Raw genomic sequence first — 56,134 nt, forward strand, 5'->3', positions numbered from 1 at the left:
GGGGAATCTGCACATCCAGTGCTTGCTGGTTGAAATCGTAGTCGTAGGTCACCCCCGCCAGCCCTTGGTCGAAGGCGATACAGGTCGGATCGGCATCCGCACGCTTGGCCAGCGCTTCGCTGGAAACCCCTTGGGCTCGGAAGAAATCGCTGTCCAGGCAAGGAAACAGGCCGGTCGCCGATTGCTCGGGCTGCGTGCTGCGAATGAAACGGATGTCCTGCTTGCCGACGTGACGCTGATTGACCGAGACATCGACCCGATAGCTGCCCGGCAACTGGCCTTCGCTGATCGCACTGATCTGCTGCTTCAACTGGTCCGAGCCCTGCCCGCCACCGATCTCCAGAAAGGTCGGATCGAACTCGAAGCCTGCGTGCGCCGGGCTCAAGTGCAGGGTCAGAAGCACGGCCAACGGGCAGCCGAACCCCTTCACCGCGCCAAGGCGCGTGAGGGCGGAGGAAGTGTGCATAGGCGTTCCTGGAGCGGCGAGGCGCGATCAGTTCAAGGTGACGGGCGCCACGCTGACACTGGTGCCGTAATCGTCGATGTAGCTGAGCGAGATACGATCTGCGCTGCGCACCTTGACCGGCAGCACGCGGTGTTCGCCAGGGCGCAGGACATCGATGGGCGAATCCAGCGTTTGGTCGTTGACCTTGAGCTCGCTGACCACCACGTGAAACTTGGAAGGATTGTCCACCGTCAGGTTGCCGCCGGCAGCGCTCCACGCCAGCGAGGCCACGGCGTCCTTGGCCGAGCCGGTCAGCCCGGCGGGACGGTAGAACAGCTTGATGGTGGTCTTGAGCGCGATCTGCAGCACGTTCTTGTCGCGCTGATCGTCACGCATGGCGGGGATGGCCTTGACGTTCATCAGGAACAGGCTTTCTCGGTCCTGGGGCACGTTGGCGCCACCGGCAAAAATCACCCGCAGGATGTTTTCCTTGTTGGCGTCGAGGCGGAACAGCGGCGGTGTGACGATGAAACTGTCCAGGCTGGCATCGTTCGCCGCGCCGTAGCCGCTGACCCACGACTGCACCAGATAGGGCGAATCGTCTTCGCGGTTGCTGACCGTCAGGTTCGCTTCGTTCTGCTTGCCGTCGTAGATCAGCCGGGTGGCGCCCACGGTCACGGCGGCTTGCGACGCCCCAGCGAACAGCAGGGACAGCCAGGCCAGGTGGGTGAGAACACGTTTACGCATGGGTGAACCTCGGGAATCGAGAGCCATGCCAGGCACGGCCCTCGCAGGGGCTTACTTGTAGGTGACGTCGAAGGTGGCCAGGGCATTGACCTGACCGGTGCCGATACCGGACGTGGTGACCTGGTTCGGCGCTTCACCGGTGGTGGTGTCGAGCGCGGTGCGCACGTAGGAGGCGACGAAGTCGAAGGTGTTGGACTGGTTACGCAGGGCGTAGTCTTCGGTGGCCTTGTTCAGGGCCACTTTCGAGCCGGTGCGCGCGTCGTCGATCTGGATGGCGATGCCTTTGACCTGGTTCTCGCCGCTCAGGCCCAGCAAGGTGTTGTCCTGTGCGTCGGGCTGGCCGCTGAACTTGATCTGCACGTTGTTGCGGGTCTGCAGGCTGCAGTTGTCCAGCGTCAGCGAGAACTGCTTGGGCTTGGCCTTGGCGCCCACGGTGTTGGCGAAGTCGGCGATGCGTACCGGATCGAGGTTGACCGACTTGGTGACGTCGCTGGTGTTGATGGTGCAGGCGTTGTCGGTGACCGAGCCGGTGAAGACGATCTGGCCGCCGTCGGCGAACGACGCCGAGCTGGCCAGCAGGCAGCAGGTGCCGAAGGCCAGGCTGAGTTTTTTCACAGAGTTATGCATTGCAATGCCCTTTACGTTGAAGGATGACTGCCTGCCACTTCCGGTAGGCCAGTGCATGGTGCATTGCGCTGCGCGCACGAGACATTAGACGAATCTTAAACGCGCCTGGACGCGCTTTGGCTCGGCAGCAACTGAGCGTCACTGGGAACACAAAGCCTGCATGGAGACCACTGCCCGGCTCAATTTCCAGCCTTCTGCAAGGCGCTTTGTGGGAGCGGCCTTGCGTCGCGATTGGACCGCAGAGCGGTCCCGGCAATGGCAGCGGCGAAGCTGAAAACCTGGGACCGCTGCGCGGTCCGATCGCGACGCAAGGCCGCTCCCACGAGATCGTGCAGCCCTCCCGAAGTTGAGCAAGACCGCTGATCGGTGCTCGGTGAAAGACAGTTGGCTCCCCCAGGGGCCTGAACTGCGTCCTGGGGCACGACAACCTGCTATCACTCGGCCATTGCCCTGGCACCCCTCAAGTGGGATCATTCGCAACTGCACCTGATTCCCATCCAAGGCTGACCCTCGTGCCCGTCCAGCTCCTGCTCGCCGAAGACGACCCCCACCTGCGCCACGACCTGCAGCAGCATTTCCAGCGCCGCCAGTTCAGCGTGCAGGCCTGTGCCAATGGCACCGAGGCACTGACGGCGCTGGCCTCGGGTCGGTACGACCTGATCCTGCTGGACATCCTGCTGCCCGGCATCGACGGCCTGAGCCTGCTCGACGAACTGCGTCGTGGCCAGGCCGTGCCGGTGATGCTGATGTCGGCCCTGGGCGCCGAGCAGGACCGCATCAGCGGCTTCACCCGTGGCGCCGACGATTACCTGCCCAAGCCGTTCAGCCTCGCCGAACTGGATGCGCGGGTCGACGCCCTGCTGCGCCGCGTGGCCCTCGACCGACACCCACCTGTCGCGTTCACCGAAGGCGCGCTGTGCTTCGATCCGCTCGACCAGGATGTCACTCACCACGGCCTGCGGGCCGGGCTGACCGGCTCGGAGTTTCGCCTGCTGAGCACCCTCAAGGCACATGCAGGCGAGGCGCTGAGCAAACCGTTTCTGTACCAGAGCGTGCTGCACCGCCCCTACATGCGCCTGGATCGCGGCCTGGACGTGCACGTGTGCAACCTGCGCCGCAAACTGGCAGCCATCGGTGCCGGGCATTTGCAGATCCAGGCCGTGCGCGGCCAGGGCTACGTGCTGATCGACATGGCCCACGCCTGATGCGCCGCCATCCGCTGCTGTGGAAACTGGCGCTGCTGCAGGTGTGCTTCTGCCTGCTGCTGACCTGGCTTCTATGGACCTGGGGCCTGTCGGTGGAGCGCAGCACCTACTTCCTCGCCCCAGCCGAACGTGACTACCTGGCGCACTTCGCCGAACAGGCCGAACAGGCCTGGCAACGCGATGGCGCCCAGGGCGTGGAGCAGTACCGGCGCGCGCTGCAACGCCGCGAAGACACCTGGGTCGCCATCGTCGGCCCGCGCCTGCAAAGCCTGGGCAGCACGCCGCTTAGTGCCGAAGAAGCCAGTCGCCTGACCTTCATGCGCAAGCTCGACTGGCCCATGAGTCGGCGCCTGCAAGACGAGCTGCCCTACGTCAGCATCGCTTTTCCCACGCGGCCGCAGGACGGTCGCCTGGTCATCCAGTTGCCCGAGCACCTGCTGCCCACCGGCCTGACGCCCTGGACCCACGTCATCACCCATGGCGTGGCGCCTGCGCTGCTGGCACTGCTGCTCGGCCTGCTGCTGTACCGGCACCTGGTAGTGCCGCTCAACCGCCTGCGCGACCGCGCCGACGCGCTGCGCGCGGACAACCTGGACAGCCCCGGCCTGGCCCTGCACACCCGCCACGACGAGCTGGGTGAACTGGCACAGGCCTTCGAGCACCTGGCCCTGCGCCTGCGCCGCAGCCTCGATCAGCAGCGCCTGCTGCTGCGCACGCTGTCCCACGAACTGCGCACCCCGCTGGCGCGCCTGCGGATCGCCCATGACAGCCCACTGCCCCCCGAGCAACTGCGCCAGCGCCTGACGCGGGAAGTGGATGACATGCAGAAACTGCTGGAGGACACCCTCGATCTGGCCTGGATGGACACCGAGCGGCCACAGGTGCCGACCGCGCCGCTGCAGGTGCTGTCGGTGTGGGAGGCGCTGGTGCAGGACGCCTGCTTCGAAAGCGGCTGGGCGGCCGAGCGCCTGCCCTGCACGCTGGGGCCTGACTGCGTGGTACAGGCGCACCTGGACAGCCTGGCCCAGGCCTTGGAAAACCTGCTGCGCAACGCCATCCGCCACTCACCGCCGGGCGGCCGGGTGTGCCTCGACGGCTGGCGCGAGGGCGAACACTGGCACCTGTGCCTGCGCGACCAGGGCAGCGGGGTGCCGGACGACGCGCTGGAACGCATCTTCCAGCCCTACCAGCGCCTGCCCGACAGCGGCAGCGGCTTCGGCCTGGGCCTGGCCATCGCGCGCAGTGCCGTCGAGCTGCAGGGCGGTACGTTGTGGGCCAGCAACGGCCACCCAGGGTTGGTCCAGCATCTGCGGCTGCCGGCCGCGACAAGTGTTTAGAAAGTTAATGCGCTTTACTCTCAAATAGGAGTAATTACCATCTGTGATCTCTTGAATTCAGCCCGCCGTGCCGGAGATCCCAATGTCGCCCCGCTCGCTCAGTCCCGCCCCTTTCCTGCTGCTCTCCAGTTACCTGCTGGCCAGTGCGGTGCACGCCGCCACACCGCCTGGGGGAAGCGAACCGATCGAACTGGAGACCCAGACCGTCGTCGCCACCGCGCTGGAGGAAACCAAGCAGGCGCCGGGGGTCTCGGTGATCACCGCCGAGGACCTGAAGAAACGCCCGCCGGCCAATGACCTGTCGCAGATCATCCGCACCATGCCCGGCGTCAACCTCACCGGTAACTCCACCAGCGGCCAACGCGGCAACAACCGCCAGATCGACATCCGTGGCATGGGCCCGGAAAACACCCTTATCCTGGTCGGTGGCAAACCGGTGGCCAGCCGCAACGCCGTGCGCTATGGCTGGCGCGGCGAGCGCGACACCCGTGGCGACAGCAACTGGGTGCCGGCCGACCAGGTCGAGCGCATCGAGGTGATTCGCGGCCCGGCCGCTGCGCGCTACGGCTCCGGTGCCATGGGCGGGGTCATCAACATCATCACCAAGCAGCCGGGCGAGCAGACCCACGGCAACATGACCGTGTATCAGAACTTCCCGCAGCACGGCGAGGAAGGCGCCAGCAAGCGCGTCAGTTTCGGCCTCAACGGCCCGCTGACCGACGCCCTCAGCTACCGGGTGTACGGCAACGTGGCCAAGACCGATGCCGACGACTGGGACATCAACGAAGGCCACCAGTCCACGCGCAGCGGCAACCAGGTCGGCACCCTGCCTGCCGGTCGGGAAGGCGTGCGCAACAAGGACGTCAATGGCCTGCTGAGCTGGAAACTCGACCCTCGGCAGACGCTGGACCTGGAAGCCGGCTTCAGCCGCCAGGGCAATATCTACAGCGGCGACACCCAGAACACCAACTCCAATGCCACGGTCAAGCGCCTGCTCGGCCACGAAACCAACCTGATGTACCGCGAAAACTACGCCCTCACCCATCGCGGCGACTGGGACTTCGGCACCAGCATGGCCTATCTGCAATATGCCAAGACCCGCAACAGCCGCATCAACGAAGGGTTGGCCGGCGGCACCGAAGGCATTTTCAGCAACGCCGACATGTCCACCTCGACCCTGCGCGACCTCACCGCCCACGGCGAGCTGAACCTGCCGCTGCACGCCTGGCGCGACCAGACCCTGACCCTGGGCAGCGAATGGAGCCAGCAGAAGCTCGACGACCCCAGCTCCAACACCCAGAGCACCAGCGAAGGCGGCAGCGTCGCGGGCCTGGCCAGCAGCGGCCGTAGCACCACTTCGCAGGCGCAGATCTTCTCGCTGTTCGCCGAGGACAACATCGAACTGCAACCGGGCACCATGCTCACCCCGGCCCTGCGCCTGGACCATCACAGCGTGGTCGGCGACAACTGGAGCCCGTCGCTGAACCTGTCCCACGCGCTCACCGATGAACTGACGCTCAAGGCTGGCATCGCCCGCGCCTACAAAGCGCCGAACCTGTACCAGCTCAACCCCGACTACCTGCTCTACAGCCGTGGCCAGGGTTGCTACGGCCAGAGCACCAGTTGCTACCTGCAAGGCAACGACAAGCTCGAGGCCGAAACCAGCGTCAACAAGGAACTGGGCATCGAATTCCAGCGCGACGGCCTGGTGGCCGGCATCACCTACTTCCGCAACGACTACAAGAACAAGATCGACTCCGGTCTGGGTCGCATCGGCAGCGCCAGCGGCGGCACCGGCAGCTACGCCAATGCCGCGATCTACCAGTGGGAGAACATTCCCAAGGCGCTGGTCGAGGGTCTGGAAGGCACGCTGACCCTGCCACTGACCGAGCAGTTGAAGTGGACCAACAACTTCACCTACATGCTCCAGTCGAAGAACAAGGAAACCGGCGACACCCTCTCGGTGACCCCGGCCTACACCCTCAATTCGATGCTCGACTGGCAGGCCAGCGACGACCTGTCGCTGCAACTGAGCGTGGCCTGGTACGGCAAGCAGAAGCCGAAGAAATTCGACTACCACGGCGACCGCGTGACCGGCTCGTCCAACGACCAGGTGGCGCCCTATGCGCTGGTCGGCGCCAGCGGCACCTACGCGATCACGAAGCACCTGAGCCTGACCGCCGGCATCGACAACCTGTTCGACAAACGCCTGTTCCGCGCCGGCAACGCCCAGGGTGTGAACAACATCGACGGCGCCGGGGCCGCCACTTACAACGAACCCGGCCGCACCCTGTACACCAGCCTCACTGCCTCGTTCTGAGGCCGGTCGCCGCGCCGCCGCCCCGGCGCGGCCCCCATGGACGACCTGACGAGACCGCCTGATGAACACGTTTTTCTGCGCCCTGGCCCTGCTGCTGCCGCTGGCCGCACTTGCGCAACCCGCGCCCGAACAGACGATCGACACTCACCTGCTGCAACGCCACGACCTGCCCTATCGTTTCACGACCCTCGACCTGGACTCGGCAGATGGCCAGCGTCACTACCGCCTGTGGATCGGCAAGCCCGAGCGCCCGGCGCCGCCCGCCGGTTACCCGGTGCTGTGGATGCTCGATGGCAATGCGGCCCTCAGCGCCTTGCAGGCCCCGGCCCTGCGCCGACTGGCCGATGGACAGGCGCCGGTGCTGGTCGCCATCGGCTACCAGAGCGAGCAGCGCATCGAGCGCAGCGCCCGCACCTTCGACTACACGCCGCAGGTGCCGGGTCTTGCCGAGCAGCGCGACCCGCTGAGTGGTCAGCCCAGTGGCGGCGCCGATGCCTTTCTCGATCTTTTGGAGCAGCGCATGCGTCCGCTGCTGGCAGCGCAGCTCGCGCTGGATGCGCGGCACCAGACCTTATGGGGACACTCCTATGGCGGTCTGGCGGTGCTGCACGCGCTGTTCACTCGTCCGGGGATGTTCAGCGATTACGCCGCCGCCAGCCCGTCACTGTGGTGGCGTGATGGCGTCATCCTCAGCGAAGCCGACGGCCTGGCCGAGCGCCTCAAGGACCATCGCCCCCGCCTGCTGCTGATGCGCGGCAGCGAGGAGCCGGCCAACCCACGTGCGCCGCTGGGCAGCGACAGCGAAAACGCGCTGCAGCAACTGCGCGCCACGCTGGCGCCGATTCAGGCATTGCAGGTGAGCTACCGGCGCTTCGAGGGCCTGGGGCACGGGCCGATGCTACCGGCGTCACTGGCGGCGGTGCTGGAAACACTGGCCAACGACCCGCCCCCCTAGCCGCCCTGGCAGCGCCAGACGGTCTCGCGCAGGAAGCGGTCCAGCGCGGCGCTGTCACCACGTTCGCCGCGCTCCACCTCGACCGCCTCGGCGCGCATCAGCTCGGACTCGATGAACTGATGCAGCACGTCGTCGCGCGGCCCCACCTGCGCTTCGCCGGCCCGGCGCTTGCGCACCAGCAGGCGCTCGATCGCCTCGCGCAGTGGCGGCTCCTCGACCGTGCGGTCGAACAGCGTGGTGAAGGCCGTCGGCGGCATGCCAAGCCCGCGGTCGATCCAGCGCACCGCCAGCAGTGGGCGGATCACGTACAGGTACTTCTTCAGCCGCACCGTGTCGCCCAGCAAGTAGCCGCGCAGGTTCTTGCGCGCCATCGACAGATAATGATGGCGCACCGCACGCGGCGAATAGAACGCCTGGCCCAGCGCCGTCAGTTGCTCGCGCGCCTGCGTATCGGCGCGGTACACCAAGGGCGAACCCAGCCATTCGAGCAGGCTCGGGTTGGCCCCGCGCAGCAGGCGCAGCGCCTTGCGCAGTTCCCAGCCGCTGACGTCCAACTCATCGCTGAGCGGCCGCTCGATGACGTCGCGCGGCTCGTCCACCCGCAAGTACCACTCGGCGCGGTGAACGTAGATGAAGCGCACATCGTAGTCGCTGTCCGGCGAGGCGAAGCCCCAGGCGCGACTGCCGGATTCGCAGGCGTACAACACCGTGACGTCATGCTCGCGTTCGATGCGCTGAAGTTCTTCGAGCACCCGCGCACGCATGGCGTCGGACAGGGGATGGGGATCGTGCTCGTACATAGTGACTCTCTTCGCTTGAGCGCCTTGCCGGCGCTCCTCTCAACCTTTCACGCACACCACCTGACGCAGGGTGTGCAACACTTCGACCAGCTCGCGCTGGGCGTTCATGACCGCATCGATGTCCTTGTAGGCCATCGGGATTTCGTCGATCACCGCCGCATCCTTGCGGCACTCCACATGGGCAGTGGCGCGACGCTGGTCTTCGACGGTGAAACGCTGCTTGGCCTGGGTCCGGCTCAGCACCCGACCCGCGCCGTGGCTGCACGAGCAGAACGACTCGGCATTGCCCAGGCCCCGGACGATGAAACTCTTGGCGCCCATGGAGCCGGGAATGATGCCCAGCTCGTCCTGGCGCGCCGACACCGCCCCCTTGCGCGTCACCAGCACCTCCTGGCCGAAATGCTGCTCACGCTGCACGTAGTTGTGATGGCAGTTGATCGCCTCCAGGCTGGCCTCGAAGGGCCTGCCCAGCACACTGCGGGTCGCTGCCACGGTGGCGCGCATCATCAGCTCGCGGTTGTGCCGGGCGAAGTCCTGAGCCCACTCCACCGCCTCGACGTAGTCGGCGAAATACCGACTGCCTTCCTCGAAATACGCCAGGTTGCGGTCCGGCAAGTTGGCCAGGTGCTGACGCATGTCGGCCTGGGCGCGCTCGATGAACAGGCTGCCGATGGCATTGCCCACCCCGCGCGAGCCGCTGTGCAGCATGAACCAGACCCGGTCGGCTTCGTCCAGGCACACCTCGACGAAATGGTTGCCGCCGCCCAGGGTACCCAGGTGCTGGCGGTTATTGGTCTTCTCCAACTGAGGGTACTTGTCGGTGATCGCCTTGAAGCGCCCCGCCAGCGCGCTCCATGCCTGGTCGGCCTGGCTGGGCACATCGCCCCACGCCCCTTGGTCGCGACGCCCGTGCGTCTTGCCATGGGGCACCGCTTTCTCGATGGCGCTGCGCAGGCCGTGCAGGTTGTCCGGCAGGTCGCGGGCGTGCAGCGACGTGCGCGCCGCGATCATGCCGCAGCCGATATCGACACCCACCGCCGCCGGGATGATCGCCCCGACGGTGGGGATCACACTGCCGATGGTCGAACCCTTGCCCACGTGCACGTCGGGCATCACCGCCAGGTGCTTGAAGATGAACGGCAGGCGCGCCGTGTTCATCAGTTGCTGGCGCGCGGCGTCATCCACCGGCACGCCGTCGGTCCACAGTTTGATCGGCTTGCCGCCAGCCACTTCCAACAGATTCATCGTCGTGTTCCTTGTCGTCGCTCAGCCGGTCTTGAGGCTGACCAATCCATTCAATACTTGATCCAGACCACCGAACACGGAGATTCGGTCGATACGTTCGGCCACCCGCTCCAAGGTTTCCAGTTCCTTCAGGCGCAATGCCGTCGGGCTGCCTTCCATCACCTTGGCGGTGTTGAGCAGCGAGCGCGTCGCCTGGGTTTCCTCGCGGCGCCGGATCACGTTGGCCTGGGCCGCCTTCTCCGCCTCCACCACCTGCGCCAGCAGGGTCTTCATCTCGCCCGGCAGGATGATGTCGCGCACACCGAGGGTGCTGACCTCCAGGCCGCTGTCCGGCAGCAGCGTCTGCAAGTGCTCGCCGATGCGCGCGTCGATGTACTGCTTGTCGTCGAGCAACTCGTCCAGGGTGCGCGTGCCGACTGCCGCACGCAGGCCCAGTTGCAGCTCACGGTACAGGTGCTCCACCGGTTTGCTGAAGCGCGCATGGGCCATCAGCACATCGCTGTAGCGCCAGTTGGCGACCAGGTTCAGGCGCAGGCTCACCTTGTCGCGGGTGAGGATTTCCTGACCGTTGACTTCCAGCGCCTGCACTCGGGTATCGACGGTCTCCACAGCGACCTGGCTACCGCAGCGCCAGAAGCCGTATTGACCGGCCTGCAGGAGGTCGACCACGGCACCGTCGATCTTCAGCACACCCACATGGAACGCTGGCACGGTGACCAGCAGTACATGCTCGAGCCCAGCCAACCCCGGCCGGTTCAGCCGCGCCAGCAAGGCCGGTGGCACGCGGCGGCCCTGGGTCAGGTCGATGCGCTCCAGCGTGTGCTGGGCCTGGCCTTTCCAGTACAGGCGGCGGCTGTCCGGGCCGAGCAGTTCCATCAGCTTGCCATCTTCCAGGCGCAGGCCCAGTTCGTGTTCGCCCAGGTCCATGCGCTCGAAGTAGCGCTCGACCCGTTGTGGCTGGTGCTGGCGCAGGTAGCCGGCCAGCGGATGGTCGAACAGCGGGGTGTTGAGGTTGAAGGTCTGCACCGCCAGCCGGTCGTGCCAGTCGAAACGCGGATACAGCCCAGGCTCCAGGATCGCCTGGAAATCGCCCTCGTCGAGCAGCAGGCCGCGTTCGTTCTTTTTCACGATAAAGCGTTTCATCCATTTCATTGTTCTGTTCCTCTCATTCATGTGCAGGGTGCCGGTGGTGCCGACTCACCGAGCACTGGGGGCGGAACCCGGCGCAGTTCTGGGGCCGGGAGCCAGGCTCCAGCGGCGGCCGTCGTTGCGCCAGGTCCGGCCAGCAGGCCGGGTGAATCGGCGGTGGTGCCGGCAATGCTTGCCGACAAGGGGCCTTCCTGGCCCTGCACCGCACCAGCGGGTGTTGCGTCATAGCTACCTTAGGCGGGTAGTGCCGGGTCTCCCCGGCGAGCGTTCGAGCAGCCGTTTCACGGGTCTGCACGAGAACGACCGGTCGTTGCAGCGGCGGCATGCACGACACCGACACCGGAGTGGGTACGTGCACCGGCGGGGTGGTAACCCCTTGCCCGAGGGCCTGCCTGGCGATGCGGTCAGAGAGGTAATTGCGAACGCTGTGCCAGCTTTCCAGCGACACAACGCATAAAAATTTATCTCATTGATTTATAAGAATTTATTTTCGCCATCTGGTTGATCGAGATTTTCCACAGGTGATTGAAACCTGAAATTTAATATACGCTTTGATCATCACTTATCTTTTTGGATAAACCCGTGAATAAGTCACGCGTCGCCATCGGCTTTCTCGGCTCCACCCTCGACCGTAACGGCAAGGGCGCCGCGCGCTGGAACCGCTGGCGCCCCACCATCGGCCTGTGCCGCCAACCCGACCTGCCGCTGGACCGCCTGGAGCTGATCCATGGCCCGAGCGCCCGCGACCTCGGCTTGGCCGAGCGCATCCGCGCCGACGTGCAGCAGGTTTCGCCCGCCACCGAAGTGCGCCTGCACCCGCTCACCCTGCGCAACCCCTGGGACTTCGAGGAGGTCTACGGCGCCCTGCACGACTTCGCCAGCGACTACCGCTTCGACACCGAACGCGAGGACTACCTGGTGCACATCACCACGGGCACCCACGTCGCGCAGATCTGCTGGTTCCTGCTGACCGAGGCGCGCTACCTGCCGGCGCGCCTGGTGCAAACGGCACCCTCGCGCCAGCGCGACGAAGCCAGCGACCCCGCCGGCACGGCCACCCTGATCGACCTTGATCTGTCGCGTTACGACCAGATCGCCTCGCGCTTTCAACGCGAGCAGGCCCAGGGTCAGTCGCTGCTCAAGTCCGGCATCGCCACACGCAACGCGGCCTTCAACCGCACCATCGAGCAGATCGAACGGGTCGCCCTGCGCTCGCAGGCGCCGGTGCTGCTGGTCGGACCGACCGGCGCCGGCAAGTCGTTCCTGGCCCGGCGCATTCACGAACTCAAGCGCGGTCGCCATCAGCTCGAAGGACGATTCATCGAAGTGAACTGCGCGACCCTGCGCGGCGACGGCGCCATGTCTGCCCTGTTCGGCCACGCCAAGGGCGCCTTCACCGGCGCGCAAAACGCCCGCGAAGGCCTTTTGCGCGCAGCCGATGGCGGCATGCTGTTCCTCGACGAGATCGGTGAACTGGGCGCCGACGAGCAGGCCATGCTGCTCAAGGCCATCGAGGAAAAACGCTTCTTCCCGCTGGGCGCGGACCGCGAAGTGCAGAGCGATTTCCAGCTCATCGCCGGCACCCACCGCGACCTGCGCGCCAGAGTCGCCGACGGCTCGTTCCGCGAAGATTTGTTCGCCCGCATCAACCTGTGGACCTTCGCCCTGCCGGGCCTGGCCCAGCGCCGCGAAGACATCGAGCCCAACCTGGACTTCGAACTGCAACGCCACGCCCGCGAGCAAGGTCGCCAGGTGCGCTTCAACCTGCAAGCCAAACGCCGTTACCTGGCCTTCGCCCATGCCAGCGAAGCGCGCTGGGCCGGCAACTTCCGCGAGCTGTCGGCTTCGATCACGCGCATGGCCACCCTGGCCGACAGCGGGCGCATCGACGAAGCCTTGGTCAGCGAGGAAATCGAGCGATTGCGTCACGCCTGGGGGCTGGATAGCCAGACCGAGGACGATACGCTGCTGGCCGGGCGCGAACTCGACCTGTTCGATCGGGTACAGCTACGCGCCGTGATCGACGTGTGTCGGCGCTCGGCCAGCGTGTCCGAGGCCGGACGCGAGCTGTTTGCCGTGTCGCGGCAAGAGAAGGCCAACCCCAACGACGCTGATCGCCTGCGCAAGTACCTGGCGCGGTTTGGGTTGGCGTGGCAGCAGGTGAAGGGCGAGAGGTGAAGGCGTTGCAGAAGCGGTCAACCTGGAGCGACCCGCAGCACGCTCGCCCACGCATGACGTGAGCGAGCGACTGGGCGTCAGGACGGGAGCTTGAGCGGCGTTTTCGCCAGCTGTCGCCAGGTGCTCACGATGACCTCGGGAACACCCAGCGAGTTGCGCAACTCGGACTCCTTGAGCGTCTTGTATGCCTCGAAATGCTGCAGCAACAGGTCCTTGTTCGGGTTGTTCCCCTCTTTGTCACGGCTGGCCTGACGACATTCCATGACCTTGGTCTTCCAACTCGCTGGCAGCGGGACCTCACCGACCTCCAGATCATCCACATACCAGACGAAGTTGCGGCAACTGCCGCCGCTGGTATCGCCCAGGGCACAAAGGGTCTGCTCGTGCTGATGCACTTTCGCCCTTCGGTCGGCGATGATCTTCGGCCAGAGTTTCTCGGCGAAATCGGCGTACTTCAATGCAGCCTTGGCCACAGTTCCGTCGTCGGGGCGGCCGTAGCTGGACAGCAGTGGATCACGCGCTACGCCGTCGCGCCCCAGATTGCCGGGATCGACTACGGCCATCTCCTGGAACAGGGCCAATTGCAGGCTCGCCGCGATCAGAAATACGCTGAAGCCCAGTTTCGCGTACTTGTCGCTCATCAGGGTTCCCAGCATGCCGTTCGGCCCGGACAGGAAGGTCGACTCATATTTCTGCAGCAAGGTGAACAGGTGCTTGCGGTCTTCCAGTACGGTCAGGTCCCGAGCGGCCTTGGCCGGCAGGTATTCGTACTCCAAGTGCTGCTGGATGTTCTTGATGGCACCGTCGACGCTGTCGATCAAGCTCTGCTGCAGCTCTTGGCCGACGATCCGCTTCATCTCTACGTAGACTTTGTCGAAGTAACTGGGCACCCCTGGCGGGAATACCGACTCGAACAACGACTTGGCGATCGCCCCACCGAGCGAAGACAGCAAGCTACCCGCAAGCTTGGAGCCGATGGTCGCCAGCACCTCCTCAGGGTTGTCCAGGAACAGTTCAGTATCGGCCGTGTCGGACAGCACCTTGGGCATCGCCCCGAGGAAAAGCAGGCGTCCGTCCTGATCCACCGCCACGTCCTTGAACAGATAAACCAATTGGCCGAAGTTGGTGGTGCGCAGCAGCACGACAGATCGAGGACGTGCACCGTTGAAGGGTTTGTTCAAGTAGGTGAACGTTTCGTCCTGCAGCACTTCGCCCTCGAGTAGCGGCGTTTCACGCTGTATCGACTGCATGACGCACGCCGTGCGCGCAGCATGTTGGCGCAGTACAGAATCACGCAGGGAGGGCAAAGCGTCGGGTGACGCCACGGGGATCGCCGACATCGGCGCAATCATCTTGCCCAACGTGGCCTCGTCCATGTCATGCGTACCGTGATGGGCGAGATACTGCAGCATGTGTCGCCTGGCGTAGTCTGGCGGCGCGTCGGGGTAGACCTGGGCGATACCGAAGATAAAACCGACATTGATAACGTGATCGAGCGCTTTTGCGTCTTGCATCATGACTCCTGGATCCCTGGGGAGAGCGAGAGTGGACGGTAGTTATCAGAGCTGGAAATAAGGATGTGCCGGACGGCAACGAGAGCCGAAATGGAGAGGTTTGAGTGGGTAGCGCTCCGCAATTGATATCAAAGAGCCATCAATAGCCGAATTGGTGATATCACGCAATAGCCATTCGATCAGACCTGCTCCCCAGCGCAGTGCCTGATCGTTGGCATGACTGTTTCACGACGACTGCTTCACGACGACTGTTTCACGACGACTTCACTGAGCCCACAGCGCCAAGGCCCTTCACGCATAGGCGTACTTGAGCACGTACACACTCAGTTCCCGGAACACCGACTGCGGAATCGCCGGCATCAGCGCCTGGGCCTTTTCCAGCGTCTGGCAGCAGTGCTGCACCATCTGCTGACGAGCGGGCGCATCGACCATCCCGGCATGCACCACCTGCGAGTACTGCACGTAGGAACAGGGGAAGTTGGCCTGTTCGCTGCGGATGATCTGGAAGTGCGGATTGAGCTGCGGCGCTGTCACGAACGGCTGGCCCTTGAAGTCAGGCTGCGGCGTCAAAGCGGCGGGCGCCTCGCAGCGGCTATGGCACAGCGCCTGGCTTTCCATGCCGGTTTCGAACCCTCGGTGATACAAGGTGATCTCCGAGCCGGGCACCTGGGTGCAGGCATTCTCGAACGCATCGAGGATCGCGCGGGCATTGCCCTGGGAGGTCTCGATTTTGCTCAGCGGCACGAAACGCTCGAATTCGTCCTTTGCCACCGCCTTCACGCCACGGTGCAGCGTGGCCCAGTGACTGAACTCCTTCTGGCAAGCGATCAGGTGCACCTCGAAGCGATAGCCGAGCGCCACAGCGGTCGCGGGGAAGCTGGCGAAGTCGGCGCTGTCCAGCGCGCTCTCCATGATGATGTTGTAGCGGTTCTGGAAGGCGTAGCTGAACAGCTTGTTGCCCAATGCCCAGATGAACGGCTCGGTCTGCGCGTAGACTTCCAGCCCGCTCAACGCGCGCATCTGCTCATAGCGTGGATGCAGGGCGCGGTACGCCGGCACATAGAGGCGTACGTAGTTGTCGTAGGCGTTGCCGGGCAACAGGTGGTTTTCCAGCAGGTAGGTTTTGCCTGAGCCCTGTGCACCCGCGACGATGAGCAGCTTTGGCTCGGGCTGACCGTCACTGCCCACATCGCGGGTCTTGTCGAACAAGGTGGCGCTGATGGCCTCGAACACGGCCTGCAACTCGGCTTCGGTGTAGGGATAAGGATGGGACATGAGGACGTTCTCCAGGCGAATGACCCGTGATCGGGTCGGCCGCTGAACTGTCCATCAGGTGCTACTGGCGGGCGCGGTAGATAAAGCCCGCACCCAGTCTTCGCTGGACTGGGTGCAGAGCATGGGCTCACTGCAGTTTCAACTGGGCCTTGAGAAACGCATACAGCAGTGCCGCGCTCTTGCGATAACCGTCGGCCGTCAGGTGCACCAGGTCGGGCCGCCCCAGGCCGCTGGCCTGCCAGGCGGCGATCGAGCACGGCCCACCCATTTCGGCCTGCCAGTCCCAGAACAGGGCCTTGTACTTCTGCGCCGTCTGGCGCTGGATACGTACCACACCGGCCAGCGGCTGCGGCTGACGCGCCGCGCAACTGGCCGCGCGGCGCTGCTTGATCGAGTCCGGCGGGCCGACCAACAGGATCGCCGCCTTGGGCATCTGCTGGCGCAGTTGGCTGAGCGTGGCCTCGAGGTGCGCCTGGTACGCCTGGAGGTCAAGCGTGTCGTCGAACGCTTCGTTGGTGCCATAGGCCAGGATCACTAAGTCCGGGCGCAACGCCTTGAGCGTGTCCTGCCAGCCGGCCTGCCACTTGTCCACCACCTCCAGCCGCGCACCGTTGATGCCCAGCGACGAATAAGTCACCCCGGCGTTCTTCTGCCCCTGGATGTACCAACCGCCCAGCGCTACCCCCTTGGCACCCTCGACACTCAACTTCACCGGCAATCCGAGGTTGACGAACGCCGGGCTCAAGCGCCACTGGCCATTGCTGGCCGGCAGCATGCGCCGTTGGCTACCGTTGGCAACCAGCGTGGCGCTGCGGCTGGCTTGATACAGCGCGGAGATCCGGTAGCGCTGCGCGTCGGGATCGCGCGCCTGGATGTTCACCGCCGCCCGTTCGGCCAGCGGCGTCGACAGATAGCCGCCGAGGGGGAAGCGCTCGCTCTGCTGATTGCGCGCCGACACCAGTTCCCACTGGCGTCGCTCGCTGGTGATGATCACCCGGTCGCTGCGAATGCCCGGCACCGGCGAAGCCGGCACCAGGCCGATGCCGCCGTCGCCATAGCGCGCCTGCAGCAGCTTGCGCAGCTCGCCGCTGAACAGGTCGGCAGCGGTGTGCGAGTCGCCCAATTGCACGATGGAGATCGGCGTGCGCCCCGCCGTCCGGAACTTGCCGGCCAGCAGCGCCAGGTTGCCGTCGTCGCGTGCGGCAACGCTGGCGCGTACGGGTGCCTTGGCGGAGGCCTGGGGCGGCGCGCTGGCGCCGGTGCTGCAAGCCGGCAAAGCGCTGACGATCAGCGCCACGCCCAGCAGGTGATGCCATTGGCGCATCTCAATGTCCTGTTGCGGTCAGGACCGGGAATTCGATCAACGACAGCACCTGTGCGGCGATCATCTTCTGGCCCGTGATGGTGAAATGAATGCCGTCGTCGACCCGGACCTTGACCCGCTTGCCCTCCGGCGTTTGCACCGTATACGAGAACTGATCGTCGTCATAGCCGAGAATCGGATTGGCCGAAATGTAGTGCTGGCCGAACTGCGCGGTGCGTTCCTGATACAGCCCGCTGAGGTACTGCATGGCCGTCGACAGCCGCGCTTTCTCCATGTTCGGCGGGCCGACCCAGATCACTTGGACGTTGTGCTCGCGCGCGCGTTCGAGAATGGCGTCGATGCGCGCGCGATAGGCCGACTCCCAGTCCGGCGACTTGAAGCGCAGGAAGGGTCTGCCCTTGCCTTGGGGCATGTCCCAGGGATCGTTGGGACCGAGGAACACCACCATCAGACGGATCTTCGGATCGCCGGCCAAGGTGTCGGCCACGGTGCGCGGCCAGTCGAAGAATCCGGGGTAAGCCAGGCCGGTGCTCTGCCGACTGAGGTTGATGGTGTTGATCTGGTAACGCTTGCGCAGGCTGTTGGCCAGATGAGGGGCGACTCCCTGCATCAGCGAGTCACCCACCAGGAACACTTCGTCGCCAGCGGCGAGGGTGGCCATGGCTCCCTTGGCAGGCATCGGCGCATCGGCGGGCGACACTGCAGGCGTCGGCGTTACCGGTGCGGCGGGCTCATGGACAGGCACCGCTGCGGGCACCGGCGGGTGCACGGCGGCAGGCGCCTGCACGTCGACGGTGACCACCGGCAACGCGGGCGGCAAGTCCACCAGCGGCGGCGCCTCGGCCAACGCGATCTGCCCACGCAGGCTGTCGAGGAAGCTGTCGCGACCATGCTCCAGCGCCGCCGTCAGGCCGGCACCGAGGCGCCAGGTGGACGACTGCCCCAGCAGCGGCAATTCGCAACTGCGATGGTACTTCTGCTGGCAATACAGGCCGATCGAATCCTGGTTCAACCAGAACAGCACAACGGTGGTCACCAGCAGGGCATACAGCGTGCGCAAGGCGCCGATCTGCACCTGGAACAGGCGGCTGTCAGAAACTGGCATAGATGAACCCCGGCACGCCTGACTGCGAAGCGAAGATGACCAGCGACACGAACAGCGCCAGCGGCAAGGGATACACCTGCCAGGGCAGGCGCTGGCTGACGGCGAAGCCCTGGCGCAGGGTGGTCAGCCACAGCGGGTACGTGGCGATGTACAGCACGCAGGCCAGCAGTAGCACGCCGGTGCTGGAGTCGAGTCCGGCCAGGCTGATCTGGGCGATGTCACCGAGCATTTCCCAGGCGCCCTCCAGCGTCGGGCTGCGGAAGAAGATCCAGGCGAAGGCGACATAGTGGAAGGTCAGCAGGCGCGCCAGCAGATCGGAGCCCGGCACGCGGGCGAAGCCGGGGCACCACTGTTCGAACAGCTTGTACACCGCCAGGCCAACGCCGTGTAGCGCCCCCCACAGGATGAAGTTCAGGCTGGCGCCATGCCACAGACCGGAGATCAGCATGGCCAGCAGCATGTTCAGGTTGCCGCGCCATACGCCTTGGCGATTGCCGCCCAGGGGAATGTAGATGTAGTCGCGGATGAAGCGCGACAGGCTGATGTGCCAGCGCCCCCAGAACGCCTTGAGGTTGCGCGCGGCATAGGGTGCATTGAAGTTGTCCGGCAGCCGGAAGCCCAGCAGCAGGGCAATGCCGGTGACCAGGTGGGTATAGCCGCTGAAGTTGAAGTAGATCAGCAAACTGTAGCCATAGACGGCGAGCAGCACCTGCTCGGGGGTGTGGCTGCCGGGCGTCTCGAACACCGGATCGACCCACTGGCTGCCCAGCCAGCCGCTGAGCAGGAACAGCTTGACCACGGCCAGGGCAATCAGCCCGAGCGCGCGTTGGGGTTCGAGCACCTCGCGCAGGGTGGTGGGGCGGATCTGCGGCAGCAGGTGCTCGGCGCGGTTGACCGGGCCGGCGATCAGGCTGGGGAAAAAGGCCAGGTACAGGGCCAGGTCCAGTGGCGCAGCCGAGCCCATTTCGCCGCGGTTGATCGACACCAGGTAGCTGACCGAATGAAAGGCGTAGAACGACAGGCCGATGGGCACCAGCAATTCGAGCACCGGCAGCGACAGGTCGAGCCCGGCGCTGGCGAAGGCGCTCTGCACGCCGCTGGCGAAAAACTCCTGGTACTTGAACAGGTAAAAGCAGCCCAGCACCAGGGTGAGCAGCAGCGCGCCATTGAACCAGCGTCCTGGCTGGCGCGCCGCCAGCAAGCCGAGCAGATACACCGCCCCGCTATAGCCGAGCAGGACGTACAGCGACTCCAGGCTGAAGCTGGCCACCAGGGCATAGCTGGCCACCAGCAACAACAGGTTCTGCAGCCGCACGCTCCAGCACAGACACCAGTAGAGGACGAAGAAGAGCGTGAAGCTCAGGCCGAATTCGATCGAAAGGAAGCTCACACTGTAATCCGTTACGTGACCTTGAAGGCTTGAGGGAGAAGCGCCCGATTAAGCGCCGTTGAGGCTCGGAGCGGTGCATGATGCGAGTCACTCAGGGCTGCTTGGCAGACCCGAAGGCATTGAGTGAAGAACATCCCAAGATCAGAGCGGGCAGGATTATGGCAGAGGGTAAATGGGTGCTCAATCCGACTGATCCTGAAAATGCAATAAGAATGTTCCGAGCCAAATGCAACAAAATGCGTCAAACACCCTGCGTCAGATTCCCGGCCGCCATTTGCTCGCTCCGCGTCGCTCTGCTAGTGTCGCGCCGTTGAAACCGCCACCGAGACAGCCGCCATGGCCCGCAAGAAGACCTCCATCGATTTCGAACAATCCCTCGCCGACCTGCAAGCCTTGGTCGAGCGCCTGGAGACCGGCGAGCTGTCGCTGGAAGAGTCGCTGGCAGCGTTCGAGCAGGGCATCGCCCTGACCCGCGACTGCCAGGGCGCCCTGTCCCAGGCCGAGCAGAAGGTGCAGATCCTCCTCGAGCGCGACGGCGAGCTGGCCGCCCAGCCCTTCGACGCGGAACCGGAGGCATGATCGCGCGCTACCAGGCGCAGAGCCAAGCGCGCGTCGACGCCGCCCTCGAACCGCTGTTCGTGGCGCCGTCCAAGGAACTCGAGCGTCTTTACGCGGCCATGCGCTACAGCGTGATGAACGGAGGCAAGCGTGTGCGTCCGCTGCTCGCCTACGCCGCCTGCGAAGCCTTCGGTGTCGAGGCCGAGCGTGCCAACGGCGCGGCCTGCGCGGTGGAGCTGATCCACGCCTACTCGCTGGTGCACGACGACCTGCCGGCCATGGATGACGATGACCTGCGCCGCGGCCAGCCGACCACCCACAAGGCCTTCGACGAAGCCTGTGCCATCCTCGCCGGCGACGGCCTGCAGAGCCTGGCCTTCAGCGCCCTGCTCGACGATCGTCTGAGCCCGCAGACCGATGCCATCCGCCTGGCCATGGTGCAGGCCCTGGCCCTGGCTGCGGGGCCGGCCGGCATGGTCGGCGGCCAGGCCATCGACCTCGGCTCGGTCGGCATCAAACTCGACCAGCCCGCCCTGGAATTCATGCACCGGCACAAGACCGGCGCGCTGATCGAAGCCAGCGTGCGCCTCGGCGCCCTGGCCAGTGGCCGCGCCGAGCCTGCGCAGTTGCAGGCGCTGCAAGGTTATGCACGCGCAGTCGGCCTGGCGTTCCAGGTGCAGGACGACATCCTCGACGTGGAAAGCGATACCGCGACCCTGGGCAAACGCCAGGGCGCCGACATCGCCCGCGACAAACCGACCTACCCGGCGCTGCTGGGCCTGCAGGCGGCCAAGGCGTACGCAATCGAACTGCGCGACCAGGCGCTGGTCGCACTTGAAGGGTTCGGCGAAAACGCCGAGCCATTGCGGGACCTGGCGCGCTACATCGTCGAACGCCGCCACTGAATGTGCGGGGCTGCTGCACGGCCCCCGCTCCCCCCGTCTGAATGGGCAGCTTTTCCTCCAATGGGGTAAACTGCCGCGTCTTCAAACCTATAACGACTCGCCTGATGCCCACGACGTTTCAAGAGATCCCCCGCGAACGCCCGGTCACGCCTTTGCTCGACCGCGCCGACACGCCCGCCGGCCTGCGCAGGCTGGCCGAAGCCGACCTGGAGAGCCTGGCCGACGAACTGCGCCAGGAGCTGCTCTATACCGTGGGGCAGACCGGCGGCCATTTCGGTGCCGGCCTGGGCGTCATCGAACTGACCATCGCCCTGCACTACGTCTTCGACACGCCCGACGACCGTCTGGTGTGGGACGTGGGCCACCAGGCGTACCCGCACAAGATCCTCACCGGACGCCGCGAGCGCATGCTCAGCCTGCGCCAGAAGGACGGCATCGCCGCCTTCCCGCGTCGCAGCGAAAGCGAGTACGACACCTTTGGCGTCGGCCACTCCAGCACCTCGATCAGCGCGGCGCTGGGCATGGCCATCGCCGCCCGCCTGCAGCACAGTGCGCGCAAGTCCATTGCCGTGATCGGTGATGGCGCGCTCACCGCCGGCATGGCCTTCGAGGCGTTGAACCACGCCCAGGAAGTGGATGCCGACATGCTGGTCATCCTCAACGACAACGACATGTCGATTTCGCGCAATGTCGGCGGGCTGTCCAACTACCTGGCCAAGATCCTCTCCAGCCGCACCTACGCGAGCATGCGCGAGGGCAGCAAGAAGGTGCTGTCGCGCCTGCCGGGCGCTTGGGAAATCGCCCGCCGCACCGAGGAATACGCCAAGGGCATGCTGGTGCCCGGTACCCTGTTCGAAGAACTGGGCTGGAACTACATCGGCCCGATCGACGGCCATGACCTGCCCACGCTGATCGCCACCCTGCGCAACATGCGCGACCTCAAGGGCCCGCAGTTCCTGCACGTGGTGACCAAGAAGGGCAAGGGCTTCGCGCCTGCCGAAGTCGATCCGATCGGCTACCACGCCATCACCAAGCTGGAGCCGACCAACCGCCCCGCCGCGCCGAAGAAACCCAGCGGACCGAAGTATTCCGCCGTGTTCGGCCAGTGGTTGTGCGACATGGCCGCTGCCGACAACCGCCTGGTGGGCATTACCCCCGCCATGAAGGAAGGCTCCGACCTGGTCGCCTTCAGCGAACGCTTCCCAGAACGTTACTTCGACGTGGCCATCGCCGAGCAACACGCGGTGACCTTCGCTGCCGGCATGGCCTGCGAAGGCGCCAAACCGGTGGTGGCGATCTACTCCACCTTCTTGCAGCGCGCCTACGACCAGCTCATTCACGACGTGGCAGTGCAGGACCTGGACGTGCTGTTCGCCATCGACCGCGCTGGCCTGGTGGGCGAGGACGGTCCGACCCACGCCGGCAGCTTCGACCTCTCTTACCTGCGCTGCATCCCCGGCATGCTGGTGATGACGCCAAGCGACGAGAACGAGCTGCGCAAGATGCTCAGCACCGGCCACCTGTACAAAGGCCCGGCCGCGGTGCGCTACCCGCGCGGCACCGGCCCCAACGCGCCGATCGACGGCGACCTGGCGCCGCTGGAAATCGGCAAGGGCGTGATTCGCCGTCAAGGGGCGAAGGTGGCGCTGCTGGTGTTCGGCGTGCAACTGGCCGAGGCTTTGCAGGTGGCGGAGCGTCTCGACGCCACGGTGGTGGACATGCGCTTCGTCAAGCCACTGGACGAGGCCCTGGTGCGGCAAATGGCCGGCAGCCACGAACTGCTGGTCACCCTCGAGGAAAACGCCATCATGGGCGGCGCCGGTTCGGCGGTCAGCGAGTACCTGGCACGCGAGGCGGTGGTCATGCCGCTGTTGCACCTGGGCCTGCCAGACCACTACGTGGAACACGCCAAGCCGGAGCAGATGCTCGCCGAATGTGGCCTGGACGCCACCGGCATCGAAGCGTCGATCACGGCACGACTCACCCTGCTCGGTCTCTGAACGACGCCGCGCTCCCCACTTGCGGTGTTTTCATCGCGCTTGAGCCCGCTGCCACAGCGCAGCAGGCTCAAGCGCATTTGCTATGGAACGGCACATGAAACCCTCGACCCTGCTCGCCCTCCTCTGCCTCCCCGCCCCGCTGTTGGCCGCCAGCCGCGACGACGCCCTGAAACTCGCCGATACCCTCGTCAGCGCCAACCGGCAGGTGGAGTCGCGCACCAGCAGCAGCGCGGCCAACACCGTGTTCACCCGCAGCGACATCGACCGTCTGCAACCGAGCAGCGTCACCGACCTGCTCAGCCGCGTGCCCGGCGTGCAAGTAGCGCCCACCGGCGGGCGCGGCAGCCTGCCGGGTATCTTCATCCGCGGCACCAAGACCGCGCAAAGCCTGGTGCTGGTCGACGGCGTGCGCATCGCCAACGCCAGCTCCGGCGACAGCGGCTTGCAGTTTCTCGACGTCGACCAGATCGAGCGCATCGAAGTGCTACGCGGCTCTCGTTCGGCGGTGTATGGCAGCGACGCCATCGGCGGGGTGATCCAGATCTTCACCCGCCGCGCCAGCGGCCCGGGCCTGCAACCGCGCCTGCGGCTGGCTGCGGGTAGCCAGCAGACGTTCCAGCGCAGCCTGGGCCTGTCCGGCGGCAATGGTCAGACCCGCTTCAACCTGGGTGCCAGCCTCGACGAAACCGCCGGTATCGACTCGACCGGGCCGTCCTTCGCCAGCGACGGCGACCACGATGCCTACCGCAACAAGAGCGTCAACCTGAGCCTGAGCCATGTCTTCAACGAGCGCTTCGAAGCCGGCCTGAACCTGCTCGACAGCCGGGGTCGCAGCGAGTACGACAATCCGTTCGGCCGCTTCGACCCCGTGACCTTCGACAGTTTCGGTCAGAAGCCCTACACCGATTTCACCGTCAGCAGCCTGGGCAGCTACCTCGATGCCCAGCTCAGCGAGCGCTGGCACTCGCGCCTGGAACTGGGCCATAGCGAAAACCGCGACCGCAAACGCGACACGCTCAGCGACGACGGCAGTGTGTTCAATACCTACCGCGACCAGATCACCTGGCAGAACGACCTGACCCTCGACGCCGGCCATAGCCTATTGCTGGGTGGCGATTGGTATCAGGACCGGGTGCAGGGCAGCACCCGCTTCGATAAAGACAGCCGCAGCAACCGTGCGCTGTTCCTCCAGCATCGCTACCACGGTGAAGCGTTCTCCACCGAATTGGGCGTGCGCCGCGACCAGAACCAGCAGTTCGGCGGCCAGACCACCTGGAGCGGCAGCCTGACCGTACCGCTGAATGCCGACAACGACCTGCTGCTGTCCTACAGCGAAGGCTTCCGAGCACCGACCTTCAACGACCTGTATTACCCGCAGTACAGCAACCCGGACCTCAGCCCGGAACGCTCCAGAAGCTATGAAGTGCAGTGGCGCAGCCAGTTGGGTGCCGCCAGCCAGTTGGAGGCCTCGCTGTACCGGACCGACCTGCGCGATGCCATCGTCTTCGGCGAAGGCTCGATCCCTCGCAACGTCGCCTCCGCGCGCATCGACGGCGCAGAGCTGGCGCTGACCCAGGATTGGGGCCCATGGCGCAGCCAGCTCGGCCTGGCGGTGATCGACCCGCGCGACCGTGACAGCGGCCATACCCTGGCCCGCCGTGCGCGCCGCACCGCGAGCTTGGATCTGGACCGTCAATTCGAGCGTTTCACCCTCGGCGGCAGTTGGCAGGCTGTCAGCAGCAGTTTCGACGACGAAAGCAACCGCCAGCGCCTCGGTGGTTACAGTCTGTTCGGCCTGCGCGGCAGTTGGGCGGTGAGCGACACGCTGAAGTGGGAGGCCAAGCTCGACAATCTGTTGGACAAGCGCTACAGCCGCGCCCTGTACAGCTACGACGGCAGCACCTACGGCTATCGGGAAGCGGGTCGTACCTGGCTGCTGAGCCTCACTTGGACGCCGGCGCTTTAGCGTCGAGCAGCGCACACAGCCGCGCAGTCGCTTCGATCATCTGTCCGCTGGGACGCTCCAGTCCTTTATCGGGCACCACCAGCAGACGCCCGCCCGCCACCGCGCTGAGCGTTGGCCAGGCCTGCCAACTGCTCAATTGCGCCGTGTCGCCCGCCAGAATCGCCTCGGGATCGCGCGCCAGCACCGACTCGACGCTCACCTGCGGCGCGGGCTGGGCCAGATCGGCGAAGACATTGCGCGCACCGCACACGGCCAGGGCGTCGCTGACCACCTGGCCACCGCCCAGGGTGTACAGCGGTCGATCCCACACCTGGTAGAACACCCGCAGTGGTCGGTCGCGTCGATAGCGCTCGCGCAATTGGGCCAGGCGCAGACGCAGTCGGTCGGTGTAACGCTGTCCCGTCTCTGCGCGGTCCAGACGCACGGCGATGGCCTGGATCTGGTCGATCAGTTGGTCGAGGTCATGGGGTTCGCCGCTGAACGTGGCGATGCCCAGTTGGCGCAACTGCTCACGCTGGGCCGGTGGCACGCTGCCGGGCCACAGCAGCAACAGGTCGGGTTTGAGCGCCAGCAGTCGCTCCATGTCGAGCTGCCCATAGCCGCCGACCGACGCCAGCCCCTGCAAGCGCTGCGGTCGCTCGCCGCTGTCGAGCACACCCACCAGCAGGTCGTCGGCGTCCAGCTCCAGCACGATCTCGGTCATCGACGGCGCCAGGCTCACCACGCGGGGCGCTGTATCGGCCCACACCGCGCTGCTCAGCAGCAGCGCCAACCAGCAGGCACGCATCGACATCAGCGCCGGATCAGGCCTGGGGCACTTCGCCCTGGTGCTGGTTGCCCATCATGTGACCGAGCTTGTCGGCTTTGGTCGCCAGGTACAGGCGGTTGTGCGGGTTCTGCCCGGTGTGCAGCGGCACGCGCTCGGCCACGGCGATGTTCATGTCGGTGAGCGCCTTGACCTTGCGCGGGTTGTTGGTCATCAGGCGCAGCGACTTGACGCCCAGGTGCTCGAGCATCGGCAGGCAGATGGCGTAGTCGCGCTGGTCGGCAGCAAAGCCCAGACGCTCGTTGGCCTCGACGGTATCGGCACCGCCATCCTGCAGTTCGTAGGCGCGGATCTTGTTCAGCAAGCCGATGCCGCGACCTTCCTGGCGCAGGTACAGCAGCACGCCACGCCCTTCCCGGGCAATGGCCTGCAATGCAGCTTCCAGTTGCGAGCCGCAGTCGCAGCGCTGGCTGAACAACGCGTCGCCGGTCAGGCATTCGGAGTGCAGACGCCCGAGTACCGGTTGGCCGTCGGCAATGTCACCCAGGCTCAGCACCACGTGCTCGCGGCCGGTGGCCTGTTCGAGAAAGCCATGCATGGTGAAGGTCGCGAAAGGCGTCGGAAGCTTGGAAGCGGCAACAAAGACGACGGGCACGTTGTGCTCCTGAAAAAGTAGGAAATTTCGATGGACGAGATTGTATCAGCAGCCCGACGGCCGTGGGCACGCGGATATTCGTGGCTTCGGATCGAAAGATTCGATGATGGCTCAAGCCGGGTAAGCCGCCTCAATGCGGCTGACTGTCCGCCGAGAACGGATACGGCTGCTTCCAGCGCTGGAAGATCGGCTTCAACTCACCGCTGCGTACCAGCGTTTCCATGCGTTGGTCGAACAGCTCGCGCAGCGCACGGCCGCGCTCGCTGTCGGTGAATGCCAGGTACAGCGGCAGCTCGGTAAGGTGACTGCGACGGAACCGCGAGGGCTGGTCGGCATGCTCGAGGACGTAGTCGACCTCGGTCTGCGCATCGATGTAGTAATCCACACGGTCATGCTCGAGCATCGGCAGGATGCCTTCACGGCGCTGGATCTCGCGGAAGTTGTCCACGCCAGGCAGGTACTTCTGGAAGTCGTAGCCGCGCACCCAGGCCAGCCGCGTACGGCCAATACTGGCCACTTCCGGCACCGGCTTGTCGACCAGGCTCAGGGCATAGATATGATCCATGTCGAAATGCCAGCGCGGGTAGAGGTTGTCGGTGTCTTCCTGCTTGTACGAGCCGACCCAGGCATCGGCCTCGCCCCGTTTGACCAAGCCAATGGCTCGACTGTAGGGCGCGCTCTCGGTCTGAACGGTCACCCCCACCGGCTCGAAGACCTTGCGCAGGACATCCCAGGCCACGCCGCTGCCGTCGGCGTTGGTGTAGTCGATCCATTCTTCGCTGACCAACCGCACCTGCTTCGGCGACTCGGCCGCCACGGCACTGCCTATCAGCACACTCAACGCCAGCAACACAGTCTTCATGACCATCGACCTGCTCCCTATGTATCAGGCCACCGCCCAGACCAGCACCTGCATGCCCAGCCAGGCGAATACCCCGGCCAGGACGTCGTCGAGCATGATGCCGACGCCGCCGTGCACATGGCGATCGATCCAGCGGATCGGCCAAGGCTTGAGAATGTCGAAGAAACGGAACATCAGGAACCCTGCCAGCAGCCACTGCCACCCCTCGGGCACCAGCCACAGGGTGATCCACATGCCGACCATTTCGTCCCAGACGATGCCTTCATGGTCGTGCACGCGCAAGTCGTTGGCCACCTTGCCGCACAGCCAGAAGCCAAACAGCATGGTGATGCCCAGCAACAGCCAGTAGCCCCAGTCCGGCAGCATCTGCCACAACGGAATGAACGGCAGCGCCACCAGCGAACCCCAGGTTCCAGGCGCTTTGGGCAATGTGCCCGAGCCGAAACCGAAGGCGATGAAGTGCCATGGATTGCGCCAGACCGAAGGCGGAACGAACTCCGCAGGCACCTGATTGGGGTGGTCGGTCACGGTGTCTCCCTGAAGTGTAGGTAGCCCCGTTGCACCGGGGTGATGTCATGACCCTGGCTGTCCCTGAGCGTAACGCCTTCTCCGGGCAGCACGCGGCCGATGACATGAACATGGATGAAGCCCGGCAGCACCAGGCGCTGTAACGCCTCGGGCGCGATGGTGAAGGCCAGCACGTAGTCGTCGCCGCCGGTGAGCGCAGCTTGAAGTGCCGCGTCGCGACCGAGCAGCGCCTGCAGTTCGGTAGATACCGGCACCTGCTGCTGGTTCACTTCGAGCGCGACGCCCGAGGCTTTGGCGATGTGGCCACAATCGGCAAGCAGGCCGTCGGAAATGTCCAGCGCGGCGCTGGCATGACCGCGGAGCAACTGACCGAGGGTCGATTGCGGCATCGGCGCCCAGTAGCGGGCGAGCAGCGGACGCGCCAGCTCCTGGGCGGCCTGGCGCTCGCCGAGCACCAGCGACAAGGCACCGGCAGCATCGCCCAGGTGATCGCCGACGCACAGCAGATCGCCGGGCCGCGCGCCGTCACGGCGCAGTGCCTGTCCAGCCGGAACCCGGCCGAATACAGTGACGGTGAAGCTCAGCGGCCCGCGCGTGGTGTCGCCTCCGATCAGACTCATGCGGCAGCGGTGAGCCATGCGGCTCAGGCCGTCGCTGAAGTCCTTCAGCCACTGTGCATCGACCTCGGGCAAGGTCAGCGCCAGGGTGAAGCCGATGGCTTCGGCGCCCATCGCCGCCAGGTCGCTCACCGCCACGGCCAGTACCCGCTGGCCGAGCAGCGAAGGATCGCACACAGCAGGAAAATGCACGCCTGCCACCAGGGTATCGGTGGACACCGCCAGTTGCTGGCCGGCGGCCAGCTCCAGCAGGGCGCAGTCGTCACCGATGCCCAGGACCACGCCCTCGACGGCCTGCGCGCAGTGCGCAGAGGCAAAGAACTGGCGGATCAGCTCGAACTCACCCATGGCTGGTCAGCGCCACGGTCAGCGCTTGTTGGCCTTGACTTCGGCTTCGCGCAGGGTGGGCGCGAGCTTGTCGAGCACACCGTTGACGAACTTGTGGCCGTCGGTGGCACCGAAGACCTTGGCCAGCTCGACGCCCTCGTTGATCACCACGCGGTACGGCACGTCGACGCGCTTGATGAACTCCCAGGTGGACAGGCGCAGCACGGCCAGTTCGACCGGGTCGAGCTCGTCCAGGGCCAGGTCCAGGCACGGCGAGAGGGCGTTGTCGATTTCAGCCTTGATCGCCGGAACCCCATGGAGGATTTCGCGGAAATAGGCACCGTCGACATCGGTGAAATCGTTGTCGACGCGGAACTGCGCCTCGATCTCGTTCAGCGAATGCTGCGCCATGTGCCACTGATACAGCGCTTGCGTGGCGAGCTTGCGGGCTTCGCGGCGCTTGGCGCTCTTGGAGGGCTTGCCGGCATCCGCAGGTTTTGGATCGCGCGGGTTGAAACGATCGCTCTCGTCGCTAATCACTTGGCCTCCAACTGCGCCAGCAGGCTGACCATTTCCAGAGCCGACAGGGCCGCTTCGGCGCCCTTGTTGCCGGCCTTGGTGCCGGAACGCTCGATGGCCTGTTCGATGGAGTCGACGGTCAGCACACCGAAGGCGACCGGCACGCCGAACTCCATGGAGACCTGGGCCAGGCCCTTGGTGCACTCGCCTGCCACGTATTCGAAGTGCGGGGTGCCGCCACGGATCACGGCGCCCAGGGCGATGATCGCGCTGTAGTCACCTTGCTGGGCGACCTTCTGCGCCACCAGCGGGATCTCGAACGCGCCCGGGGCACGGATGAGGGTGATGTCGCTTTCGCTGACGCCGTGGCGTACCAGGGCATCGACGGCACCGCTCACCAGGCTTTCGACGACGAAGCTGTTGAAGCGGCCAACCACCAAGGCGTAGCGACCTTTGGGGGCGATGAAGGTACCTTCGATGGTCTTCAGGGTCATTCCGGTAATCTCATATTAAAGAGCGAGGCCGCTACGGCGGCCTTCGATAGGGTTCGGACACGAGCGCCAGGGCCGCTGGCGCGTCGGTATCACTCGGAGGGCACGTATTCTACAACTTCCAGATCGAATCCGGATATCGCGTTGAACTTCATCGGCGAGCTCATCAGGCGCATCTTGCGCACACCGAGGTCACGCAGGATCTGCGAGCCGGCACCGACGGTGCTGTAGGTGGTCGGCGTCTTGGTCGGCAGGTCGCCGGCACTTTCGCGAATATGCGCCAGGAGCACGTCGCCATCCAGCGGGTGCCCCAGCAGCAGCACCACGCCACTGCCGGCTTCGGCCACGGCGCTCATCGCCGCGCGCAGGCTCCAGCGCCCCGGCTGCTTGACCAGCAGCAGGTCGCGCAGTGGGTCCATGTTGTGCACGCGCACCAGGGTCGGTTCTTCGGCGCAGATGGTGCCCAGGGTCAGGGCCATGTGCACGTCGCCTTCGACCGCATCGCGGTAGGTGACCAGGTTGAATTCGCCCAGCTCGCTCTCGATCGGCTGCTCGGACACGCGCTGCACGGTGCGCTCGTGGATCATGCGGTAGTGGATGAGGTCGGCGATGGTGCCGATCTTCAGGTTGTGCTGGGCGGCAAACACTTCCAGCTCGGCGCGGCGGGACATGGTGCCGTCGTCGTTCATCACCTCGCAGATCACCCCGCTCGGCTCGAACCCGGCCATGCGCGCCAGGTCGCAGGCCGCTTCGGTGTGACCGGCACGGGCCAGGGTTCCGCCCGGCTGGGCCATCAGCGGGAAGATGTGCCCAGGGCTGACGATGTCCTCGGCCTTGGCGTCCTTGGCCGCAGCCGCCTGCACAGTGCGTGCGCGGTCGGCGGCGGAGATGCCGGTGGTCACGCCCTCGGCGGCCTCGATCGACACGGTGAACTTGGTGCCGAAGCCTGAACCGTTGCGTGGCGCCATCAGCGGCAGCTTGAGGGTCTCGCAGCGCTCACGCGTCATCGGCATGCAGATCAGGCCACGGGCGTGCCTGGCCATGAAGTTGATGTGCTCGGGCAGGCAGCACTCGGCCGCCATGATGATGTCACCTTCGTTTTCGCGGTCTTCGTCATCCATGAGGATGACCATTTTGCCCTGGCGGATGTCTTCGACCAGTTCTTCGATGCTGTTGAGCGCCACTGGCACCCCCTTCTCAATCAGGATTTCAGGTAGCCGTTGGCGGCCAGGAAGCTTTCGGTGATGCCACTGCTTTTACTTGGCTCGGCGGCCTTGTCGCCCAGCAGCAGGCGCTCGAGGTAGCGGGCCAGCAGATCCACCTCGAGGTTGATGCGACGTCCCGGACGGTAGTCGGCCATGATGGTTTCGGCCAGGGTGTGCGGAACGATGGTGAGTTCGAATTCGGCGCCGTCGACTTCGTTGACCGTCAGGCTGGTGCCGTCGACGGTGATCGAGCCCTTGTGCGCGATGTACTTGGCCAGCTCTTTCGGCGCGCGGACGCGGAACTGGATGGCGCGGGCGTTATCGCTGCGCGAGACGATCTCGCCGACGCCGTCGACATGACCGCTGACCAGGTGACCGCCCAGGCGTGTGGTGGGCGTGAGGGCCTTCTCCAGGTTGACCCGGCTGCCGCTCTTGAGCTCGACCATGGCGGTGCGCTTTAAGGTTTCCAGGCTGACATCGGCCCAGAAGCCGTCACCGGGCAGCGCCACGGCGGTGAGGCAGACGCCGTTGACGGCGATGCTGTCGCCGAGCTTGACGTCGGCAAGATCGAGCTTGCCGGTCTGGACGTAGACACGCACGTCACCGCCCTTGGGGGTGATGTTGCCGATGGTGCCGATGGCTTCGATGATGCCGGTGAACATGCGGGTCTCCTCAGGTACGGGCTGCGCAGCGCAAGCCCGGCATTATACGCCGGGCGCGGACGTGGGAATGGCGATGACTCGCCAGTCATCGCCCACGGCGCGCATTTCGATGATCTTCAGCCGGGGTGCATCGGCCATGCGTTCGAGCGGCCAGTCCAGTAAAGGACGGGCCTGGGAGCCCAGGAAGGTGCCAGCGACGAACAGCTGGTACTCGTCGATCAGCCCGAGCTGGGCGAAAGCGCCGACCAGGCCGGCACCGGCTTCGAGCAGGATTTCGTTGGCACCGCGCTCGGCCAGCAGGCGCAGCAGCGCCGGCAGGTCGACCTGGCCATCGTTGCCAGGCAGTACCAGCAATTCATGACCGGCAGCAGCGTAGCGTGGGTCGGCCGCCAGGGCGGTGACCACCAGCGCGGGACCGGCCTGGAAGAACGGTGCGTCCAGCGGCAGGCGCAGGCGACCGTCGATCAGTACGCGTTGCGGCGTACGTGACAGGGCCAGGGCCGTGGTGTCGGGGTCCAGCCCCAGCTCGGCGCCGCGCACGGTCATGCGCGCGTTGTCGGCCAGCACGCTCTGGGCGCTGGTCAGCACCAGGCTGGAACGGGCGCGCAAACGCTGCACCGCGCCACGTGCGGCGGCGCCGGTGATCCACTGGCTTTCGCCACTGGCCATGGCGGTGCGGCCGTCCAGGCTCATGGCCAGCTTGGCGCGCACGAAGGGCACGCCGCGCTCCATGCGTTTGAGAAAGCCCGGATTGAGTGCCCGCGCCTCGGCCTCGAGCACGCCGCTGGCGACCTCTACACCCGCCTCGGCCAAGCGCCGCAGGCCGCGCCCGGCCACTTGCGGGTTGGGGTCCTGCATCGCCGCCACCACCCGCGCGACCCCGGCCTGCACCAGCGCCTCGGCGCACGGCGGCGTGCGCCCGTGGTGACTGCACGGTTCGAGGGTGACGTAGGCGCAAGCGCCGCGGGCGCGCTCACCGGCCTGGCGCAGCGCATGCACCTCGGCGTGGGGCTCGCCGGCGCGCACGTGCCAGCCTTCGCCAACCACTTCGCCCTGGTTGACGATCACGCAGCCTACCCTGGGGTTGGGGTGGGTGCTGTACAAGCCCTTGCGGGCCAGTTCCAGGGCGCGGGCCATGTAGTGGGCGTCGAGGATGGCGGTCTGGCTGGACATGCTTACTCTTTGGCTGGCTCGCGGGCCAGACGGTCGATTTCTTCGCGGAACTCGTCCAGCGCCTGAAAGCGCCGGTACACCGAAGCGAAACGGATGTAGGCAACTTCGTCGAGCTTGCGCAGCTCGGACATCACCAGTTCGCCGACCACCAGCGATTTGACTTCACGCTCGCCGGTGGCGCGCAGACGGCTCTTGATGTGCGCCAGCGCGGCTTCCAGGCGCTCGATGCTCACCGGACGCTTCTCCAGCGCCCGCTGCATGCCTGCGCGCAGCTTGTCTTCGTCGAACGGTTGGCGCGTGCCATCCTGCTTGATCAGCCGGGGCAGAACCAGTTCGGCGGTCTCGAAGGTGGTGAAGCGTTCGCCACAGGCCACGCATTCGCGGCGCCTACGGACCTGTTCGCCCTCGGCGACCAGGCGCGAATCGATGACCTTGGTGTCGTTGGCACCGCAAAAGGGACAGTGCATGGTGGCAGGCAACAAAAAAAGGGAGGGCCATGGTAGCGCATCCCACTGGCAAGACAAGCCAAAGGGGTTACCATCCAGAGAAATCTGCCCGTGAAGGATTGCCCCATGCACCACCGTGCTCTCGTCGTGCTGTGCCTGGCCGGCCTGCTTGCCGCCTGCGGCAGCGACCGCCCCAAGCCCGAAGCGCCCGCCCCCGCCCCTGTGGCCAAGGCGGTGAAGAAGCCCGTCGACGAACCTGGGCCGTTGCCCGCCTACCAGCGCGAACTGAGCGGCACCTTGCTGGAGATCCCGGCAGGCGCCGAGGTCGAATTGGCCCTGTTGGTCATCGACGAGCGCGGTCGGCCCCAGCGCCTGTTGGCCAGCAGCGACCTGACCGGCACCGGCCAAGCCCTGCCCTATCACCTGCGTTTCAATCCCGAGGCCTTTCCCGCCGGCGCCCGCGTCGAACTGCGTGGGCGCGCCAGTCGCTCCGGCCAATTGATCCTGCACCTGCCGCCGCAGCGCATCGCCCAAGCGCAGACCCAGGCCACCGGTGCGCTGCGTTTCGAAAAGGCGCCATGAGGTGATGCCGCTGCACTTGCAACAGGCGCTGTCCGCGCTGATCGGCGAGGCGCGCCTGAGCATCACCGAGTTGCCAGACTGCGATCTGAAGCTGTGGCTGATCGACGCGCAGAACATGGACCGCGCGTTCAGCCCCGACGAAACCCGGCGCATTCTCCACGAGCCCCCTTACTGGAGCTTCTGCTGGGCCAGCGGCCTGGCCATGGCGCGCTACCTGGCGCAGCACCCGCACTGGGTGCGTGGCAAACGGGTCCTGGACTTCGGCGCCGGTTCCGGCATCGCCGGGATCGCCGCCGCCCGCGCGGGGGCGCTGGAAGTGGTGGCCTGCGACCTCGATCCGCTGGCGCTGCACGCGTGCCGCGCCAACGCTGCACTCAATGGCGTGCAGTTGGGCTACAGCGCCGACTTCTTCGCCGAAGCCGACCGCTTCGACCTGATCCTGGTGGCCGACGTGCTCTACGACCCTGCCAACCTGCCACTGCTCGACGCCTTCCTGCTGCGCGGGCGCGACGCACTGGTCGCCGACTCGCGGGTACGGCACTTCAACCACCCGCTGTATCGCCCCTTGGGCGTACTCGAGGCGCTGACCTTGCCGGACCTGGCCGAGCCGCACGAATTCCGCCGCGTCAGCCTGTACCACGCCAGCCGCGAGCCTTTATAGTGGTTGCCATTCCGGATTTGCGAGAGTCGTGATGAGCCAAGCTTCTTCCAACGCCACGCCCTACATCTTCGACGTCACCGATGCCGAGTTCCAGCAGTTGGTGATCGAGAACTCCTTCCACAAACCCGTGCTGGTGGATTTCTGGGCCGAGTGGTGCGCGCCGTGCAAGGCGCTGATGCCGCTGCTGGCGAAGATCGCCGAGGGTTACCAGGGCGAACTGCTGCTGGCCAAGGTCAACTGCGACGTGGAGCAGCAGGTGGTGGCCCAGTTCGGCATCCGCAGCCTGCCGACCGTAGTGCTGTTCAAGGATGGCCAGCCGGTCGACGGTTTCGCCGGTGCGCAACCGGAGTCGGGCATCCGTGCCATGCTCGAACCCCATGTGCAGATGCCCGCCGCGCCCACCGCCTCGCCGCTGGAGCAGGCCAAGGCGCTGTTCGCCGAAAGCCGTTTCAGTGAAGCCGAAGCCCTGCTGCAAGCGCTGCTCGCTGAAGACAACAGCAACGCCGAAGCGCTGATCTACTACGCGGGCTGCCTGGCCGAGCGCAATGACCTGGACGGCGCGCAGCAAGTGCTCGATGCGGTCAAGAGCGATGAGCACAAGGCCGCGCTGGCCGGTGCCAAAGCCCAACTGACCTTCCTGCGCCAAGCGGCCAGCCTGCCGGAAGTCGCCGAGCTCAAGAGCCGTCTGGCGCAGGATCCACAAGATGACGAAGCGGCCTACCAATTGTGCATCCAGCAACTGGCGCGCCAGCAGTACGAAGCCGCGCTGGACGGGCTGCTGAAGCTGTTCCAGCGCAATCGCGCCTATGAGAGCGGACTGCCACAGAAAGCCCTGCTGCAGGTGTTCGACCTGCTGGGCGGCGATCATCCGCTGGTGGGCGTCTATCGCCGCCGGCTGTCTTCGGCGATGTTCTGAGCCACGACGCGCTCGCGCTGGAAGGGGTCAGCCGACCCACCGGTAGAGCGGCGCGTGCGCAGTGCTGTCCACCTTCACCTCGCTGCTGTGACGCAAGCGCACCAGCAACCGCTTGCCCGCTGCGACGCTGCCCGTCAGGCCCTCCAGGCGCTCCAGCAACTCAGGCCCGCTGAGCTGTCCGGCCTGACGCAGCAACGCACAGGCCGCTGACCACTGGCCGTCATCCTGACGCACGGGGGCGGCTGCCGTGGCCGGCACGGCTTGCGCCACGGCGGGCGCCTCCTGCAACTGACGCCCCAGGTGCGCCCATTCGTGCGGTTCCAGTTCGATGCTCAGGTCCACCGGCCAGTCGCCGATGTGTCCTCGAATTCTCACGCTGCCATCCTTCAATCGCGGGTCGATGCCCGGCATGCTCCCACGACATGAAACCTGCGCCAAGCCTCTGGCATCGGCGACAAAATCCGTTATAACATTACCAAACATGTCCCCCAAGCTCCCGAGGTCGTCCATGCGCCGCCTGCTCCTCGCCTTGCCCTTTGCCCTACTACCACTGGCCGTTGCCCAGGCCCATGATGACCACGATCACGAGCACGGTACCTTGCCCGCCCATGAGCATGGCGTGGCCCGCCTGAACGTCGGCCTGGACGGCAACACCCTGGAGCTGGCCTTGGAAAGCCCGGCCATGAACCTGGTGGGCTTCGAGCACATGCCCGGCAGCGATGCCGACAAAGCCAAGGTCGAAGCGGTGCGCAAGCAGCTCGAACAACCGCTCAAGTTGTTCGGCCTGGCCAGTTCGGCCGGCTGCAAGGAGGACCAGCAGGAACTGGAAAGCCCGCTGTTCGGCAGCGATCCCGCCGCCAAGCATGACGATGATGACGACGACGACGACGACGATCACGATCACGCCCATGAGCATCAGCACAGCGAGATCCACGCCCACTACCAGCTCACCTGCGCCACCCCGGCCAAGCTCACCCAGATCGACCTGTCGCCGCTGTACAAGGCCTATCCGCAGACTCAGAAGATCAACGTGCAATTGGTCGGTCCGAACGGGCAGAAGGGTATCGAGAGCACGCCAGGCAACGCCGTGGTTTCCTTCTGAATGGACCAGCCGCTGATCGAGTTGCATGACCTGGTGTTCGCCTGGCCAGGGCAGCCGCCCTTGCTGAACATTCCCCAGTTCCGCCTGGAGGCTGGCGAGGCGCTGTTCCTCAAAGGCCCCAGCGGCAGCGGCAAGACCACCCTGCTCGGCCTGCTGGGCGGGGTCAACCTGCCTGCCCAGGGTCAGGTGCGCCTGCTCGGGCAGGACCTGGCCACGCTCGGTCAGGCGGCTCGGGACGCGTTCCGGGTCGACCACACCGGCTACATCTTCCAGCAGTTCAACCTGCTGCCGTTTCTGTCGGTGCAGGAAAACGTCGAGCTGCCCTGCCGCTTCTCGCGCAGCCGCACCGAACGTGCCACACAGCGTCACGGCAGTGTGTCGCAGGCGGCGGCCACGCTGTTGGCGCACCTGGGGCTCAAGGATTCGGCCTTGCTCTCACGTCGCGCCGACACCTTGTCGATCGGCCAGCAGCAGCGGGTCGCGGCGGCGCGCGCGCTGATCGGCCAACCGGAACTGGTGATCGCTGACGAGCCGACCTCCGCCCTCGACGCCGATACCCGCGAAGCCTTCATCCGCCTGCTGTTCGACGAGTGCCGCAGCGCCGGTTCGAGTTTGCTGTTCGTCAGCCATGACCAGAGCCTGGCGCCCTTGTTCGACCGCGACCTGTCGCTGGCCGAGCTCAACCGTGCGGCCACGCCTCGGGAGGCCTGATGTACCTGCTCCGTCTAGCCCTGGCCAGCCTTGCCAATCGGCGCTTCACCGCCCTGCTCACCGCGTTCGCCATCGCCCTGTCGGTGTGCCTGCTGCTGGCCGTGGAACGCGTGCGCACCGAGGCGCGCGCCAGCTTCGCCAGCACCATCAGCGGCACCGACCTGATCGTCGGCGCCCGCTCGGGCTCGGTGAACCTGCTGCTGTACTCGGTGTTCCGCATCGGCAACGCCACCAACAACATCCGCTGGGACAGCTTCGAGCACTACGCCAAGGATCCTCGGGTCAAGTGGGCGATTCCCATCTCCCTGGGCGACTCGCACCGTGGCTATCGGGTGATGGGCACCAACGCCGACTACTTCAGCCACTACCAGTACGGTCGCCAGCAGCACCTGCAACTGAGTCAGGGCCGTCAGTTCGCCAGCGATCCGTTCGAGGTGGTGCTGGGCGCCGAGGTGGCCGAAGCCCTGCACTACAAGCTCGGTGACAGCCTGGTGCTGGCCCACGGCATCGCCACCATCAGCCTGGTCAAGCACGACGACAAGCCGTTCACCGTGGTCGGCATCCTGCAACGCACCGGCACACCGGTGGACCGCACCCTGCACATCAGCCTGGCCGGTATGGAGGCCATCCACGTCGACTGGCACAACGGCGTGCCGGCACGCGGCGCCGGACGCATCAGCGCCGAGCAAGCGCGCACCATGGACCTGCAACCCACCGCCATCACCGCGTTCATGCTCGGCCTGAACAACAAGATCGCCACCTTCAGCGTGCAGCGCGAAATCAACGAATTCCGGGGCGAACCGCTGCTGGCGATTCTCCCAGGCGTGGCATTGCAAGAGCTGTGGGGCATGATGAGCATCGCCGAACAGGCGCTGTTCGTGGTCTCGCTGTTCGTGGTGCTGACCGGCCTGATCGGCATGCTCACCGCGATCCTCACCAGCCTCAACGAGCGCCGCCGCGAGATGGCCATTCTGCGCTCGGTGGGCGCGCGGCCCTGGCATATCGCCGGGCTGCTGGTGCTCGAGGCCCTGGCACTGGCGCTAAGCGGCATCGTCGTCGGGCTGGGCTTGCTCTATGGCGGCATCGCCCTGGCGCAGGACGCGGTCCAGGCCAATTATGGTCTCTACCTGCCGTTGGCCTGGCCCAGCGCACATGAATGGACGCTGCTGGCGATCATCCTCGGTGCGGCGCTGGTGATGGGCAGCGTGCCGGCCTGGCGGGCCTATCGCCAGTCGCTGGCCGATGGCCTGTCGATTCATCTCTGAGGAGTGGTCATGTCGATGCCTGTAGGCGCCGCGATTCGCCGTGGCGCCTTACCCGCGAAGAAGGCGCTGCAGATTCTCCTGCTGTTGCTGCTGGTGCTGGTCATCCCGGCCTGGGCGGACGAGCCGCGCGAGCTGGACTGGCCAGCGCTGATTCCCGAGGGCGCGCCGGTCATCCCGCCACAGCTCACACCGCTGCACGACCTGTCGCAGATGGGCAACTCCCTGGGCGACGCCCTGGCGGCCGAGTCCGCCCCGGCAGCGCGGCAACAGGCGCCCGATGCGCCGGTGGTCAAGGCGCTCGACGGCCAGCAGATCAAGCTGCCCGGCTACATCGTGCCGCTGGAAGTCAGCGAAGAAGGCCGCACCACCGAGTTCCTGCTGGTGCCTTACTACGGCGCCTGCATCCACGTCCCGCCACCGCCGTCCAATCAGATCGTGCACGTGTTCAGCGAGATGGGCGTGCGCATCGAGGACCTCTACCAACCGTACTGGATCGAGGGGCGCATGCAGGTGAAGAACACCAGCAGCGAACTGGCCGACGCCGGTTATCAGTTGGACGCCGAGAAAATCTACGCCTACGAACTCAAATGAGCGTCACCTGCCCTTGAGCGACGTGCTTCGTTGAGCTGAATCAAACAATCCGTTTAGGTAGCTACTTACCATTGGACCACTCGATTTCATCACGTCCTCTGGGAGCTTCCATGAACAAGAACTTGCTCGGTGCCTCGCTCGTTGCGCTGGCGCTCGCAGCCCCCGTTGCCCACGCCCACCAGGCCGGTGACTTCATCCTGCGTTCCGGCGCCATCACCACCGCGCCCAACGAAGACAGCGGCAACCTCAAGCTCGACGGTGCCAAAGTCTCCGGCACCAAGGCCACGCTGGACAGCGACACCCAGTTGGGCCTGGCCTTCGCCTACATGCTCACCGACCACATCGGCATCGAACTGCTGGCGGCTACCCCCTTCAAGCACACCGTGGGCGTCAAAGGCCTGGGCGGCGGCCTGGATGGCAAGCTGGCAGACATCAAGCAACTGCCACCGACCCTGTCGCTGCAGTACTACCCGATGGAAGCGTCGTCCAAGTTCCAGCCCTATGCCGGTATCGGCGTGAACTACACGCTGTTCTTCGATGAAGAATTGAGCAGCTCGCGCAAGCAGCAAGGCTTCAGCAACATGAAGCTGCAGAACTCCGTCGGCCTGGCCGGGCAACTGGGCATGGACTACATGCTGACCGACAACCTGCTACTCAACGCTGCGGTGTGGTACGTGGACATCAACACCAAAGCCAGCATCGACGGCCCGAGCGCCCTGGGCGTGGGCAAGACCAAGGTCAATGTCGAAGTGGATCCTTGGGTGTACATGGTCGGCGTCGGCTACAAGTTCTAAACCCGAGACGGGCTGGAACAGACTCACAGATTGGGGCCGCTTCGCGGCCCTTTTCAGTGTTTGCCCAACAACCGCGCCAGCCCTTGGACCATGGATGTCGGCTCGGGGAAGTCGAATCGCGCCAGCAGACGCTGGTTATCAGCCCGGGAGTGGCGAATATCGCCGGACCGCGCGGGGCCATGGCTGACGCTCGGCAGTCCACCGACCACCTGCGCCAAGGCTGTGAGCAGTTGGTTCAGCGAGGTGGCCTGATTCAAGCCGATGTTCACTGCCCCTTCCTGTACCTGTTCCTGCTCCAGCGCCTGCACCATCACCTGCACCAGGTCACCCACATACAGGAAGTCGCGCGTCTGCTCGCCATCGCCGAACACGGTAATGGGCACGCCCTGGCTGGCACGTTCGCAGAAGATGCTGATCACGCCGGAGTACGGCGAGGAAGGGTCCTGGCGCGGCCCGAAGATATTGAAGAAGCGGAACACCACCGGCTCCAGCCCGTGCTGGCGGCGATAGAAATCCAGGTACTGCTCGCCGGCCAGCTTGTCCACGGCATAGGGCGTCAACGGCGCTTTGGGCGTGTCCTCGGCGATCGAAAGGCCTTCGCCATTGTTGCCATAGACCGCCGCACTGGAGGCGAACAGTACCCGGCGCACGCCATTCAAGCGCATGGCTTCGCAGACGTTGAGCGTGCCGATGAAGTTGCTCTGGTGAGTCTTGACCGGATCGTCCACCGAGGCCTGCACCGAGGCCACCGCCGCCAAATGCACCACCGCTGCGCACCCGGCAACTGCGCGGGTGACCAGTGCGGCATCGGCCACATCGCCCTCTATCAATTGCAGGCGCGGATGATCGAGGCGCAGGTTGCTGCGCTTGCCGGTGGACAAATCATCCAGCACACGCACCGCATGGCCCTTGTCCAGCAACGCGTCGCACAGGTGCGAACCGATGAAGCCCGCGCCGCCGGTGATGAGGATGGGTGCGTCAGCCATGGCGATAGAAACGCTCCAGCAGAGGCGGCAAACCCGCGCGCCAGGCACGCGGCTTGATGCCGAAGGTATGAAGGATTTTCTTGCAGGCCAGCACCGCGTGCTGCGGCTCCTCGCTGGCATCCGGGCGGGCTGCGTGGGCCTGGGCGGTCGGCGACTGGATGGCGTGCGTGTGCCACTGCGCGGCCTCGGTCAGGATCGCCTGGCCCAGCGCCAACGGCGTGGTCGCTTCGTTGCCGGCGTAATGGTAGGTACCCCACAGCGGCGCCGCGCAGTCGAGCTGCTTGAGCACCGAGAGGATCACCCGCGCGGCATCGTCCACCGGCGTCGGGTTGCCGCGACGGTCATCGGCCAGCAGCAGTTCATGAGGCTGCTCGGCACGCGTGAGGAAGCGCCCGAGAATGCCGTCGGGACTTTCGTCCAGCAACCAGCCGAAACGCAGCAGCACATGCTGCGGACAGGCCGCACGCACGCTCTGCTCGATGCGCCACAGCGCCTGGCCGCGCGTACCCAGCGGCACGGGCTCGTCCTTTTCGCTGTAGGAGGTGGCCCGCGAACCGTCGAACACCCGGTAGCTGGACGGCTGCAGCAAGGTGATTTCGTGGTGCTGGCAGAGTTCAGCCAGGCGCTCGATCGCCCGCTCCTGGGACGCCAGGCGCGGCTCGCTGACCGACTCGGCCTGGAACCAGTCGAAATAGTAGGCCAGGTTGACCAGGGTATCGGGGCGGTGATCGTCGAGCAGTTGGGTCAGGCTGGCCGCGTCCCAGCCATTTTCCGGCGGGCGCGGCGCCAGGAACGCGATGTCTTCCTCGGCCCCGAGACGAATCAGCGCTTGCCCGAGGGCATTGCCACCACCCAACAGCATCAGGCGCATACGCATAGAGTCAGCAGGTCCGCTCAGATCGATTAGAAAGGAGGCATTTTGCGGTTTCCGCCCGGGGAAGTCCAACCCGGACGCCTGGCACTTCGGGCAGCCCGCAGGATTATGCGGGCAGCGCTTCTGCGCCACTCGAAACTGACCGATACTGCCGGACGATCATTCGAGTCGCAGCAGGAGCGCCATGGACTTCGTCACCCGCACCGAACACCGCAGCCGCTGGCAGTACGACGAGCCCGCTCCCGGCCGGGAAGGCTTCATCGACGAAATCTTCGACGGCTACCAGCAACAAGCCCGACTGTTGCTGCCGGAGGTGGAGCGCGCACCCGCCATGTTCGTGGTCGGCGGCGCGCGGTCGGACTTCACCCGACTCAATCCGCTGCTGTATCGCCTGCAACGCCAGGGCATCGGCTCACTGACCGGCAACCTCTCCGGCCACAGCCAGGCCAGCGAGCCCGGTGCCGCTGCGCCGTCGCTGGCAGTCAACCTGATAGAAGCGCAGCGTTTCATGGCGCATCTGGGCGAGGGCTGTACAACGCTGGTCGGCCACAGCCTGGGCGCGTCGATTGCACTGAAGCTGGCCGCGCAACGGCCGCAGATCGACAAGCTGGTACTGATCTGCCCGGCGGTATACCCCGACGCCGCCCACGGCGCGCCCTTCGGCCCGGCCTTCAGCGCCGCGATCCGCACGCCCTGGGCCTTCCTCGATTGCGACAGTTACGCGTTCCTGCGTCAGTTTTCGGGACGGGTGTTGCTGGTGATCGGCGAATACGACGGCCTCAATTCCAAGACTCATGGGCAAGGCGCCGGCACCTCGGCCGGCACTCGCCTGCTGCGCGGCGTTCCACGATACAGCCCGATCCCGGAGGAAGTGACCCACGCCCTGCTGCGCTCGGTGCCCGCGCCGCATGTGCAATGCCTGCTGTTGACCGACTGCGATCACGGCATCGCGGCGCACCTGCGCGACGCCCCGCAGGTCGCCGATCAGGTGGCCGAGACCGTGGCGGAATTCATCCTTGAAGACGCTTGATCGACTCACGCACAAACGCGCCGCTATTCGATCTCGAACAGCCCATTGCTGACCGTCCCGGCGCTGAGCCGCTCGCGAATGTCGTCGTCGATGCGCGGATCGTCCGGTCGATACAGCTTGACCTGGCGATAGGCATTGATGCGATTGATTTCCTCGCCGAGGAATTCCCACACTACACGGGTGCAGGCCGGGTTGCGCCGGTCGCCGCTGGAGACGCCGGTCTTCAGGCCGTTCAGGCGGGTGATGCGGCTCTTGAAGCTGGGGATGAGCACGGTCTGGCTCATTTCGTTGAGGGTCAGCGACTCGTAGTCGATGAGAAACAGCCGGTCCTGCAACTGAAACGCCGCGCCCAGGTAGCGACAGCGCACTTCGGCCTGTTGCAGTCCGGCGCTGCTGCGCTCCTGGCGTTCCTGACGCTCGAACAGAAAACTGCCGCGCTCCTCCCAGAGATGCACCAGCGACACCAGGATCGAACCTGGCACCGACATGCAGTTGGAATATTCGAAGTAGTAGCCGCAGTAGCGCGACAAATTGCCGGCCTGGGCATGCAGCGGCTTGAACAGTTCGCTGATTGGATCGTTCTGCGGCCCGGAGGCAGCCGAGGTGTTGCGGGCGCCGATCAGGCGGGCGAACTGCTCGGGAGGGAGCTTGAGTTCGTAGTCCTCCACACCGAAGAAGTCGCCGATGCGCTTGAGGTTGTATTTCGTCGGCTCGCTCTGGCCACTCAGGTATTTGTTGAATTGCGCGCGATGAATGGCGAGCTGACGGCAAACCTCTGAAATAGAGCGGTAGTGACTGCAGGCGAGCTTGAGATTGGCGGCTAGAAAATCGGCCATGGGGCACTTCCAGATGATGCGAGTGCTGCAATTCTAGCAGCATGTCGCAGCAAAAAAGAGCAACCCGCGAAATTGTAACCACAGGTGTCATGGCCAACCATGCGCGGCAACGATAGCGTGCGCCCCTGCCGCCGCTGGTCACTCCACATAAAAAATAAGAATCGAGGTCATTTTCCAATGCTCGAAGCACTTAACGATTTCCTGTCAGGAAAACTGCTCATCGTCCTGATCGTCGGGCTCGGTAGCTACTTCACCATTCGATCCCGGTTCGTCCAGTTCCGTCATTTCGCCCACATGTTCGGCGTGTTCAAGGAATCGCTGCGTGGCCAGGCTGGCCAGCTGAGCTCGTTCCAGGCGCTGATGCTGAGCCTGGCCGGTCGTGTCGGCGCGGGCAACATCGCTGGTGTCGGTATCGCCGTGACCCTGGGCGGCCCAGGCGCGGTGTTCTGGATGTGGGTCACCGCACTGGTGGGCATGTCCAGCAGCTTCTTCGAATGTACCCTGGCCCAGGTGTACAAGCGTGCCGACGGTGACGGCCTGTACCGTGGTGGCCCGGCCTACTACATCCAGCATGGCCTGAAGCTCAAGAGCATGGCCATCGTGTTCTCGGTGCTGCTGCTGGTGACCTACGGCTTCGCCTTCATCGGCCTGCAGTCGTACACCGTGACCCACTCGCTGCAGAACGCCTTCAACTTCGATCCGCGCCAGACGGGCATCGTCCTGGCAGTGCTGCTGGCCATCACCTTCATCGGTGGCATCAAGCGTATCGCGGCGGTGTCCGACCTGCTGGTACCGATCAAGACCCTGGCCTACATCGGCGTCACGCTGTATGTGATCGGCACCCAGATCGAACACGTGCCAGCCATGCTGGAAACCATCTTCAAAAGCGCCTTCGGCCTCGACCCTGCCTTCGGCGGCCTGCTCGGCAGCGCCATCGTCATGGGCGTGAAGCGTGGCGTGTTCGCCAACGAAGCCGGTCTGGGCAGTGCGCCGAACGTGGCCGCCGTCGCAGCCGTCAAACACCCGGGCGCCCAGGGCGTGGTCCAGGCCTTCAGCGTGTTCCTCGACACCTTCGTGATCTGCACCTGCACCGCGCTGCTGATCCTGCTGTCGGGCTTCTACACCCCGGGCTTCGAAGGCGACGGTATCGTCCTCACCCAGAACTCGCTGGCCGCCGTGGTCGGTGACTGGGGCCGTATCTTCGTCAGCGTCGCCCTGTCGCTGTTCGTCTTCACCTGCATCCTCTACAACTACTACCTGGGCGAGAACAGCCTGCAATTCATGAGCCGCAACCGTGCCGTGCTGATGGTCTTCCGTGGCCTGGTACTGGCCTTGGTGGTCTGGGGTTCGATGCAAGACCTGTCGACCGTGTTCGCCTTCGCCGACATCACCATGACCTGCCTGGCGTTCGTCAACCTGGTGGCCCTGGCCCTGCTGTTCAAGGTCGGCCTGCGGGTGATGCGCGACTACGATGCCCAGCGCAAGGCTGGCATCAAGCAGCCGGTGTTCGATTCGTCGAAGTTCACCGACCTGGACCTGGACCGCGCCGCCTGGCCGGCCAATCCGGCTGTTGAAGCCGCTGCCGACAAGGCTGCCGGCGAGCTTCAGCACCAGCGCTGATCCGCCCTCTCCAGCCGCCCCGTTCGCGGGCGGCTGACTCCTTTCTCGATTCGCTTCGGAATGCTTCCATGGACGCAGTCAAGAACCTTCTCGTGCTCTATACCGGCGGCACCATTGGCATGCTGCAGACCCCCGAAGGTCTGGCTCCAGCCGGCGGCTTCGACGCGCGCATGCGCGAACACCTGGCCCAACGCAGCGACGCTCCGGACCTGCAATGGACCCTGCGCGAACTCAATCCGCTGATCGATAGCGCCAACATGCAGCAGGCCAACTGGCTGGCGATGCGCGACGCGATCGTCGAGGCGGTCGAACGCGATGGCCATGACGGCGTGCTGGTGCTGCACGGCACCGACACCCTGGCCTACAGCGCCGCGACCCTGTCGTTCCTGCTGCTCGGCCTGCCGGTGCCGGTGCTGCTGACCGGTTCCATGTTGCCAGCCGGCACCCCGGACAGCGACGCCTGGGACAACCTGGTGGGCGCGCTGCGACACTTCGAGCGCGGCCTGACCAACGGTGTGCAACTGTACTTCCACGGCCAACTGCTGCATGGCTGCCGCGCCTCCAAGCTGCGCAGCGAAGCCTTCGACGCCTTCGCCGTGCTGCCGCGCCATCGCGACAGCGAGCGCGCACAGCACGTGCCAGCCGAGTTGGGCTACGGTCAGGTCCGTCAGCCGGTTAAGTTGGCGGTGCTGCCAGTGTTCCCGGGGTTGTGCGCCGACTACGTGCAGGGGCTGGTCGAAGCCGGCGTGCAGGGCCTGCTGCTGGAATGTTATGGCAGCGGCACCGGGCCGTCGGACGACCAGGCACTGCTCGATGCCTTGCACCAGGCACGTCAACGCGGCGTGATGATCGTCGCCATCAGCCAATGCCCGGAAGGCGCGGTGGTGTTCGACACCTATGCCGCTGGCAGCCGCCTGCGAGACACCGGCCTGGTCAGCGGCGGCGGCATGACCCGCGAAGCGGCGCTGGGCAAGCTGTTCGCCCTGCTGGGCGCGGGGCTGGACGTCAAGACGGCCGAACGCTGGTTCGCGCTGGATCTGTGTGGAGAGCGGGCTTAATCATCGGTAGGAGGCGTGGCCTGGTGTAGCGATGGGGCGCTGCGGTGTGTCAGGGCGTCTGGCACCGTCTGCTAGGCGGCCGCTGCGCGCCCGATCGCGACACAAGGCCGCTCCCACCGAGATTGCGCTCGCCTCACTTCCTGGGCACGGCATGCGAAACCGGGTGATCATGCATTTGATGTTCATCTGCAGCGCATGATTTCCAGAGTCCAGCGCGGCTTTTGTGGGAGCGGCCTTGTGTCGCGATTGGACCGCAAAGCGGTCCCGGCAATGACAGCGGCGAAGCTGAAAACCTGGGAGCGGGGCGGGCTGCCGGTGCGTGTATCGGGAAAATGGCGGAAGGCAGCGGGAGTCGAACCTGCCCGGGAACGGATGCCGTCCCCAACCGGGTTTGAAGCCCGGCCGCGCCACCGGGCGCGATTGCCTTCCTTGAATTCAGGGCCTGGGCTGTTGCCGGGCCAGGGCGCTGTCCGCACGGATGTAGCGTTGATCGCCTACCCTGCGGGTCAGGCCAACACGGTCGAAGTACTCCAGTATTTGCACACTGCGCTTGCGACCGATGCACAACATATCGCGAAACGCCGCCACCTGCACTACCGGTGAGCCCTCGGCCTGGCTCAACAGCAACTCGACCATGCGCTGAAACGTCTGCTGCGGATAGAACAGATCGCGCACCACCTGGTGCAGCACACCCAGGCGCGCCAGCTTGCGCATCAGCAATCGAACCTGCGCTTCCTCCACCTGCTCGGCAGCGGCCAAGGTCCTGACCCACGGCGGATCGAACGCGGCTTCGAGCAGGTGCGGCTGCAAGCGCGCCCACAAGGCGGTGTCGGCCTCGCTCAACTGCACCTTGTGATCCGGCAGATGCAGCCACGGACCACTGCTGGCGATGAAACCGTCGCTGAGCAATTCGTCCACCAGACTGACGAAGGTCGGCCGCTCCAGTGCCAGCGCGCAGAAGCGGCGCAGACGATCGCGGTCAGGACCGAGCTGGTCCGGTTCCTGAGCATGAAAACGGGCCAACTGTGCCAGGACGTCGTCGCGCAGCGCCTGCCACTGTTGGCGGTCGAACAGCACACTGCCTTGGCGCGTGGCGATCACCTCGACGCTCTCGGGCAATTGCCAGCTGTCGCGCAGCCGATTGAACTGGCGCTCCAGACGGTGCGGATCGAGCCCGGCCGGCGCGCTGGCGAGCAGGGCCGGCAGTGCCTGCTCCAGGTCGGTAGCCTCGCGCAGCACCTGCAATTGCCGCAGCCGTGCGTCGCTGCGACGGTGGCGACTGGGCGCGAACGGGTCGAGCACCCGGCCGCCGCCCAGGGTGCGCTGAGCGCGCTGGTCACGCAGCACCAGGCGGTCGCCATGCACGGCCTGCAACGGCGTATTAAGCAGCAACTGGGCGAACATGCGCTGCCCGGCGGCCAGGGTCTGGCCCTCCAGCAGCGCCACCCGCGCGGTGACATCTTGCGTCCCGAGATGCACGTGCACCGCGCTGAAGTGTTCGAAAGCGCGGGGCTCGCTCGCCAGCAGCGTCAGCTCGATGTCGATGCGCGAACTGGGCGCATGCAACCACGCTGGCACCAGCCAGTCGCCGCGGTGTATCTGCTCCACAGCCAAGCGCTCGGCACTGATGTTCAGCGCCACTCGCTGCCCGGCTTCGGCCACCAGCGCCGCCTGGTTCTGCGCATGCAAACCGCGCACGCGCACTGGCTTGCCGAGCTTGCCCAACAGCAGCGTGTCACCCGTGCTCACCCGGCCGGCCAGCGCCGTGCCGGTGACCACCACACCCGCACCGGACACGGCGAAGGCGCGATCGATGGCCAGGCGAAAACCGCCCTGAGTGGAGCGTCTGCGAACCTGGGACGCGGCCGCCAGCAGCGCCTGGCGCAGGGCCTCGACACCGGCCCCGGTCACGCTCGACAACGGAAACTGCAACGCCCCGGCATAGGGGCCTGGCGCCAGCAACGCCTCGACCTGCTGCTGCACCTCGGCCACGCGCGCCGGTTCCACCCGGTCGCACTTGCTGATCGCCACCAGCGCCTGGGGAATGCCCAACAGCTCGATGATCGCCAGGTGCTCGCGGGTCTGCGGCATCACCCCATCGTCCGCTGCGATCACCAGCAGCACCAGGTCGATACCCTGGGCCCCGGCCAGCATGTTGTGAATGAACCGCTCGTGCCCCGGCACATCGATGAAGCCGGTCAAGGGCTCGCCGTCGGCCAGGGCCGCGTAGCGGTAACCCAGGTCGATGGTCATGCCCCGGGCACGCTCTTCCTGACGGCGGTCGCCGACCTGCCCGGTGAGCGCTTCGAGCAACGCGGTCTTGCCGTGGTCGATGTGCCCGGCGGTACCGACTATCACTGCACAGGCCCCAGGTGCAGCGCCGGCAGTTGCGCCAGCCACTGCGCCTCATCGTCCAACTGCCGCAGGTCGAGCCACAGGGCGTCGTCGTCGATACGCCCGAGCACCGGCACCGGTAGGTCGCGCAGCGCCTGCTCCAGCACTCGCAAGCTACGTCCACGCAGTTTCTTCGACACCTGCGCGCGCAGGCACAGGGCTGCACTGGGCAGCCGCGCCACCGGCTGGCTGCCGCTGCCGATCATGCCCAGGGTCGGCTCGACGCTGACTGTCCAAGGCTCTCCCAGGCGCGCGGCCAGTTCCGGCGCCAGGCGCTCGGCCTGGGCGGCGATGTCAGCGTGTGGGCGCGTCAGTAGACGCAGGCTCGGCAGACGCTCGGCCAGCCGGTCCGGATCGCGGTACAACGCCAGCACCGCCTCCAGCGCCGCCAGGGTGATCTTGTCGACGCGCAGGGCGCGCTTGAGCGGGTTCTTCTTGATCCGCGCGATCAGCTCCTTACGGCCGACGATGATGCCCGCCTGCGGGCCGCCGAGCAGCTTGTCGCCGCTGAAGGTGACGATATCGGCACCGTCGAGCAGGGCCTGGCGCACCGTCGGTTCGGCCGGCAGGCCCCAGCGGGTGAGGTCGAGCAGGCTGCCGCTGCCCAGGTCTTCGAGCAACGGCAGTTGATGGGCATGGGCGATGCGTGCCAGTTCGGCGGTCGGCACCTGGGTGGTGAAGCCCTGGATGCTGTAGTTGCTGCAATGCACACGCATCAGCAGCCCGGTGCGCGGATTGATCGCCGCCTCGTAGTCGCGGGCGTGGGTACGGTTGGTGGTGCCGATCTCATGCAGTCGCACGCCGGCCCGGGCCATGATATCGGGAATGCGGAACGCGCCGCCGATCTCGATCAGTTCGCCACGGGAGATGATGCCTTCGCGGCGTGCGCCCAGGCTGTTGAGCGCCAGCAGCACGGCGGCGGCGTTGTTGTTGACCACCGTGACCGCCTCGGCGCCGGTCAACTCGCGGATCAGGCCCTCGATCAAGTCGTCGCGATCACCGCGCTTGCCGGTGGCCAGGTCGAACTCCAGGTTCAGGGGGTAGCGCGCAGCGGTCTGCATGGCTTCTACGGCCGCTTCGGGCAACAGCGCACGACCCAGGTTGGTGTGCAGCACCGTGCCGGTCAGGTTGAACACGCGCCGCACCTGGCTGCGCTGCTGAAGCGTCAGGCGCTCACCGGCGCGCCCGAGCAGCACCTCGGCGGCCAGTTCCACGGCACTCAGTTGACCCAGGCGAGCCGGCTCGCGCAGGTCGTCGAGCAACTGGCGCAGCGTGGCCAGGGTGGCATCGCGGCCATGGCGCTCGAGCAGAGGGGCGCAGGTGGGGTGACGCAGCAGGGTGTCGATGGATGGCAGACGTGGAGCGGGGGTGGCATTGCTTGACGACATGCGGGTACGACCTTGACTGATCCGGTGTCTGATTCGCGCTCATCGCCAATGAACCCGCTCCTGGCAGGAGCGGGCTCACGCGCAACGAGCACGACGAGATCCAGCAGTGTAGCCCGTTACCCGCCCCCTGGCGCCAGCATCAGGTTGGGCGCCATCCGCTGGAAGCCCTCCTCGTTCAGACGCATGTCCAGCGCCAGACTGGCCAGATCGTCGGCCAAGGCCTCGGCGACCGCGTCGTTTTCCAGATAGCAGTGCTTGAGGTAGGTGTTGCAGCCCGGACAGCATTCGGCCCGCAACGGCGCCTTGCCCGGCCCGTGGCGGTCATCCTCCAGACTGGTGTAGCGCAAATCCTTGCTCGACTCGCAGTACACGCACTTGACCCGCACCACATGCCACTCGCAGGCGCACAGCGAACAGGCCAGGTAGCGCAGCCCATTGTGCTTGCCGCGGTTGCGCACCAGCCCAGCCATGGCCGGCGAGCCGCAGCACGGGCACTGCGCCAGGCTGCCACCCGGCTTGAGCTCATCACTGGGCAAGGCCCGTCGCCAACTGGCCCAGGCCGCCTGCAATGCCGCCCCGATGAACGGCACCAAGGCCGCCGGCAGCGCATCGTATTGGCCACCGAGCAAGGCGATGCCCCAGCCCTTGCGCTGCACGTCATCGCTGTCGCGCAAGGTCTGCAATGCATCGGCCAGCGCACCCGGCGCAGGCGCATCGAAGCGGTCGAGCAGCGCCTGCAGCCAGATCAGCCAGGGGCCCTCGCGCACCAGACTGTCGGCCGCCAGCGGCGGCAGACCATGGCTGATGCACAGCCGCTGACGTGCTTCGGCCACCGGCACGTCGGAAGGCGGATCATCCAGCAACTGTTGCTGCACCCGGCACAGCCGGGCGATCAGCCGCAGGTACTCGCCCAGCGCATGGCCCTGCGCCAAATGCTCGAGGCGCAGCGCCCGCAGTTCGAACAGGTTGTCGGCGGGCAGGTGCAGAAACGGCGGCATCACTGCCGACGCTTCGATCTGCCCAGGTTCGAGAATCGTGCTCACGCGCTCATCCTTTCTTTCCACCGTGATTATGTGGCGTCTTGTCGCCGGTCACATCGCGGTACCACAGTTCATGATGCTTGCGTGCCCAGGCGCGGCTGACCCAACCATGCAGCATGGCGCCGATCGAGCCCTTGATCCAGATGCCGGCATAGATGTGCACGATGATGCTCAGCACCAGCACGAACGCCGCCAGGGCATGCATCAAGGTGGCCAGGCGGATCGCGCCGATACCGAAGAACGCGCTGAAGTAGGCGCGCCAGATCACCACACCGCTGACCAGCAGGATCAGCATGCACGCCAGCAAGGTCCAGAACAGCAGCTTCTGCCCGGCGTTGTACTTGCCAATTGGCGGCACGCCCTCTTCCTGGTTGCGCATCACCCGGTCGACGCGGCGCAGCCATAAACAGTCGTTGGCGGTGATGAAGTTGGCGCGCCAGAAGCGCACCACCAGGCCGAGGAAGAACACGAACATCGCCACGCCGAGAAACGGATGCAGGATCCGCGTCCACGGCCCGCCGCCGAACAAGTTGCTCAGCCAGAACAACGCCGGATGGAACAGCGCCAGCCCGGACAGCCCGGCCATGAAGAACAGGATCGCGACGATCCAGTGGTTGGTCCGCTCGTTGGCGTTGTAGCGCAGGATAGGCTTGTTGTCGTTCATGGCCGCTGCTCCCCTTCCCCGCCGGGCTTGCCCGGATCATAGACATGCACTGCCGGGTCCACCTGATGCACGCCCGTATCGGCAGGCTCAGGGCGCTCGTCCTCTTCCACCCGCTGTGGACCGACGCGCACATAGTGGAAGAAGCCGGCCAGCACCGCCGCGCCCATCGCCAGCAGCGACAGCGGCTTGCTGATGCCCTTCCACAGCCCCACCAGCGGGCTGATCACCGGCTGATCCGGCAACCCGGCGTACAGCCTCGGCGTGTCGGCATGGTGCAGCACATACATCACATGGGTGCCGCCCACCCCATCCGGGTCGTACAGGCCAGCGTTCTCGTAGCCGCGCGACTTGAGGTCGACGATGCGTTCGTCGGCATGCACCTTCATCTCGTCCTTGCTGCCGAAGACGATCGCCCCGGTCGGGCAGGTCTTCACGCACGCCGGCTCCAGCCCCACGGCCACGCGGTCGGAACACAGGCTGCACTTGTAGGCCTTGTGGTCTTTCTGCGAGATCCGCGGAATGTTGAACGGGCAGCCGGTGATGCAGTAGCCGCAACCGATGCAGTGGTCCTGGTTGAAGTCGACGATGCCGTTGGCATGCTTGATGATCGCACCCGGGCTCGGGCAGGCCTTCAGGCAGCCGGGCTCGGCGCAGTGCATGCAGCCGTCCTTGCGGATCAGCCACTCCAGGTTGCCATCGTCGCGCTCGTGCTCGGTGAAGCGCATCAGGGTCCAGGTGTCGGCGGTCAGGTCCTGCGGGTTGTCGTAGGTGCCGTGGTTGTGGCCGACCTCGTCACGCAGTTCGTTCCATTCCGAGCACGCCACCTGGCAGGCCTTGCAGCCGATGCACTTGGTGGTGTCGATCAGCTTGGCGACTTGCTCTTGCTGACGGACCGAGGACGGAACGGTCGTGGTGGCCGAGCGGGCGATGATATCTTGCTGGGCCATCAGATTTTCTCCACGTTGACGAGGAACGACTTGGACTCCGGCGTCTGGGTATTGCCATCACCGAGGAACGGCACCAGGGTGTTGGTCAGGTAGCCATGCCGGGTCGAACCGGTGAAGCCCCAGTGCAGCGGGATGCCGATCTGGTGCACGGTCTGGTTGTTGACCTGCAGCGGACGGATCCGCTTGGTCACCACCGCCACCGCCTCGATGTGCCCGCGCTTGCACGACACCCGCACCCGATCACCGGCCTTGATGCCCTTCTCGCCCGCCAGCACCTCGCCAATTTCCACGAACTGCTCGGGCTGGATGATGGCGTTGAGCCGAGCGTGCTTGCTCCAGAAGTGGAAGTGCTCGGTCAGCCGGTAGGTGGTCGCCGCGTAAGGGAACTCATCACGTGTGCCGAGGGTTTCCCACACCGAATCGAAGATCCGTCCGGCCGGATTGCTGATGACCTTCTTGTTGTTCGGGTGCAGCGGGTTGATCCCGATCGGCGTTTCGAACGGCTCGTAGTGCTCGGGGAACGGCCCTTCGGCCATCTTGTCGATGGCGAAGAAGCGCGCCACGCCCTCGGGGTTCATGATGAACGGGTTCATCCCCGCTTCCGGCGGCGAATCGACCTTGAAGTCCGGCACATCGGTGCCGCCCCAGGACTTGCCGTTCCACCACACCAGACGCTTCTTCTGCGCATCCCACGGCTTGCCTTGCGGGTCGCTCGAAGCGCGGTTGTAGAGAATGCGGCGGTTGGCCGGCCAGGCCCAGGCCCAGTTCTGCGCCTGGTGCATGCCGTACGGGTCGCTGTTGTCGCGCCGGGCCATCTGGTTGCCCTGCTCGGTCCAGCAGCCGGCGAAGATCCAGCAGCCGGACGCCGTGCTGCCGTCGTCCTTGAGCTGACCGAACCCGGACAACTGCTGGCCGCCCTTGACCGTCAGGCCGGTGGCGTCGGTCATGTCGGTGACCGCGTAACCGTTCATCTCCTTGGCCAACTCTTCCGGCGAGGGTTCGTCGGGGATCTTGTACGGCCAACTGATGTTGAGCAGCGGGTCTGCGTAGCTGCCGCCTTCGTTCTTGTAGCGCTGGCGCAGGCGCAGGAACAGCTCACTCATGATCTGCACGTCGGTGCGGGTCTCGCCCGGACCATCGGCGCCCTTCCAGTGCCACTGCAGCCAGCGGCTGCTGTTGACCAGCGAGCCGTCTTCCTCGGCGAAGCACGTGGTGGGCAAGCGAATCACTTCGGTCTGGATGCTGGACGTGTCGACATCGTTGTACGGGCCGACATTGCGCCAGAACTCGGACGTTTCGGTGGCCAGCGGGTCCATGACGACCAGCCACTTGAGCTTGCCCAGCGCGGCGGTGACGCGGTTTTTATCCGGCAGCGCGGCGATGGGGTTGAAGCCCTGGCACATGTAGCCGTTGACCTTGCCCTGGCTCATCATCTCGAACATGCGCAGCACGTCGTAGGCGGCCACGTCGAGCTTGGGCAGCCAATCGTAGCCCCAGTTGTTCTCGGCGGTGGCGTTGTCGCCATACCAGGCCTTCATCAGGCTGACGTGGAACTTGCCGTAGTTCTGCCAGTACGACAATTGCCCCGGACGCAGCGGCTTGGAGGCGCGCTTGTCGATGTAGGCGGCGTAATCCTGCTCGGCGTCGCCTGCCAAGGTCAGGTAGCCCGGCAGCGAGTTCGACAGCAGCCCGAGGTCGGTCAGTCCCTGGATGTTGGAGTGCCCGCGCAGGGCGTTGACGCCACCGCCAGGCATGCCGACGTTGCCCAGCAGCAACTGGACCATGGCCGCGCTGCGAATGATCTGCGCGCCGATCGAATGCTGGGTCCAGCCCAGGGCATAGAGGATCGTCATGGTCTTGCCCGGCGCCGAGCAGGTGGCGATTTCTTTCCACACTTTCATCATCTGATCGAGCGGCATGCCGCAGGTCATGCTGGCGATTTCCGGCGTGTAGCGGCTGTAGTGCTGCTTCATCAACTGGAACACGCAGCGTGGGTGCTGCAGCGTCGGGTCGACCTTGGCGTAACCGTCATCGCCCAGCTCGTAACCCCACCCAGACTTGTCGGCATAGATCCGCTTGGCCGCGTCGTAGCCACTGAACAGGCCGTCTTCGAAGCCATAGCCTTCTTTGACGATGAACGACACGTCGGTGTAGTTGCGCACGTACTCGTGCTGGATCTGATCAGTGCTCAGCAGGTAGTTGATCAGGCCGCCCATGAAGGCGATGTCGCTGCCGGTACGAATCGGCGCGTAGTAGTCCGCCACCGAAGCGGTGCGGGTGAAGCGCGGATCGACCACGATCAAGCGCGCCTTGTTGTGCGCCTTGGCCTCGGTGACCCATTTGAATCCGCAGGGATGGGCCTCGGCTGCGTTGCCGCCCATGACCAGCACCAGGTTTGCGTTGGCGATATCGGACCAGTGATTGGTCATCGCGCCACGGCCGTACGTCGGGGCAAGACTTGCCACCGTCGGGCCGTGTCAGACACGCGCCTGGTTATCGAACCCCAGCATGCCGAGAGAACGGATGACCTTATGGGTCAGGTAGCCTGCTTCGCTGGACGCTGCCGACGCCGCGAGGAAGCCGGTGGTCAACCAGCGGTTGACCGTCTGCCCTTGGGCGTTCTTCTCGATGAAGTTGGCATCGCGGTCCTGCTTCATCAGCGCGGCGACGCGATCCAGCGCCTCGTCCCAACTGACCCGCACCCACTCGTTGCTGCCGGGTTTGCGCACTTCGGGGTACTGCAGGCGGCTCGGGCTGTGGATGAAGTCGAGCAGGCCGGCACCTTTGGGGCACAGGGTGCCGCGGTTGACCGGGTGATCGGCATCGCCTTCGATGTGGATGATGTTCTGTTTGACGTTCTTGCCCGCATCGCCCTGGCTGTACAGGATCAGGCCGCAGCCGACCGAGCAGTAGGGACAGGTGTTGCGGGTTTCTTTGGTGTGCGTCAGCTTGAAGTGGCGCACCTGCTCGGCGAACGCGGGCGTCGGGGCCATGCCCAACGCCGCGAGGCTAGAGCCTCCAAGGCCGACAGCGGCGACCTTGAAGAATTGCCGACGGTTGAGATCCATCGTGCACTCCTGATCAGGTTTGGACGCACGGTCATGGCCGGCGCCTCTCGGAAATCACGGCGGCGACGTACAGAGGTCGCCAACGCTAAGACTAGCCGATAACACTGAAAGTGCGGTGACATAGATCAGTTTAAGCTGTAGGCATTTGTAGTAAGACCCGCCGATCGGGTGCTCTATCGACTTATTTCATCAACCGCTTGAGCCGGCGAGTCCAACTGAAATCGGTGGACTGGAGGGCGTCGTCGCCTTCCTTCACCCCATCTCGGTCCACGGCATAGGAAAACAGGCCACCCTTGTTGCCCTGGCTGGGC

Annotated in this window: 53 protein-coding genes and 1 tRNA gene (2 of these 54 only partly in view); 20 read left to right on the forward strand and 34 right to left on the reverse strand. The window is 65.5% G+C overall.

Annotated features, from left to right (window positions below; all coding sequences use genetic code 11):
• The 3 genes in view from NJ69_RS15870 to NJ69_RS15880 are tightly spaced (at most 51 nt apart) and all read right to left on the reverse strand, a layout consistent with a single transcriptional unit that may run on beyond the window.
• A protein-coding gene (locus NJ69_RS15870) for a fimbria/pilus outer membrane usher protein (protein ID WP_039580697.1) crosses the window boundary here: on the reverse strand, nt 1-466 show its start. 2,141 nt of this gene lie to the left of the window's left edge; 466 of the gene's 2,607 nt are visible here — the first part of the coding sequence; its start codon is at nt 464-466; the stop codon falls past the left edge of the window.
• 27 nt (nt 467-493) lie between these two features.
• The gene (locus tag NJ69_RS15875; protein WP_039580699.1) at nt 494-1,192 is read right to left on the reverse strand and encodes a fimbrial biogenesis chaperone; all 699 of its coding nucleotides are present in this window, start codon (nt 1,190-1,192) and stop codon (nt 494-496) included.
• Between the two features lie 51 nt (nt 1,193-1,243).
• Nucleotides 1,244-1,819, reverse strand: coding sequence for a fimbrial protein (locus tag NJ69_RS15880; RefSeq protein ID WP_029614795.1), 576 nt, complete (start codon nt 1,817-1,819; stop codon nt 1,244-1,246).
• Nucleotides 1,820-2,331: 512 nt separating this feature from the next.
• On the opposite strand from NJ69_RS15880, the gene NJ69_RS15885 reads away from it, so the two are divergent.
• From NJ69_RS15885 to NJ69_RS15900, 4 genes are all read left to right on the forward strand, one after another.
• Nucleotides 2,332-3,024, forward strand: a complete 693-nt coding sequence (locus NJ69_RS15885; protein WP_039580702.1) for a response regulator transcription factor — start codon at nt 2,332-2,334, stop codon at nt 3,022-3,024.
• Complete coding sequence (locus NJ69_RS15890; protein ID WP_039580705.1) at nt 3,024-4,361, forward strand: HAMP domain-containing sensor histidine kinase; 1,338 nt, start codon at nt 3,024-3,026, stop codon at nt 4,359-4,361. The genes NJ69_RS15885 and NJ69_RS15890 overlap by 1 nt, the downstream gene beginning before the upstream one ends.
• A gap of 82 nt (nt 4,362-4,443) precedes the next feature.
• Nucleotides 4,444-6,681 (forward strand): TonB-dependent siderophore receptor, encoded by a 2,238-nt coding sequence (locus NJ69_RS15895; RefSeq protein ID WP_039580708.1) that lies wholly within the window; start codon nt 4,444-4,446, stop codon nt 6,679-6,681.
• 61 nt (nt 6,682-6,742) lie between these two features.
• On the forward strand, nt 6,743-7,636 hold the full coding sequence (locus NJ69_RS15900; RefSeq protein WP_039580711.1) for an alpha/beta hydrolase: 894 nt from the start codon (nt 6,743-6,745) through the stop codon (nt 7,634-7,636).
• Here the strand turns inward: NJ69_RS15900 and NJ69_RS15905 are convergent.
• The 3 genes from NJ69_RS15905 to NJ69_RS15915 are packed head-to-tail and all read right to left on the reverse strand — an operon-like array spanning nt 7,633 to nt 10,833.
• Nucleotides 7,633-8,436: a nucleotidyltransferase domain-containing protein gene (locus NJ69_RS15905; protein WP_039580714.1), complete on the reverse strand. Its 804-nt coding sequence runs from the start codon at nt 8,434-8,436 to the stop codon at nt 7,633-7,635. The genes NJ69_RS15900 and NJ69_RS15905 overlap by 4 nt on opposite strands.
• Before the next feature lie 39 nt (nt 8,437-8,475).
• Entirely contained in the window at nt 8,476-9,681 is a 1,206-nt protein-coding gene (locus tag NJ69_RS15910; RefSeq protein WP_039580717.1) for an RtcB family protein, read from the reverse strand.
• A 21-nt stretch (nt 9,682-9,702) separates the two neighbouring features.
• Nucleotides 9,703-10,833: a slipin family protein gene (locus NJ69_RS15915; RefSeq protein WP_039580719.1), complete on the reverse strand. Its 1,131-nt coding sequence runs from the start codon at nt 10,831-10,833 to the stop codon at nt 9,703-9,705.
• 579 nt (nt 10,834-11,412) lie between these two features.
• Here NJ69_RS15915 and rtcR point away from each other — a divergent pair.
• The gene (rtcR, locus tag NJ69_RS15920; RefSeq protein ID WP_039580721.1) at nt 11,413-13,008 is read left to right on the forward strand and encodes an RNA repair transcriptional activator RtcR; all 1,596 of its coding nucleotides are present in this window, start codon (nt 11,413-11,415) and stop codon (nt 13,006-13,008) included.
• Between the two features lie 77 nt (nt 13,009-13,085).
• Here the strand turns inward: rtcR and NJ69_RS15925 are convergent, their stop codons facing one another.
• From NJ69_RS15925 to NJ69_RS15945, 5 genes are all read right to left on the reverse strand, one after another.
• Nucleotides 13,086-14,522: a hypothetical protein gene (locus tag NJ69_RS15925; RefSeq protein WP_039580723.1), complete on the reverse strand. Its 1,437-nt coding sequence runs from the start codon at nt 14,520-14,522 to the stop codon at nt 13,086-13,088.
• A gap of 291 nt (nt 14,523-14,813) precedes the next feature.
• Entirely contained in the window at nt 14,814-15,797 is a 984-nt protein-coding gene (locus NJ69_RS15930; protein WP_039580726.1) for a zeta toxin family protein, read from the reverse strand.
• A 127-nt stretch (nt 15,798-15,924) separates the two neighbouring features.
• Nucleotides 15,925-17,121 carry an SGNH/GDSL hydrolase family protein gene (locus NJ69_RS15935; protein ID WP_039580729.1) on the reverse strand — a complete coding sequence of 399 codons (1,197 nt, stop codon included), beginning with the start codon at nt 17,119-17,121 and terminating at the stop codon, nt 15,925-15,927.
• Nucleotide 17,122: 1 nt separating this feature from the next.
• A complete protein-coding gene (locus NJ69_RS15940; RefSeq protein ID WP_039580731.1) occupies nt 17,123-18,226 on the reverse strand; it encodes a DUF459 domain-containing protein in 1,104 nt (367 codons plus the stop codon).
• Nucleotides 18,213-19,616, reverse strand: coding sequence for an MBOAT family O-acyltransferase (locus NJ69_RS15945; protein WP_039580733.1), 1,404 nt, complete (start codon nt 19,614-19,616; stop codon nt 18,213-18,215). The genes NJ69_RS15940 and NJ69_RS15945 overlap by 14 nt, the downstream gene beginning before the upstream one ends.
• A 336-nt stretch (nt 19,617-19,952) precedes the next feature.
• Here NJ69_RS15945 and NJ69_RS15950 point away from each other — a divergent pair, with 336 nt between their 5' ends.
• The 4 genes from NJ69_RS15950 to NJ69_RS15965 all read left to right on the forward strand — a co-directional run bounded on the left by NJ69_RS15950 (nt 19,953) and on the right by NJ69_RS15965 (nt 25,045).
• Nucleotides 19,953-20,195: an exodeoxyribonuclease VII small subunit gene (locus tag NJ69_RS15950; protein WP_029614518.1), complete on the forward strand. Its 243-nt coding sequence runs from the start codon at nt 19,953-19,955 to the stop codon at nt 20,193-20,195.
• Nucleotides 20,192-21,079 (forward strand): (2E,6E)-farnesyl diphosphate synthase, encoded by an 888-nt coding sequence (gene ispA / locus NJ69_RS15955; RefSeq protein WP_039580736.1) that lies wholly within the window; start codon nt 20,192-20,194, stop codon nt 21,077-21,079. Before NJ69_RS15950 ends, ispA begins: the two co-directional genes overlap by 4 nt.
• A gap of 104 nt (nt 21,080-21,183) precedes the next feature.
• Nucleotides 21,184-23,079 carry a 1-deoxy-D-xylulose-5-phosphate synthase gene (gene dxs / locus NJ69_RS15960; protein ID WP_039580739.1) on the forward strand — a complete coding sequence of 632 codons (1,896 nt, stop codon included), beginning with the start codon at nt 21,184-21,186 and terminating at the stop codon, nt 23,077-23,079.
• Nucleotides 23,080-23,173: 94 nt separating this feature from the next.
• Nucleotides 23,174-25,045 (forward strand): TonB-dependent receptor domain-containing protein, encoded by a 1,872-nt coding sequence (locus NJ69_RS15965; protein WP_039580741.1) that lies wholly within the window; start codon nt 23,174-23,176, stop codon nt 25,043-25,045.
• Here NJ69_RS15965 and NJ69_RS15970 read toward each other — a convergent pair.
• The 11 genes from NJ69_RS15970 to nrdR all read right to left on the reverse strand — a co-directional run bounded on the left by NJ69_RS15970 (nt 25,023) and on the right by nrdR (nt 33,317).
• Nucleotides 25,023-25,832, reverse strand: coding sequence for a cobalamin-binding protein (locus NJ69_RS15970; RefSeq protein WP_052192237.1), 810 nt, complete (start codon nt 25,830-25,832; stop codon nt 25,023-25,025). The two genes, NJ69_RS15965 and NJ69_RS15970, sit on opposite strands and share 23 nt — an antisense overlap.
• Before the next feature lie 16 nt (nt 25,833-25,848).
• A complete protein-coding gene (gene ribA / locus NJ69_RS15975; protein ID WP_029614517.1) occupies nt 25,849-26,466 on the reverse strand; it encodes a GTP cyclohydrolase II in 618 nt (205 codons plus the stop codon).
• A gap of 130 nt (nt 26,467-26,596) precedes the next feature.
• A complete protein-coding gene (locus NJ69_RS15980; RefSeq protein ID WP_029614516.1) occupies nt 26,597-27,334 on the reverse strand; it encodes a substrate-binding periplasmic protein in 738 nt (245 codons plus the stop codon).
• Nucleotides 27,335-27,352: 18 nt separating this feature from the next.
• Nucleotides 27,353-27,856, reverse strand: coding sequence for a phosphatidylglycerophosphatase A family protein (locus tag NJ69_RS15985; RefSeq protein ID WP_029614515.1), 504 nt, complete (start codon nt 27,854-27,856; stop codon nt 27,353-27,355).
• Complete coding sequence (gene thiL / locus NJ69_RS15990) at nt 27,853-28,821, reverse strand: thiamine-phosphate kinase (RefSeq protein WP_039580747.1); 969 nt, start codon at nt 28,819-28,821, stop codon at nt 27,853-27,855. Before thiL ends, NJ69_RS15985 begins: the two co-directional genes overlap by 4 nt.
• Nucleotides 28,822-28,839: 18 nt before the next feature.
• Nucleotides 28,840-29,340, reverse strand: coding sequence for a transcription antitermination factor NusB (gene nusB, locus NJ69_RS15995; protein ID WP_039580749.1), 501 nt, complete (start codon nt 29,338-29,340; stop codon nt 28,840-28,842).
• Nucleotides 29,337-29,813: a 6,7-dimethyl-8-ribityllumazine synthase gene (gene ribH, locus NJ69_RS16000; RefSeq protein ID WP_029614513.1), complete on the reverse strand. Its 477-nt coding sequence runs from the start codon at nt 29,811-29,813 to the stop codon at nt 29,337-29,339. Before ribH ends, nusB begins: the two co-directional genes overlap by 4 nt.
• An 89-nt stretch (nt 29,814-29,902) precedes the next feature.
• Nucleotides 29,903-30,994, reverse strand: coding sequence for a bifunctional 3,4-dihydroxy-2-butanone-4-phosphate synthase/GTP cyclohydrolase II (gene ribBA / locus NJ69_RS16005; RefSeq protein WP_039583286.1), 1,092 nt, complete (start codon nt 30,992-30,994; stop codon nt 29,903-29,905).
• Between the two features lie 17 nt (nt 30,995-31,011).
• Nucleotides 31,012-31,677 (reverse strand): riboflavin synthase, encoded by a 666-nt coding sequence (locus tag NJ69_RS16010; protein WP_039580752.1) that lies wholly within the window; start codon nt 31,675-31,677, stop codon nt 31,012-31,014.
• Between the two features lie 42 nt (nt 31,678-31,719).
• On the reverse strand, nt 31,720-32,850 hold the full coding sequence (ribD, locus tag NJ69_RS16015) for a bifunctional diaminohydroxyphosphoribosylaminopyrimidine deaminase/5-amino-6-(5-phosphoribosylamino)uracil reductase RibD (RefSeq protein WP_039580755.1): 1,131 nt from the start codon (nt 32,848-32,850) through the stop codon (nt 31,720-31,722).
• A 2-nt stretch (nt 32,851-32,852) separates the two neighbouring features.
• Nucleotides 32,853-33,317: a transcriptional regulator NrdR gene (gene nrdR, locus NJ69_RS16020; RefSeq protein ID WP_029614510.1), complete on the reverse strand. Its 465-nt coding sequence runs from the start codon at nt 33,315-33,317 to the stop codon at nt 32,853-32,855.
• A 105-nt stretch (nt 33,318-33,422) separates the two neighbouring features.
• Here nrdR and NJ69_RS16025 point away from each other — a divergent pair, with 105 nt between their 5' ends.
• The 3 genes from NJ69_RS16025 to trxA are packed head-to-tail and all read left to right on the forward strand — an operon-like array spanning nt 33,423 to nt 35,455.
• A complete protein-coding gene (locus tag NJ69_RS16025; RefSeq protein ID WP_029614509.1) occupies nt 33,423-33,878 on the forward strand; it encodes a YbaY family lipoprotein in 456 nt (151 codons plus the stop codon).
• Between the two features lie 4 nt (nt 33,879-33,882).
• Entirely contained in the window at nt 33,883-34,539 is a 657-nt protein-coding gene (locus tag NJ69_RS16030) for a class I SAM-dependent methyltransferase (RefSeq protein ID WP_039583287.1), read from the forward strand.
• Nucleotides 34,540-34,570: 31 nt separating this feature from the next.
• Nucleotides 34,571-35,455 carry a thioredoxin gene (trxA, locus tag NJ69_RS16035; protein ID WP_039580757.1) on the forward strand — a complete coding sequence of 295 codons (885 nt, stop codon included), beginning with the start codon at nt 34,571-34,573 and terminating at the stop codon, nt 35,453-35,455.
• 27 nt (nt 35,456-35,482) lie between these two features.
• Here trxA and NJ69_RS16040 read toward each other — a convergent pair whose 3' ends face one another.
• On the reverse strand, nt 35,483-35,830 hold the full coding sequence (locus NJ69_RS16040; RefSeq protein ID WP_039583288.1) for a hypothetical protein: 348 nt from the start codon (nt 35,828-35,830) through the stop codon (nt 35,483-35,485).
• Nucleotides 35,831-35,963: 133 nt separating this feature from the next.
• Here NJ69_RS16040 and NJ69_RS16045 point away from each other — a divergent pair, with 133 nt between their 5' ends.
• The 5 genes from NJ69_RS16045 to NJ69_RS16065 all read left to right on the forward strand — a co-directional run bounded on the left by NJ69_RS16045 (nt 35,964) and on the right by NJ69_RS16065 (nt 39,918).
• The gene (locus NJ69_RS16045) at nt 35,964-36,557 is read left to right on the forward strand and encodes a DUF2796 domain-containing protein (protein WP_039580759.1); all 594 of its coding nucleotides are present in this window, start codon (nt 35,964-35,966) and stop codon (nt 36,555-36,557) included.
• On the forward strand, nt 36,558-37,268 hold the full coding sequence (locus tag NJ69_RS16050; protein WP_039580760.1) for an ATP-binding cassette domain-containing protein: 711 nt from the start codon (nt 36,558-36,560) through the stop codon (nt 37,266-37,268).
• A complete protein-coding gene (locus NJ69_RS16055; protein ID WP_039580762.1) occupies nt 37,268-38,533 on the forward strand; it encodes an ABC transporter permease in 1,266 nt (421 codons plus the stop codon). Before NJ69_RS16050 ends, NJ69_RS16055 begins: the two co-directional genes overlap by 1 nt.
• A 66-nt stretch (nt 38,534-38,599) precedes the next feature.
• Nucleotides 38,600-39,124 carry a DUF3299 domain-containing protein gene (locus NJ69_RS16060; RefSeq protein WP_039583289.1) on the forward strand — a complete coding sequence of 175 codons (525 nt, stop codon included), beginning with the start codon at nt 38,600-38,602 and terminating at the stop codon, nt 39,122-39,124.
• Nucleotides 39,125-39,234: 110 nt separating this feature from the next.
• Nucleotides 39,235-39,918, forward strand: coding sequence for an OmpW/AlkL family protein (locus tag NJ69_RS16065; RefSeq protein ID WP_029614555.1), 684 nt, complete (start codon nt 39,235-39,237; stop codon nt 39,916-39,918).
• 53 nt (nt 39,919-39,971) lie between these two features.
• Here the strand turns inward: NJ69_RS16065 and NJ69_RS16070 are convergent, their stop codons facing one another.
• Nucleotides 39,972-40,904 carry an NAD-dependent epimerase/dehydratase family protein gene (locus NJ69_RS16070; RefSeq protein WP_039580764.1) on the reverse strand — a complete coding sequence of 311 codons (933 nt, stop codon included), beginning with the start codon at nt 40,902-40,904 and terminating at the stop codon, nt 39,972-39,974.
• Complete coding sequence (locus NJ69_RS16075) at nt 40,897-41,781, reverse strand: sugar nucleotide-binding protein (RefSeq protein ID WP_080754769.1); 885 nt, start codon at nt 41,779-41,781, stop codon at nt 40,897-40,899. The genes NJ69_RS16070 and NJ69_RS16075 overlap by 8 nt, the downstream gene beginning before the upstream one ends.
• Before the next feature lie 181 nt (nt 41,782-41,962).
• On the opposite strand from NJ69_RS16075, the gene NJ69_RS16080 reads away from it, so the two are divergent.
• The gene (locus NJ69_RS16080) at nt 41,963-42,808 is read left to right on the forward strand and encodes an alpha/beta hydrolase (protein ID WP_039580767.1); all 846 of its coding nucleotides are present in this window, start codon (nt 41,963-41,965) and stop codon (nt 42,806-42,808) included.
• 23 nt (nt 42,809-42,831) lie between these two features.
• On the opposite strand, the gene NJ69_RS16085 is transcribed toward NJ69_RS16080, so the two are convergent.
• Nucleotides 42,832-43,644 carry a helix-turn-helix domain-containing protein gene (locus NJ69_RS16085; RefSeq protein WP_039580769.1) on the reverse strand — a complete coding sequence of 271 codons (813 nt, stop codon included), beginning with the start codon at nt 43,642-43,644 and terminating at the stop codon, nt 42,832-42,834.
• Between the two features lie 177 nt (nt 43,645-43,821).
• On the opposite strand from NJ69_RS16085, the gene NJ69_RS16090 reads away from it, so the two are divergent.
• A complete protein-coding gene (locus tag NJ69_RS16090; protein ID WP_039580771.1) occupies nt 43,822-45,264 on the forward strand; it encodes an alanine/glycine:cation symporter family protein in 1,443 nt (480 codons plus the stop codon).
• Nucleotides 45,265-45,332: 68 nt separating this feature from the next.
• Nucleotides 45,333-46,322, forward strand: a complete 990-nt coding sequence (locus tag NJ69_RS16095) for an asparaginase (RefSeq protein ID WP_039580773.1) — start codon at nt 45,333-45,335, stop codon at nt 46,320-46,322.
• Between the two features lie 333 nt (nt 46,323-46,655).
• On the opposite strand, the gene NJ69_RS16100 is transcribed toward NJ69_RS16095, so the two are convergent.
• The 8 genes from NJ69_RS16100 to NJ69_RS16140 all read right to left on the reverse strand — a co-directional run.
• Nucleotides 46,656-46,751: transfer RNA gene (locus NJ69_RS16100), tRNA-Sec, on the reverse strand.
• Between the two features lie 6 nt (nt 46,752-46,757).
• A complete protein-coding gene (selB, locus tag NJ69_RS16105) occupies nt 46,758-48,680 on the reverse strand; it encodes a selenocysteine-specific translation elongation factor (RefSeq protein WP_039580775.1) in 1,923 nt (640 codons plus the stop codon).
• On the reverse strand, nt 48,677-50,104 hold the full coding sequence (gene selA / locus NJ69_RS16110) for an L-seryl-tRNA(Sec) selenium transferase (RefSeq protein WP_039580777.1): 1,428 nt from the start codon (nt 50,102-50,104) through the stop codon (nt 48,677-48,679). Before selA ends, selB begins: the two co-directional genes overlap by 4 nt.
• 116 nt (nt 50,105-50,220) lie before the next feature.
• Entirely contained in the window at nt 50,221-51,147 is a 927-nt protein-coding gene (gene fdhE / locus NJ69_RS16115; protein WP_039580778.1) for a formate dehydrogenase accessory protein FdhE, read from the reverse strand.
• 4 nt (nt 51,148-51,151) lie between these two features.
• Nucleotides 51,152-51,808, reverse strand: a complete 657-nt coding sequence (locus NJ69_RS16120) for a formate dehydrogenase subunit gamma (RefSeq protein WP_039580781.1) — start codon at nt 51,806-51,808, stop codon at nt 51,152-51,154.
• Entirely contained in the window at nt 51,805-52,755 is a 951-nt protein-coding gene (gene fdxH / locus NJ69_RS16125; protein ID WP_039580784.1) for a formate dehydrogenase subunit beta, read from the reverse strand. Before fdxH ends, NJ69_RS16120 begins: the two co-directional genes overlap by 4 nt.
• Nucleotides 52,755-55,823: a formate dehydrogenase-N subunit alpha gene (gene fdnG, locus NJ69_RS16130; protein WP_155290542.1), complete on the reverse strand. Its 3,069-nt coding sequence runs from the start codon at nt 55,821-55,823 to the stop codon at nt 52,755-52,757. The genes fdxH and fdnG overlap by 1 nt, the downstream gene beginning before the upstream one ends.
• Nucleotides 55,824-56,004: 181 nt before the next feature.
• A protein-coding gene (locus NJ69_RS16140; protein ID WP_039580791.1) for an EndoS/ChiA family endoglycosidase crosses the window boundary here: on the reverse strand, nt 56,005-56,134 show its final stretch. Its footprint extends 689 nt past the window's final position; only the last 130 of its 819 coding nucleotides appear in the window; the start codon falls outside the window, past its right edge; the stop codon is at nt 56,005-56,007.

The sequence above is a fragment of the Pseudomonas parafulva genome, assembly GCF_000800255.1.
In the GTDB taxonomy this organism is placed as follows: Bacteria; Pseudomonadota; Gammaproteobacteria; order Pseudomonadales; family Pseudomonadaceae; genus Aquipseudomonas; species Aquipseudomonas boreofloridensis.

What these genes read in the sequence shown, in the direction of transcription:
- NJ69_RS15875 (WP_039580699.1), bottom strand. Translation starts at nt 1,192, where the DNA reads ATGCGTAAACGTGTTCTCACCCACCTGGCCTGGCTGTCCCTGCTGTTC.
- NJ69_RS15880 (WP_029614795.1), bottom strand. Translation starts at nt 1,819, where the DNA reads ATGCATAACTCTGTGAAAAAACTCAGCCTGGCCTTCGGCACCTGCTGC.
- NJ69_RS15890 (WP_039580705.1), top strand. Translation starts at nt 3,024, where the DNA reads ATGCGCCGCCATCCGCTGCTGTGGAAACTGGCGCTGCTGCAGGTGTGC.
- NJ69_RS15895 (WP_039580708.1), top strand. Translation starts at nt 4,444, where the DNA reads ATGTCGCCCCGCTCGCTCAGTCCCGCCCCTTTCCTGCTGCTCTCCAGT.
- NJ69_RS15900 (WP_039580711.1), top strand. Translation starts at nt 6,743, where the DNA reads ATGAACACGTTTTTCTGCGCCCTGGCCCTGCTGCTGCCGCTGGCCGCA.
- NJ69_RS15905 (WP_039580714.1), bottom strand. Translation starts at nt 8,436, where the DNA reads ATGTACGAGCACGATCCCCATCCCCTGTCCGACGCCATGCGTGCGCGG.
- NJ69_RS15910 (WP_039580717.1), bottom strand. Translation starts at nt 9,681, where the DNA reads ATGAATCTGTTGGAAGTGGCTGGCGGCAAGCCGATCAAACTGTGGACC.
- NJ69_RS15915 (WP_039580719.1), bottom strand. Translation starts at nt 10,833, where the DNA reads ATGAAATGGATGAAACGCTTTATCGTGAAAAAGAACGAACGCGGCCTG.
- NJ69_RS15925 (WP_039580723.1), bottom strand. Translation starts at nt 14,522, where the DNA reads ATGCAAGACGCAAAAGCGCTCGATCACGTTATCAATGTCGGTTTTATC.
- NJ69_RS15930 (WP_039580726.1), bottom strand. Translation starts at nt 15,797, where the DNA reads ATGTCCCATCCTTATCCCTACACCGAAGCCGAGTTGCAGGCCGTGTTC.
- NJ69_RS15935 (WP_039580729.1), bottom strand. Translation starts at nt 17,121, where the DNA reads ATGCGCCAATGGCATCACCTGCTGGGCGTGGCGCTGATCGTCAGCGCT.
- NJ69_RS15940 (WP_039580731.1), bottom strand. Translation starts at nt 18,226, where the DNA reads ATGCCAGTTTCTGACAGCCGCCTGTTCCAGGTGCAGATCGGCGCCTTG.
- NJ69_RS15950 (WP_029614518.1), top strand. Translation starts at nt 19,953, where the DNA reads ATGGCCCGCAAGAAGACCTCCATCGATTTCGAACAATCCCTCGCCGAC.
- ispA (WP_039580736.1), top strand. Translation starts at nt 20,192, where the DNA reads ATGATCGCGCGCTACCAGGCGCAGAGCCAAGCGCGCGTCGACGCCGCC.
- dxs (WP_039580739.1), top strand. Translation starts at nt 21,184, where the DNA reads ATGCCCACGACGTTTCAAGAGATCCCCCGCGAACGCCCGGTCACGCCT.
- NJ69_RS15965 (WP_039580741.1), top strand. Translation starts at nt 23,174, where the DNA reads ATGAAACCCTCGACCCTGCTCGCCCTCCTCTGCCTCCCCGCCCCGCTG.
- NJ69_RS15970 (WP_052192237.1), bottom strand. Translation starts at nt 25,832, where the DNA reads ATGCGTGCCTGCTGGTTGGCGCTGCTGCTGAGCAGCGCGGTGTGGGCC.
- NJ69_RS15980 (WP_029614516.1), bottom strand. Translation starts at nt 27,334, where the DNA reads ATGGTCATGAAGACTGTGTTGCTGGCGTTGAGTGTGCTGATAGGCAGT.
- thiL (WP_039580747.1), bottom strand. Translation starts at nt 28,821, where the DNA reads ATGGGTGAGTTCGAGCTGATCCGCCAGTTCTTTGCCTCTGCGCACTGC.
- ribH (WP_029614513.1), bottom strand. Translation starts at nt 29,813, where the DNA reads ATGACCCTGAAGACCATCGAAGGTACCTTCATCGCCCCCAAAGGTCGC.
- NJ69_RS16010 (WP_039580752.1), bottom strand. Translation starts at nt 31,677, where the DNA reads ATGTTCACCGGCATCATCGAAGCCATCGGCACCATCGGCAACATCACC.
- ribD (WP_039580755.1), bottom strand. Translation starts at nt 32,850, where the DNA reads ATGTCCAGCCAGACCGCCATCCTCGACGCCCACTACATGGCCCGCGCC.
- nrdR (WP_029614510.1), bottom strand. Translation starts at nt 33,317, where the DNA reads ATGCACTGTCCCTTTTGCGGTGCCAACGACACCAAGGTCATCGATTCG.
- NJ69_RS16025 (WP_029614509.1), top strand. Translation starts at nt 33,423, where the DNA reads ATGCACCACCGTGCTCTCGTCGTGCTGTGCCTGGCCGGCCTGCTTGCC.
- NJ69_RS16030 (WP_039583287.1), top strand. Translation starts at nt 33,883, where the DNA reads ATGCCGCTGCACTTGCAACAGGCGCTGTCCGCGCTGATCGGCGAGGCG.
- trxA (WP_039580757.1), top strand. Translation starts at nt 34,571, where the DNA reads ATGAGCCAAGCTTCTTCCAACGCCACGCCCTACATCTTCGACGTCACC.
- NJ69_RS16045 (WP_039580759.1), top strand. Translation starts at nt 35,964, where the DNA reads ATGCGCCGCCTGCTCCTCGCCTTGCCCTTTGCCCTACTACCACTGGCC.
- NJ69_RS16050 (WP_039580760.1), top strand. Translation starts at nt 36,558, where the DNA reads ATGGACCAGCCGCTGATCGAGTTGCATGACCTGGTGTTCGCCTGGCCA.
- NJ69_RS16055 (WP_039580762.1), top strand. Translation starts at nt 37,268, where the DNA reads ATGTACCTGCTCCGTCTAGCCCTGGCCAGCCTTGCCAATCGGCGCTTC.
- NJ69_RS16065 (WP_029614555.1), top strand. Translation starts at nt 39,235, where the DNA reads ATGAACAAGAACTTGCTCGGTGCCTCGCTCGTTGCGCTGGCGCTCGCA.
- NJ69_RS16070 (WP_039580764.1), bottom strand. Translation starts at nt 40,904, where the DNA reads ATGGCTGACGCACCCATCCTCATCACCGGCGGCGCGGGCTTCATCGGT.
- NJ69_RS16075 (WP_080754769.1), bottom strand. Translation starts at nt 41,781, where the DNA reads ATGCGTATGCGCCTGATGCTGTTGGGTGGTGGCAATGCCCTCGGGCAA.
- NJ69_RS16080 (WP_039580767.1), top strand. Translation starts at nt 41,963, where the DNA reads ATGGACTTCGTCACCCGCACCGAACACCGCAGCCGCTGGCAGTACGAC.
- NJ69_RS16085 (WP_039580769.1), bottom strand. Translation starts at nt 43,644, where the DNA reads ATGGCCGATTTTCTAGCCGCCAATCTCAAGCTCGCCTGCAGTCACTAC.
- NJ69_RS16090 (WP_039580771.1), top strand. Translation starts at nt 43,822, where the DNA reads ATGCTCGAAGCACTTAACGATTTCCTGTCAGGAAAACTGCTCATCGTC.
- NJ69_RS16095 (WP_039580773.1), top strand. Translation starts at nt 45,333, where the DNA reads ATGGACGCAGTCAAGAACCTTCTCGTGCTCTATACCGGCGGCACCATT.
- selA (WP_039580777.1), bottom strand. Translation starts at nt 50,104, where the DNA reads ATGTCGTCAAGCAATGCCACCCCCGCTCCACGTCTGCCATCCATCGAC.
- NJ69_RS16120 (WP_039580781.1), bottom strand. Translation starts at nt 51,808, where the DNA reads ATGAACGACAACAAGCCTATCCTGCGCTACAACGCCAACGAGCGGACC.
- fdxH (WP_039580784.1), bottom strand. Translation starts at nt 52,755, where the DNA reads ATGGCCCAGCAAGATATCATCGCCCGCTCGGCCACCACGACCGTTCCG.